Origin of the sequence: Mesorhizobium sp. M0019 (genome assembly GCF_040323975.1) — a bacterium.
Classification (GTDB): domain Bacteria; phylum Pseudomonadota; class Alphaproteobacteria; order Rhizobiales; family Rhizobiaceae; genus Mesorhizobium.
The window spans coordinates 336,524-391,961 of sequence record NZ_JAMYVK010000001.1 but is presented as its reverse complement, the minus strand read 5'-3'; the positions used below and the strand labels follow the sequence as shown (position 1 = coordinate 391,961).

Annotated in this window: 56 protein-coding genes and 2 pseudogenes (2 of these 58 cut by a window edge); 32 read left to right on the top strand and 26 right to left on the bottom strand. The window is 61.3% G+C overall.

Features of this window, described 5'->3' with window-relative positions:
• Positions 1–891: the 5' end (the start) of an ATP-grasp domain-containing protein gene (locus NKK47_RS01955; RefSeq protein WP_352574890.1), read on the bottom strand. Its footprint begins 1,260 nt before the window's first position; only the first 891 of its 2,151 coding nucleotides appear in the window; its start codon is at positions 889–891; its stop codon lies beyond the left edge, outside the window.
• Between the two features lie 930 nt (positions 892–1,821).
• Here NKK47_RS01955 and NKK47_RS01950 point away from each other — a divergent pair.
• The 3 genes from NKK47_RS01950 (at position 1,822) to NKK47_RS01940 (ending at position 6,147) form a co-directional block, all read left to right on the top strand.
• Positions 1,822–3,120 carry a hypothetical protein gene (locus tag NKK47_RS01950; RefSeq protein WP_352574888.1) on the top strand — a complete coding sequence of 433 codons (1,299 nt, stop codon included), beginning with the start codon at positions 1,822–1,824 and terminating at the stop codon, positions 3,118–3,120.
• A gap of 97 nt (positions 3,121–3,217) precedes the next feature.
• Entirely contained in the window at positions 3,218–4,825 is a 1,608-nt protein-coding gene (locus NKK47_RS01945) for an ATP-binding cassette domain-containing protein (protein WP_352574886.1), read from the top strand.
• Positions 4,822–6,147 (top strand): HlyD family type I secretion periplasmic adaptor subunit, encoded by a 1,326-nt coding sequence (locus tag NKK47_RS01940; RefSeq protein WP_352574884.1) that lies wholly within the window; start codon positions 4,822–4,824, stop codon positions 6,145–6,147. The genes NKK47_RS01945 and NKK47_RS01940 overlap by 4 nt, the downstream gene beginning before the upstream one ends.
• A 67-nt stretch (positions 6,148–6,214) precedes the next feature.
• Here NKK47_RS01940 and NKK47_RS01935 read toward each other — a convergent pair whose 3' ends face one another.
• Positions 6,215–6,355 (bottom strand): hypothetical protein, encoded by a 141-nt coding sequence (locus NKK47_RS01935; RefSeq protein ID WP_352457634.1) that lies wholly within the window; start codon positions 6,353–6,355, stop codon positions 6,215–6,217.
• Positions 6,356–6,538: 183 nt separating this feature from the next.
• Between NKK47_RS01935 and NKK47_RS01930 the strand changes: the two genes are divergently transcribed.
• The 5 genes from NKK47_RS01930 (at position 6,539) to NKK47_RS01915 (ending at position 12,790) form a co-directional block, all read left to right on the top strand.
• Positions 6,539–7,636 (top strand): cupin-like domain-containing protein, encoded by a 1,098-nt coding sequence (locus NKK47_RS01930; protein ID WP_352574882.1) that lies wholly within the window; start codon positions 6,539–6,541, stop codon positions 7,634–7,636.
• Between the two features lie 116 nt (positions 7,637–7,752).
• The gene (locus tag NKK47_RS35155; RefSeq protein WP_502902478.1) at positions 7,753–8,058 is read left to right on the top strand and encodes a beta-barrel domain-containing protein; all 306 of its coding nucleotides are present in this window, start codon (positions 7,753–7,755) and stop codon (positions 8,056–8,058) included.
• A 1,080-nt stretch (positions 8,059–9,138) separates the two neighbouring features.
• Complete coding sequence (dctP, locus tag NKK47_RS01925) at positions 9,139–10,257, top strand: TRAP transporter substrate-binding protein DctP (protein WP_352574880.1); 1,119 nt, start codon at positions 9,139–9,141, stop codon at positions 10,255–10,257.
• Between the two features lie 109 nt (positions 10,258–10,366).
• Complete coding sequence (locus NKK47_RS01920; protein ID WP_352574878.1) at positions 10,367–11,416, top strand: TRAP transporter small permease subunit; 1,050 nt, start codon at positions 10,367–10,369, stop codon at positions 11,414–11,416.
• 3 nt (positions 11,417–11,419) lie between these two features.
• Positions 11,420–12,790, top strand: coding sequence for a TRAP transporter large permease (locus tag NKK47_RS01915; protein ID WP_352574876.1), 1,371 nt, complete (start codon positions 11,420–11,422; stop codon positions 12,788–12,790).
• 168 nt (positions 12,791–12,958) lie between these two features.
• Here NKK47_RS01915 and NKK47_RS01910 read toward each other — a convergent pair whose 3' ends face one another.
• A complete protein-coding gene (locus tag NKK47_RS01910; RefSeq protein ID WP_352574874.1) occupies positions 12,959–13,081 on the bottom strand; it encodes a hypothetical protein in 123 nt (40 codons plus the stop codon).
• 65 nt (positions 13,082–13,146) lie between these two features.
• Between NKK47_RS01910 and NKK47_RS01905 the strand changes: the two genes are divergently transcribed.
• The 3 genes and pseudogenes from NKK47_RS01905 to NKK47_RS01895 all read left to right on the top strand — a co-directional run bounded on the left by NKK47_RS01905 (position 13,147) and on the right by NKK47_RS01895 (position 15,318).
• Positions 13,147–13,527, top strand: a complete 381-nt coding sequence (locus NKK47_RS01905; protein ID WP_352574872.1) for a hypothetical protein — start codon at positions 13,147–13,149, stop codon at positions 13,525–13,527.
• Positions 13,478–14,320, top strand: a pseudogene (locus tag NKK47_RS01900) (DUF1259 domain-containing protein). The gene NKK47_RS01905 and the pseudogene NKK47_RS01900 overlap by 50 nt, the downstream one beginning before the upstream one ends.
• A gap of 224 nt (positions 14,321–14,544) precedes the next feature.
• Positions 14,545–15,318, top strand: coding sequence for a sulfite exporter TauE/SafE family protein (locus tag NKK47_RS01895; protein WP_352574870.1), 774 nt, complete (start codon positions 14,545–14,547; stop codon positions 15,316–15,318).
• Between the two features lie 222 nt (positions 15,319–15,540).
• On the opposite strand, the gene NKK47_RS01890 is transcribed toward NKK47_RS01895, so the two are convergent.
• Together NKK47_RS01890 and NKK47_RS01885 are read right to left on the bottom strand one after the other, a co-directional pair.
• A complete protein-coding gene (locus tag NKK47_RS01890; protein ID WP_352574868.1) occupies positions 15,541–15,975 on the bottom strand; it encodes a YqaA family protein in 435 nt (144 codons plus the stop codon).
• A gap of 24 nt (positions 15,976–15,999) precedes the next feature.
• Positions 16,000–16,269 carry a hypothetical protein gene (locus NKK47_RS01885; protein ID WP_352574867.1) on the bottom strand — a complete coding sequence of 90 codons (270 nt, stop codon included), beginning with the start codon at positions 16,267–16,269 and terminating at the stop codon, positions 16,000–16,002.
• 1,291 nt (positions 16,270–17,560) lie between these two features.
• On the opposite strand from NKK47_RS01885, the gene NKK47_RS01880 reads away from it, so the two are divergent.
• Positions 17,561–19,036, top strand: coding sequence for an FAD-dependent oxidoreductase (locus NKK47_RS01880; RefSeq protein ID WP_352574935.1), 1,476 nt, complete (start codon positions 17,561–17,563; stop codon positions 19,034–19,036).
• A gap of 24 nt (positions 19,037–19,060) precedes the next feature.
• Here NKK47_RS01880 and NKK47_RS01875 read toward each other — a convergent pair whose 3' ends face one another.
• Positions 19,061–19,531 (bottom strand): YbhB/YbcL family Raf kinase inhibitor-like protein, encoded by a 471-nt coding sequence (locus tag NKK47_RS01875; protein ID WP_023677865.1) that lies wholly within the window; start codon positions 19,529–19,531, stop codon positions 19,061–19,063.
• Between the two features lie 49 nt (positions 19,532–19,580).
• The gene (locus NKK47_RS01870; protein ID WP_352574866.1) at positions 19,581–20,018 is read right to left on the bottom strand and encodes a DUF2267 domain-containing protein; all 438 of its coding nucleotides are present in this window, start codon (positions 20,016–20,018) and stop codon (positions 19,581–19,583) included.
• 264 nt (positions 20,019–20,282) lie between these two features.
• Here NKK47_RS01870 and NKK47_RS01865 point away from each other — a divergent pair, with 264 nt between their 5' ends.
• Positions 20,283–20,762, top strand: coding sequence for an Hsp20/alpha crystallin family protein (locus NKK47_RS01865; RefSeq protein WP_352574864.1), 480 nt, complete (start codon positions 20,283–20,285; stop codon positions 20,760–20,762).
• Between the two features lie 88 nt (positions 20,763–20,850).
• Here the strand turns inward: NKK47_RS01865 and NKK47_RS01860 are convergent, their stop codons facing one another.
• Complete coding sequence (locus NKK47_RS01860; protein ID WP_352574862.1) at positions 20,851–21,261, bottom strand: CBS domain-containing protein; 411 nt, start codon at positions 21,259–21,261, stop codon at positions 20,851–20,853.
• 222 nt (positions 21,262–21,483) lie between these two features.
• Between NKK47_RS01860 and NKK47_RS01855 the strand changes: the two genes are divergently transcribed.
• From NKK47_RS01855 to NKK47_RS01820, 8 genes are all read left to right on the top strand, one after another.
• A complete protein-coding gene (locus NKK47_RS01855) occupies positions 21,484–22,311 on the top strand; it encodes a phosphoribosyltransferase (RefSeq protein ID WP_352574860.1) in 828 nt (275 codons plus the stop codon).
• Between the two features lie 11 nt (positions 22,312–22,322).
• Complete coding sequence (locus NKK47_RS01850; RefSeq protein ID WP_352574858.1) at positions 22,323–23,000, top strand: dienelactone hydrolase family protein; 678 nt, start codon at positions 22,323–22,325, stop codon at positions 22,998–23,000.
• Between the two features lie 122 nt (positions 23,001–23,122).
• Complete coding sequence (locus NKK47_RS01845; protein ID WP_023678569.1) at positions 23,123–23,623, top strand: DUF6496 domain-containing protein; 501 nt, start codon at positions 23,123–23,125, stop codon at positions 23,621–23,623.
• Positions 23,624–23,996: 373 nt separating this feature from the next.
• On the top strand, positions 23,997–24,884 hold the full coding sequence (locus NKK47_RS01840; protein WP_352570617.1) for an arginase family protein: 888 nt from the start codon (positions 23,997–23,999) through the stop codon (positions 24,882–24,884).
• 190 nt (positions 24,885–25,074) lie between these two features.
• Positions 25,075–27,606, top strand: a complete 2,532-nt coding sequence (locus tag NKK47_RS01835) for an NAD-dependent epimerase/dehydratase family protein (protein ID WP_352574856.1) — start codon at positions 25,075–25,077, stop codon at positions 27,604–27,606.
• 181 nt (positions 27,607–27,787) lie between these two features.
• Positions 27,788–28,816, top strand: a complete 1,029-nt coding sequence (locus tag NKK47_RS01830; protein WP_352570620.1) for an ABC transporter substrate-binding protein — start codon at positions 27,788–27,790, stop codon at positions 28,814–28,816.
• A 3-nt stretch (positions 28,817–28,819) separates the two neighbouring features.
• Entirely contained in the window at positions 28,820–31,108 is a 2,289-nt protein-coding gene (locus NKK47_RS01825; protein ID WP_352574854.1) for an ABC transporter permease, read from the top strand.
• Positions 31,108–32,184 carry an ABC transporter ATP-binding protein gene (locus tag NKK47_RS01820; protein WP_352574852.1) on the top strand — a complete coding sequence of 359 codons (1,077 nt, stop codon included), beginning with the start codon at positions 31,108–31,110 and terminating at the stop codon, positions 32,182–32,184. Before NKK47_RS01825 ends, NKK47_RS01820 begins: the two co-directional genes overlap by 1 nt.
• Here the strand turns inward: NKK47_RS01820 and NKK47_RS01815 are convergent.
• The 5 genes and pseudogenes from NKK47_RS01815 to betI all read right to left on the bottom strand — a co-directional run bounded on the left by NKK47_RS01815 (position 32,174) and on the right by betI (position 35,734).
• Positions 32,174–32,968 (bottom strand): inositol monophosphatase family protein, encoded by a 795-nt coding sequence (locus NKK47_RS01815; RefSeq protein ID WP_352570624.1) that lies wholly within the window; start codon positions 32,966–32,968, stop codon positions 32,174–32,176. The two genes, NKK47_RS01820 and NKK47_RS01815, sit on opposite strands and share 11 nt — an antisense overlap.
• A gap of 155 nt (positions 32,969–33,123) precedes the next feature.
• Entirely contained in the window at positions 33,124–33,270 is a 147-nt protein-coding gene (locus NKK47_RS01810) for an SDR family oxidoreductase (protein WP_502896713.1), read from the bottom strand.
• 166 nt (positions 33,271–33,436) lie between these two features.
• A pseudogene (locus NKK47_RS01805) lies at positions 33,437–33,619 on the bottom strand (aspartate aminotransferase family protein); the annotation flags it as partial.
• Positions 33,620–33,639: 20 nt separating this feature from the next.
• Positions 33,640–34,941, bottom strand: coding sequence for a flavin monoamine oxidase family protein (locus NKK47_RS01800; protein ID WP_352574850.1), 1,302 nt, complete (start codon positions 34,939–34,941; stop codon positions 33,640–33,642).
• 76 nt (positions 34,942–35,017) lie between these two features.
• Positions 35,018–35,734, bottom strand: a complete 717-nt coding sequence (betI, locus tag NKK47_RS01795) for a transcriptional regulator BetI (protein ID WP_352891294.1) — start codon at positions 35,732–35,734, stop codon at positions 35,018–35,020.
• A 113-nt stretch (positions 35,735–35,847) separates the two neighbouring features.
• Between betI and NKK47_RS01790 the strand changes: the two genes are divergently transcribed.
• Together NKK47_RS01790 and NKK47_RS01785 are read left to right on the top strand one after the other, a co-directional pair.
• Entirely contained in the window at positions 35,848–36,063 is a 216-nt protein-coding gene (locus NKK47_RS01790; protein ID WP_352574940.1) for a hypothetical protein, read from the top strand.
• 2 nt (positions 36,064–36,065) lie between these two features.
• Positions 36,066–36,326, top strand: a complete 261-nt coding sequence (locus NKK47_RS01785; RefSeq protein ID WP_023678557.1) for a hypothetical protein — start codon at positions 36,066–36,068, stop codon at positions 36,324–36,326.
• A gap of 42 nt (positions 36,327–36,368) precedes the next feature.
• On the opposite strand, the gene NKK47_RS01780 is transcribed toward NKK47_RS01785, so the two are convergent.
• From NKK47_RS01780 to NKK47_RS01765, 4 genes are all read right to left on the bottom strand, one after another.
• A complete protein-coding gene (locus tag NKK47_RS01780) occupies positions 36,369–37,427 on the bottom strand; it encodes a dipeptidase (RefSeq protein WP_023678556.1) in 1,059 nt (352 codons plus the stop codon).
• 185 nt (positions 37,428–37,612) lie between these two features.
• Positions 37,613–37,912 carry a GNAT family N-acetyltransferase gene (locus NKK47_RS01775; protein WP_023678555.1) on the bottom strand — a complete coding sequence of 100 codons (300 nt, stop codon included), beginning with the start codon at positions 37,910–37,912 and terminating at the stop codon, positions 37,613–37,615.
• On the bottom strand, positions 37,905–38,540 hold the full coding sequence (locus tag NKK47_RS01770; protein ID WP_023678554.1) for an alpha/beta hydrolase: 636 nt from the start codon (positions 38,538–38,540) through the stop codon (positions 37,905–37,907). Before NKK47_RS01770 ends, NKK47_RS01775 begins: the two co-directional genes overlap by 8 nt.
• A 10-nt stretch (positions 38,541–38,550) precedes the next feature.
• On the bottom strand, positions 38,551–39,483 hold the full coding sequence (locus tag NKK47_RS01765; protein ID WP_352574845.1) for a VOC family protein: 933 nt from the start codon (positions 39,481–39,483) through the stop codon (positions 38,551–38,553).
• Between the two features lie 208 nt (positions 39,484–39,691).
• Between NKK47_RS01765 and NKK47_RS01760 the strand changes: the two genes are divergently transcribed.
• Complete coding sequence (locus NKK47_RS01760) at positions 39,692–41,332, top strand: alkaline phosphatase family protein (protein ID WP_352574844.1); 1,641 nt, start codon at positions 39,692–39,694, stop codon at positions 41,330–41,332.
• Here the strand turns inward: NKK47_RS01760 and NKK47_RS01755 are convergent.
• Entirely contained in the window at positions 41,329–42,717 is a 1,389-nt protein-coding gene (locus tag NKK47_RS01755; protein ID WP_352574842.1) for a PRC-barrel domain-containing protein, read from the bottom strand. The two genes, NKK47_RS01760 and NKK47_RS01755, sit on opposite strands and share 4 nt — an antisense overlap.
• Positions 42,718–42,970: 253 nt before the next feature.
• Here NKK47_RS01755 and NKK47_RS01750 point away from each other — a divergent pair, with 253 nt between their 5' ends.
• Positions 42,971–43,891, top strand: coding sequence for a diacylglycerol/lipid kinase family protein (locus tag NKK47_RS01750; RefSeq protein WP_352574840.1), 921 nt, complete (start codon positions 42,971–42,973; stop codon positions 43,889–43,891).
• A 58-nt stretch (positions 43,892–43,949) separates the two neighbouring features.
• Here the strand turns inward: NKK47_RS01750 and NKK47_RS01745 are convergent, their stop codons facing one another.
• Positions 43,950–44,123 carry a hypothetical protein gene (locus tag NKK47_RS01745; RefSeq protein WP_352529129.1) on the bottom strand — a complete coding sequence of 58 codons (174 nt, stop codon included), beginning with the start codon at positions 44,121–44,123 and terminating at the stop codon, positions 43,950–43,952.
• Between the two features lie 146 nt (positions 44,124–44,269).
• Between NKK47_RS01745 and NKK47_RS01740 the strand changes: the two genes are divergently transcribed.
• The gene (locus NKK47_RS01740; RefSeq protein WP_352571968.1) at positions 44,270–45,796 is read left to right on the top strand and encodes a sensor histidine kinase; all 1,527 of its coding nucleotides are present in this window, start codon (positions 44,270–44,272) and stop codon (positions 45,794–45,796) included.
• 55 nt (positions 45,797–45,851) lie between these two features.
• On the opposite strand, the gene NKK47_RS01735 is transcribed toward NKK47_RS01740, so the two are convergent.
• Together NKK47_RS01735 and NKK47_RS01730 are read right to left on the bottom strand one after the other, a co-directional pair.
• Entirely contained in the window at positions 45,852–46,331 is a 480-nt protein-coding gene (locus tag NKK47_RS01735; protein WP_352457967.1) for a hypothetical protein, read from the bottom strand.
• Positions 46,332–46,341: 10 nt separating this feature from the next.
• Positions 46,342–46,668, bottom strand: coding sequence for an ElaB/YgaM/YqjD family protein (locus NKK47_RS01730; protein WP_023678546.1), 327 nt, complete (start codon positions 46,666–46,668; stop codon positions 46,342–46,344).
• 161 nt (positions 46,669–46,829) lie between these two features.
• On the opposite strand from NKK47_RS01730, the gene NKK47_RS01725 reads away from it, so the two are divergent.
• Positions 46,830–47,276 (top strand): response regulator, encoded by a 447-nt coding sequence (locus NKK47_RS01725; RefSeq protein WP_352574839.1) that lies wholly within the window; start codon positions 46,830–46,832, stop codon positions 47,274–47,276.
• Between the two features lie 29 nt (positions 47,277–47,305).
• Here NKK47_RS01725 and NKK47_RS01720 read toward each other — a convergent pair whose 3' ends face one another.
• Both NKK47_RS01720 and NKK47_RS01715 read right to left on the bottom strand, forming a co-directional pair.
• Entirely contained in the window at positions 47,306–47,857 is a 552-nt protein-coding gene (locus NKK47_RS01720; protein WP_023678544.1) for a sigma-70 family RNA polymerase sigma factor, read from the bottom strand.
• A 3-nt stretch (positions 47,858–47,860) separates the two neighbouring features.
• Complete coding sequence (locus NKK47_RS01715) at positions 47,861–48,064, bottom strand: NepR family anti-sigma factor (RefSeq protein ID WP_023678543.1); 204 nt, start codon at positions 48,062–48,064, stop codon at positions 47,861–47,863.
• 216 nt (positions 48,065–48,280) lie between these two features.
• On the opposite strand from NKK47_RS01715, the gene NKK47_RS01710 reads away from it, so the two are divergent.
• The 5 genes from NKK47_RS01710 (at position 48,281) to NKK47_RS01690 (ending at position 51,587) form a co-directional block, all read left to right on the top strand.
• The gene (locus NKK47_RS01710; RefSeq protein WP_352574837.1) at positions 48,281–49,075 is read left to right on the top strand and encodes a response regulator; all 795 of its coding nucleotides are present in this window, start codon (positions 48,281–48,283) and stop codon (positions 49,073–49,075) included.
• 226 nt (positions 49,076–49,301) lie between these two features.
• A complete protein-coding gene (locus tag NKK47_RS01705) occupies positions 49,302–49,466 on the top strand; it encodes a DUF1328 domain-containing protein (RefSeq protein ID WP_023678541.1) in 165 nt (54 codons plus the stop codon).
• 191 nt (positions 49,467–49,657) lie between these two features.
• Positions 49,658–50,692: a sensor histidine kinase gene (locus NKK47_RS01700; protein ID WP_352574835.1), complete on the top strand. Its 1,035-nt coding sequence runs from the start codon at positions 49,658–49,660 to the stop codon at positions 50,690–50,692.
• A 132-nt stretch (positions 50,693–50,824) separates the two neighbouring features.
• Positions 50,825–50,995, top strand: coding sequence for a hypothetical protein (locus NKK47_RS01695; protein ID WP_352480855.1), 171 nt, complete (start codon positions 50,825–50,827; stop codon positions 50,993–50,995).
• 346 nt (positions 50,996–51,341) lie between these two features.
• Positions 51,342–51,587: a YMGG-like glycine zipper-containing protein gene (locus tag NKK47_RS01690; RefSeq protein WP_006328050.1), complete on the top strand. Its 246-nt coding sequence runs from the start codon at positions 51,342–51,344 to the stop codon at positions 51,585–51,587.
• A 99-nt stretch (positions 51,588–51,686) separates the two neighbouring features.
• Here NKK47_RS01690 and NKK47_RS01685 read toward each other — a convergent pair whose 3' ends face one another.
• The 3 genes from NKK47_RS01685 to NKK47_RS01675 form a co-directional block, all read right to left on the bottom strand.
• Positions 51,687–53,309, bottom strand: coding sequence for a CHASE domain-containing protein (locus NKK47_RS01685; RefSeq protein ID WP_352480856.1), 1,623 nt, complete (start codon positions 53,307–53,309; stop codon positions 51,687–51,689).
• A gap of 129 nt (positions 53,310–53,438) precedes the next feature.
• Entirely contained in the window at positions 53,439–54,233 is a 795-nt protein-coding gene (locus NKK47_RS01680) for an ATP-binding cassette domain-containing protein (RefSeq protein WP_352480857.1), read from the bottom strand.
• A 77-nt stretch (positions 54,234–54,310) separates the two neighbouring features.
• Positions 54,311–55,438: the 3' portion of a sugar ABC transporter permease gene (locus tag NKK47_RS01675; RefSeq protein WP_352574833.1), read on the bottom strand. Its footprint extends 237 nt past the window's final position; the window shows 1,128 of its 1,365 coding nt (coding positions 238–1,365); its start codon lies beyond the right edge, outside the window; the stop codon is at positions 54,311–54,313.

The window sequence follows — 55,438 nt, the reverse complement described above, 5'->3', positions numbered from 1 at the left end:
CTCAACCAAGACGCCAAACCGCTCTGACTGAGTGACGTCGTGCGCTATATCGAATGCAGCCTCAACTGCACGGCGTCCCCGCAGTTTAACCGAGACTCCCCGCCCCTGATTTCCCTGAACCGGTTTGACCACGACGGTCTTACCCAGCTGTTTGGCGGCAGCGACGGCCTCAGGTTTGGTGCGAACGGTAATCTGACGGGGTACTGGGATCCCCGCTTGCGCCAAAAGTCTGTTGCCCAGCCTTTTGTCCAAGGCCACCTTCGCCGACGCAAACGATGTAGAACCCGATATCGTCGAGAACAGCTGCTTCTGGTGCTTGCCTTGGCCAAGGCGAAGGTGGTTACGGGCAATGAATTCGAACGGGATGTGATTTCTCTTAGCTGCAGCTACAAGCACAGCGGTCGAATTTGAAAGACGTCGTCTCTTCGCCCTTTCCAGGTTTAGCTCCCGAGTCTGAGCGTATTTCGCTGCCCCGTCCTCGCCTCGCGCCGCCTCACCAATCGCGTCAACGACAGCCGAAGCAGCCGCGCGCGACATCTGCGGGTCATCCGACTCCCAAACGATTGCAAGATGGCTTTCGGACGGATCGCCTATTAGCGACGCCGTCGGCGAAAACGAATAGAAATTCATCGCGCGGCGAAGCTCAAGATCAGCGGACAGGATTGCGTCGGCAATGTAGCGAGGGACCAAAGCGTTTTGTGCACAACCGGGAAACATTTCGGACAGCGCTGAGCGAGCCAGCGCAGTAAAATCGGAGATGCAAGAAACCGCTAGCCGCCCGATATTCAGGGTTAATTTGACCACCGTGTTCGTGCTATGCACGTTAAGTCCCGATAGCACCTTAAAACTGACAATCTCAATTTGTCCAAACTCTTCAGATAGGCTGACCATAACCCCACTTTTGACCCCGGATGTTCACGCTCCGCCTGCTTTTCGACCGTCTCCCACAATACAGACTTCCTGACCACGCTTCCGCTGCAGCCACTTCAAATGCATCTCGAAACGGGCATCGCATCGATGGGCATGAGCGGCTTCGGCAAGACCCGATGTGAAGGGGCGAAGATGTGGCGCATTCCACCACATTTAAGCACGCTTTATCTCTGATCCCCCGCGTTCAGCCTAAACGCTACGGCCGCAGCATCCGGAAGTCGCGTTCTTATTCTCTTGAAAGACCAGTGGATTTCCCGCCGGCCTGATCCGGACAATGCAGCTGGATGGTATGTGGCCTCGCGGGGAGATGTCGTCATGCATTCGAATGGCAGAGATCCAGACATTATAGTGTTAATAGCCGTTAAAAGTCGTCAGCTTGGGTATGTATTTTAGGCATCTAATGCTATTTATCTAATCATATTTATCCAATCATATTGGTTATTGGATAATCGATTGCAAACGGAGAGGAGTATAGAAAAGGGCTTAATCTTATACATAGAACAGAAAAGACTTCTAAATGCCATCCAAATGTAACTTGGGGGGTTCATGTCCGTTTCAAGAATTAAGCGCGGGCGCCTGAAGAGAGCTAAACGAGCATTCGCCACCCGCCGGGTCGCCGCATCTCACATGCGCACACTCGTTACCGGACCTATACAGCCCGTCGCTGGCGATCTTGTTTTGGCGCGCGTTGATGAACTCGGCAATCACAGCAGACTGGAGCTCATCTGCGGGCGAAAGGCGATCATGTTTCGCGGAGATGAGATAATCCTCTGTTATGGAAACAGGTACGCTCCTGACCAGTTCGAGGCGGTAATAGGCCCCGATCTGGGGCCGTGCGACTTGGTAGCGGGGGGCGGCATCGCGGCATGTGAGCTTTCCAGGCATGCTCGCATGCTGGCGCCAACCAAGATCACCCCGCTCGGCCTGATTGGCGACAAGTTCGGCCGCCGGCTAAACGTGTGGGATTACAAGGTCAGCTCAGACGATTTACCCCCTTCTCTGCCGATTGTTCTGTCGCTTGGGACGTCAATGAACGCCGGCAAGACATTGACGGCAACGTCATTGGTCCGAGGGTTCAAAAAGGCGGGACTGAAGGTCGCGGCACTGAAAATTACAGGAACTGGCTCGGGTGGCGACACCTGGATTGTGCGGGATGCCGGAGCCGACATCGTTCTTGATTTCACAGATGCCGGATTTGCAACGACGTATTTAGCCCCGGTAGAGTTGATTGAGAAGGGTGCTTTCCGCCTACTGAACCATGCCGCTGAAAATGGATGTGACGTCGCTGTTATTGAGATTGCCGATGGGCTGCAGCAGAAGGAAACTTCCGAGCTAATTCTGGCTGAATCTTTTCGGAGCATGGCTCTTGGCGCGATTTTCGCTTCCTATGACGCGATGGGAGCAAAGTATGGAGTTGATACCCTCCGCGCTGCTGGCCACAAGGTACTTGCAATTAGTGGCAGGATCGGCCGATCGCCGCTCGGTGTGAGGGAGGCTGAAGAAGCCACTGGCCTGCATGTCTATTCCCCATGGGAGCTCCAGGATGGGGCACTCAGCCCCGTTCTAAAGGCTCGCGCTTCTGAAAAACTGGCTAACGGACAGGGCAATAATCCATATCTACGGCGTATTGCTGATTCCCCAAATCCAATGACGGCACTCGACCAGGGTCGAGCCTACTCTTCCCAGCTGCGAATTGATTTTTTAGGGAAGCTCGCGCACGAACTGATTCTGGCAGAGTTGGGAGAAACACCTGGCCCGGGAAGGCCTGCCAGTGACAGCAGGGCGACATGGCCCAGTCCCTTTGGGAGCGTCTCGGTCACCTTACCCGAGTTGCTATCGCAAAGCTCGAACCCCGCATTTATGTCGATCCAGGCGCCCGCTGAGTTGATTGAAGCGGCAGTGCTGGCAAAAACCCGTGGAGCCCTCAAGTCATCTCTGGGCAGCCTGGTCCAAGCCCTCGGGTGCCCTCCCCTGTCCGCCACCCAAATGTACAACCTCGTGAGCGGAGCTTGGTCGATGTTCGAGGCAGTTGATCACGATGAACGCCTTTGGGCAGCAAATCGGCTTCAGCCAAATGTTCTTGCGGGACCTGCTTTGAGCCCTCATGACGATTTGGAGGGGATGATCATGAATTTCTCGGGAATTTTCAACGAGGACCCCGACCAGCATGCCCCGCTTGGGCGGGCGTGAAAAGACGGTGTCCTTGCTGAGAACACGAGGTAGGCGGCGGTACAGCGCCCCCCTCAGCGAAATGTGGCGAAGGTCGATACCTGGCCTTGCTGCGGTTGTGGGTTTTGGTGTCTGTATCAATGCGCTCCGATTTGCTGGGCCGCTTTATTTTATACAAATATTCGACCGGGTCATTTCCAGCCGCAGCGTGGAAACCCTCGTTATTCTGACCTTGGCCGCCTTGCTCGCTCTGGTAACCGGCGTCGTGCTGGAAGCCATTCGTCGTCGTATGCTTTCCCGCTGGAGCGTTTGGATCGAGCACCACTTGACCAGCCAGTCCGTGAAAGCCGGATTGACGGCAGGCGTCCCCAATCCGCCGCTTCTGACCAGCATCGAGAAAGTCTCCAGCTTTGTTGAGCGAGGGCTAGCTGCTTGGCTGGACGTGGTCTGGGCTCCCGTTTTCCTGTTATGTGTATACGTGATCCATCCTGTTCTCGGCCTGATCGCGTTGGCAGGCATGGCTTTGCTGACAGGTATGAGCCTGCTCAAAGAAAAGATCACACAAGAGCCCCGCCAAGCTGAACGTGAAGCTGCCAAGCAGGCGAAAGAGGTATTGATCTCAGCGGAAAGGCACAAAGACGTAGTCGGCGCCTTCGCAATGGCCGACGCGATCGCCGGTCGCTGGGGTAGGAACAGAGTAGATGGCTTTTTGCAACGGGAGCGGCTTAATGCCAGAGGATCGAGCCTTGATGCAGCGATCCGGGCGCTGAACCGTTGCGTTTACATAGTTCTATTGGCATCGGGCATCTGGCTGTTCCTGAACGATTCGGCGTCCCTCGGAGGCGTATTTGCAGCCCGGCTCATTGCCAGATTTGCTTACAGAATGGTGGAAAAGGCAGTTCGGGAGCTCAGAAGCCTCAGGGAAGCGCGGGAGGGATACTCTCAGATCAAGGCGGAGCTTGCCAAACCGTTGGACGTAGAGCCGTCTCTGCTTCCTGGAACGCCGCAAGGCTCGTTAGTTCTCGATCAAGTTACATTCAGGCATGCTGGATCGCGAGCAGACGTATTTAGGAAACTGTCGCTTTCTCTGGCTCCTGGGGAATTGCTGCTGGTCATAGGACGTGCAGCCACCGGCAAGACGACGCTTTCTCGTCTTCTCATTGGTTTGCTCAAGCCCCGCACCGGTCAGATCCGCTTGGGAGACATGGACATAACCAGGCTTCCGGATAATGTTAGAGTTGGAGGCATCGGCTATTTACCTCAGCACGTTGAACTTTTTGACGGAACCGTCGCGGAAAATATTGCACGTTTTCAACAAAGTTCTATCGATGACGTGGTTTCCGCAGCAAAAATAGCCGGAATACACGAAGTTATCATTCGTCTGGGCCAGGGTTATGACACTTTGCTTAACGACTCGGTCGGCCTGTCCGGGAGTGAACGGAAGCGAGTAGCCCTTGCCCGCGCGCTCTTTCGCGCGCCGAGACTTATTGTCTTGGACGAGCCATTCGCCAATTTGGACGCTGCCTCGAAGAAGACCCTCGAGTCGGCGGTTAGGCTTATGAAGGATGCGGGAAGCTCGGTAATTGTCACCATATCCGGACAGACCAACCGTCTTGCCGGATTAGTTGATAGGTCGCTGATCCTAGGAAGTCGATCGCCCGAGATCACCGGAGGTTCCGTTCGTCCCGTTGCTTTCGGGAAAACTGAATTGCGGAGCGTTAAGTGATAGCTTCGCTCGCCCTTGGCACCAAACACCCCGGTACCCAGCGAGCCGAAGATCCGCCGCCGTTTGGTAGGCGTTTAGTGATCTCTGGTTTCGCGATTGTCGCTGCCTTCTCGACCCTGACCGGCATGTGGCTTGTCGCGGCACCTATCCAGGGTGCGGTCTTGGCCACCGGGGTGGTGAATGTCGCGTCAAACGTAAAGACAGTTCAGCACCTCGAAGGCGGCATCATATCAGAGATATTGGCTCAAGAAGGAGATCGCGTGTCGCCAGGCCAGGTGTTGATACGATTGCAAAACACCGCTTCGGCGGCTGCTGCAAATGAAATCAAGGCGCAGTGGTACGAGGCGAAGGCTACGGAAGCGCGCTTGGTCGCGGAAAGAGATGGAAAGGACTCGATCGAAATTCCGGCTGAATTGAAAGCGTCCGGCAAATTGGCAGCGGATGCTGTTTCCGGGCAGGAGAGTGTCTTTCGGACACGTCAAAACCTCTTCAGAGAGCAGCTCTCCCTGCTGCAGCAAGCAACCGGAAGCATGGCGAAGGAGATAGAGGGTTTTGAAGGGCAAGTGGTAGCGGCTACCCGGAAGCTCGAGCTGATCGAGGAGCAATTAGGTGATGTGCGCAGCCTGTACGAAAGGAAGTTGGTAGTCAGGACGCGCCTTGTAGATTTGGAAAGAGAAAAGGCGGACGTGGGAGGTGCCCTAAGCGGGTATGTAGCGTCGATCGGCGCGACCCAGCAAAAGATGGAGGAGACGAAATTCAAGATTGCCGAACTTAGCGCCTCGACGACGGCCGATATCGTCGAGACACTAGGAGAAACCCGCGCCAAAATATACGAATACGAGCAGCGAATGGCCGCTGCTGATGACGTGGCGACGCGTACCGAGATACGTGCTCCTATCGGAGGCACCATAGTGGGACTTAAGGTCCACACGAACGGAGGGGTCGTAACGGCGGGAGAGCCGCTGATGGACATCGTCCCTCAGGAGGATAGCTTCGTTGTTGTGGCAAACGTTGACCCCCTCGACGTCGATCAGGTGAAAGTGGGGCTGCACGCGACGGTGTGGCTTAGCGCTGTGAACAGACGTTACCAGCAACCGATGAGTGGTGACGTTCGCACTCTTTCAGCTGACCGGCTAATTGACCCTCGGACCGGTCAGGCTTTTTATTCAGTCCGAATTGTTCTGAGGCCGGAGTCTTTGAAGCCTGGAGCATTGCAAGCTGGAATGGGCACACAGGTCATGATCGAAACTGGAGCGAGGTCAGCATGGGAGTATCTCAGCGCGCCGGTCTATGCCGCTATGGGACGTGCTCTTCGTGAATAAAGAGAACGAGCAATAGACAAAGACTTTTACGCTCCCGTTCAAGTATAATTGGGGCGAGTATCGAGTATTATGTCTTCTTCCAGATTCGCGGCCACCAGTCGACGCGTCGCCGCCGCTCGGCCCTGTCGACGCCGCGCATGCGCAGGCCGAACTCGACATTCTCGCGCACGGTGAGGAATGGAAACAGCGCCAAGCTCTGCCAGGCCATCGGCGTATCCCGCTGCCAGGTGACGGCTTTCGTCGATCAGCACGGCCATTGAACACCAAGTGTCTGGATCGCTGCCATTCGAATGCACGACGACATCGCTCTCGACAGCCACATATCATCCAACTGAAACGCAATTTGTATTTCATTTCTTTGATTAAGGTCATCTCAATAAGGGTGGAAACCATGGCCAGCAACGCCAAACTCGCTGAATCAGCTCGCGAAACGCCAAAGCTTAACATGAAACCGATCGAGGAGATTGACAGCAAGCAAATCTCCACGGCAATCCGACAAAATCGGCCGTTTGTTGTTCGAGGCTGGGTTGCAGCCTCCGACGGTTGGGGATTGGATGACCCCAAATGGGCGCGGCATACCGGGCAGGTTACGGTGGTTCCAGGGGACGAGACCACGGTTTCCACTGCATCCTATGTCTTACGCAAGAGCGGGATGACACACGAGATGACCTTCCGTGAGTTGTTCGAGCGGATCCTAGGCCAGGGGGAATGGCAACCACTGATCGATGCAAACGAGCGCTACTACATGTTTGGCGGGAAAGTCCCGAGCAGTCTTCTGGAGGCATTGCCTTGGCCAAGCGACCTGGAGTTCGTTGGCTCGTCTCCCTATGTTGCTTCCGAAGGGGTTACCGCCAAGGCGCATTATGATCATTGGTACGCATTCCTGGTGCAGCTACACGGGACAAAAGCCGTAAAAATGTTCCCCCCTTGGGATTATAGTTTCATCTATCCGCAGCATGAAAAGACGGCCGACAAGCCCAGGCGGGCGCTTGTGGATTTGAATAATCCCGATTTTGACCAGTTCCCGTTGTTGAATCAACTGCATGGAGAGATTGCCGTACTGAATGCAGGTGACGTTTTGTATATGCCGGTCGATTGGTGGCATGAGGTTGAAACCGAGGGATTCTCTGTCAGCATCAACCGGCGTTTGAGACGGAGTGCGCTGGACTGGGCCGGCGCTCTGCTTGTATTCGGCTATCAGGTCCTGCAAGGCGCATACCGTTACGGCATCGAACCGATCCCCACCGACGAAATTAAGACTCTGGCCCAGCATGCCTATGTTGAGTGGAAGAGCGACACCGGCAAAACCGAATACGATCAATGGTGCGCATTCCTGGCGCAGTTGGGGCGGGACCAAGCAAAGGCGTTGCGGATCCCCGAAGATCTCGGAGTCCTCATGGCGCGGTGGTTTCAGACCGAGCAACACCTAACGAAGGCAGAGTTTGAGGCGCTCTCGCATCCCGCGGTTGGACTACCTGTTCGGCAGTGACCTGCAGCCCGGATTTCTGACCGTTCTGAGCTGGAATTTTCCACTGAGTTGAAGTTTTCGGAGGTGCAGATCGCCTTCATCCTGCGACAAGCTGAGGAGGGGACGGCGGTTACGCGATGGTTTGGCTGAACGCTGTGAGCAGACGTTACCAGCAAGCGATGAGCGGCGATATTCGCACTCTTTCAGCTGACCAACTGATTGATCCTCGGACCGGTCAAGCTTTCTATTCAGTTCGAATTGTTCTGAGACCGGAGTCTTTGAAAGCAGTGCCCGTGGCATTGCAAGCTGGAATGCACGCAGGTCATGATCGAAACTGGAGCGAGGTCTGCATGGGAGTATCTCAGCGCTCCTGTCTACGCCGCTATGGGTCGCGCCCTTCGTGGATAAAGAGACGGGCAAAAGGAATTTGGAGCTCAAGTTAAAGTATAATTTGGGCGAATATAATGTCTTATTCCAGAATTCGCGGGACCAGAAGAGAGCTAAACTTGAATTCTCCGGGTCGCGGCATTTCACATGCGCACACTTGTCACCGGACCCATACAGCCCGTCTCTGGCGATCTTGTTTTGGCGCGCGGAAACACCGCTTACGATTTTCCTTGCTATTGTGCTTCATATGGCGCGCCGGCAAGCGGACTCTGCTCACCGGCAGCAACGCAGCTTGAATTGGCAGCTCGACGAGTGTGGGGAAAGGCGGTAGCGCTCTACCGACTCGACCCCCCGAGCACGTTTGATGCCGCTAATCCTTGCCGCTCATCAGCTCAGAAAATAGGCGCCTGCTGGGAAGGACGGGCCAGGCGCGAAGCCTCGTTTGATTCCCTCGCGACCGCCCAGCTTCGAGCATCCGACGTGAGACTGCTTCCTGTTGCTGTCGCAGGTGATCGCTCAGCAGCTTGTTGCGCGTGATGTAGCCTGCGTTAACCCCCGGGATCGAGTGGTTCATCAGAAGATGGACGTCCAACTCCGCAACGCCTGCAGCCTGGGCGATTGTCCGGAAAGTCTGCCGCAGGTCATTCCCCCATTTCGACAGATCGCTGCATTTCTCTTGTGCTCGATGACGTGACCGCGTTCGCTCTCTGCTGGGAATAGCCAGTCACGCGATTGCTCGGGGTAGAGAGTCCTACCGATGCGCATCACTCGAACCAGGCAGCGGACGCAGACCAGGACCATGGAGTGCAGTCACCTGGCCAATGTTTCGGCTTGAGAAGCAGGGACGGAAGCCGCACCGAGCTTCGTATAAGCCGAAGGAACGCCGCGTTGACTAGCCGATAACCCACTAAAACCGTGGATTTATTGAAACGCACGAGCATATTACGGGTCGGGCGCGCAGTGGTTGAAAATGCTTGCGTCGCGCTATGTTATTTGGATGCTGCGCCGTTTCTTTCTCTGTCGTTCGTGGCGCTGGCATGCTCTGATCCCTCAAAAAGGGTGTGTCATTAGTTTTCAGTTTTTGAGACCGGCGGTGGGCCTATCGTTTGTCCGCTTGCCGAACAGGGAGGAAGACAATGGACGGAGAATCGCATTCCAAATCAAGGCGAAGCTTTCTGAAGTTGAGCGGACTTGTCGCCGGGCTGACGGCGACGGCGGTTACCGCTCCCTGGGTTCGAAGGGCAGGAGCCGCTGACACAATCATCTGGAAAATTCAAACCTCGTGGCCGGCTGGCGTCGGACTTGAAACTTTCCAGAGCTGGTGTGGGACCATCAAGGAAAAGACCGGAGGCCAACTCGAATTTCAGCCGTTCAAGGCAAAGGACATCGTTGGTGACTTCGAACTCCTCGACGGGGTGAAGAACGGCGTTCTGGAAGCGATGAACTCGTTTTCACTTTACTGGGCCGGTAAGCTTCCCGCTGCGGCGTTCCTCTCCTCTTACACGATGGGGCTACGCTATCCGCACGAATGGGACATCTTTTTCTATTCGAAAGGTGGTCTGCAGGCCGCGCGCGACCTTTATGCGAAACAAGGTCTTTACTACGTCAACCGCATTCATCACGGCCCGAACATCATCCACTCAAAGACACCGATCCGCTCGATCGAGGATTTCAGAGACCTGAAGCTGCGCGTACCTGGCGGCATGATCGCCGAGACATTCGCAAAAGCCGGCGCCAAGACGACGCTGCTGCCGGGCGGCGAGGTGTTCTCCGCGCTGGAGAAAGGCACGATCGATGCAGCCGACTACACTGGGCCGGCGGTAAACTGGGCGCTCGGGTTCCAGCAGGTGACCAAGTACATTTCCATGGGCCCAGCCGGTCTGATGTCCGTATACCAGCCCGTCGACCTGATGGACTTTGCCGTCAACATGAATGTCTGGAACCAACTCCCGGACAACCTCAAGAAGTTCGTGGAAGACGAAATCCAAGTCTATTCCAATGTCCATTTCGGGGCCATCCAGAAGGCCGACATGGAGGCCTGGCAGAAATTCCTGGATGCCGGCATTGAAATCAATCGGCTTGGATCGGAGGACCTCCAGAAGTTCCAGGAAATCGCGGTGCCAATCTGGTTCGAGTGGGCCAACAAGGATAAGGACGCGGCGCGCATCTTCAAACTGCAGCTTGAGGTGATGGAGAACCCGACCGTCGGTTACGTGACGCCGGACATGTATCAGGGATTGTCGATCAACCTCTGAGGCTCTCCGCGCCCGTCCTGTCCGGGCGGGCGCACTCTCCTGCAAGAGGCAGTCGCCGATGCCCTCACTCACATTTGTGCTGCCGCACTGGCTATACTGGTCAAGCCTCGTGCTTTTCCCGCTCGTTGCGGTCTTCCTTGTCCATCGCGAGCGGGCACAGCGCGATGCCGGCCGTCCAAATCTCTTTCTTGCTTACCTGTTCCTGGTCACTGCAGGCTTCCTCGGCATGCACCGGTTTTATCTGAAGAGCAGGTGGGGATTCATTTTTATCCCGCTGTTCATTGCAGTGCTTTGGACGAGCGCCCAGGTACGCGACGGACGTGAGGCAGTGTCGCTCGCGCGATCCCAGAGCGAACACGCCGAAAGGCTGTTGCCGCGTGCCAAGGCAGATGTCGCAGCCAGCAAAGAAGGCGCTGCCGATCGCCTGGCGAAAGCTGAGGCAGACGCCACGGTGGCGCGCGATAATCTGAGCGCCGCCGCCCATGGGCTCGAGCGCGCCAACAGCATCGGCCGAATTGCCGGACTTCTGCTTGGTCTCGCTCTCGCAGGCGACGCCCTTCTAATACCCGGTCTTGTGCGGCGCGCCCGCACCCGTGAGATCGAGCGCGCCGCGGCCGACCATCCGCTCGTAGTCGATGTGCCAGCCACGCCCGTCAAGCAACCGCTCGCGTTGTTCGAGCCGGTCGACTGGCTGGTACGCGTGACGGGCGAGTTCGTCGCGTATTGGTCGGTTCTCGCAGTGGTGGCGTACTACTACGAAGTGGTGGCCCGTTTTGTTTTCAACTCACCGACCAACTGGGTACATGAAAGCATGTTTCTTATGTTCGGCATCCAGTACATGCTGGCAGGCGCCTATGCCTACCGTGACGAAACGCATGTCAGGGTAGACATCGTCTACAGCCATCTCTCCGAACGCGGTCGTGCTGTCTGCGACATCATCACCTCGGCCTTCTTCTTCTTGTTCACCGGCACCATGCTGGTCACAGGATGGCGATTTGCGAGCGATGCCACGGCGGTTGGCGAACGCTCATTCACCGAATGGGGCATCCAATACTGGCCGGTAAAGCTCGCGATCCCCATCGGGGCAGCGCTCCTGTTGCTTCAGGGCCTATCCCGGCTGATGCGAGACATCGCCACTGCATTTGGAAGGATCGGCTGAGCGATGGGCCTCGAGCTTCCGATCCTGTGGCTCAGCATATTGATGTTCGGGGGTCTGGGCGTACTTTTGCTGCTCGGATTACCGATGGCCTTTTGCACCGGCAGCCTTGCCGTGCTTTTCCTCTTTCTGTTCGGCAATTCGGCCATGCTGAACATGCTGCCGTCTCGGGTCTTCCCGTTCATGACGGATTATCAGCTCTCGGCGGTGCCGCTTTTCATCTTCATGGCCGCGATTCTCGAGAAGGCGGGCATCATCGAGGAGCTGTTCGATGTCGTCTACAAATGGCTGGGCGGACTCAAAGGCGGGCTCGCATCGGCCACGGTGATCTCCTGCACGCTGCTGGCCGCGATGGTCGGTGTCGTCGGGGCGACGGAAGTGACGATGGGCATGATCGCGCTCCCGGCCATGCTGCGCCGCAACTACGACGCCAAGCTCGCCTGCGGCTCGCTTCTTGCTGGCGGGACCCTTGGCATTCTCATACCCCCTTCCGTCATGGCGATCGTCTATGCCGTCGTGGCGCAGCAGTCGCTGGGCGAGCTTTTGATCGGGTCGGTATTTCCCGGGCTGCTGCTGTCCGGGATGTATGTCGCCTACGTGACGGCGCGCTGTTACATCGACCCCAAACTCGGCCCGGCGTTGCCGCCGAACGAGCGCATTGACTTCGCCCAAAAACTCAAGCTTTTGCGCCGGACGTTCATGCCGATACTGCTGATCCTGCTTGTGCTCGGGGTCATCTTCATGGGCATTGCCACGCCGGTCGAAGCCGCCGGCATCGGTACGTTCGGGGCTTTCATCGTCTGCGCCGCACATCGGCGCCTGACCTGGGACACGATCCGGGAGGCCTGTGTCGCGACGCTCAAGGCCACGGCGATGGTCATGTGGATATTCTTCGGCGCCACCATGTTCGTCGGTTTCTTTATCCTGAAAGGTGGGCAGAACTTCGTAGCCGAATCGATACTCGGAACAGGCTTGGCGCCTTACGGCGTTCTTGTTCTGATGATGATCATTCTGTTCGTCCTGGGCATGTTTCTGGACTGGGTGGGCATTCTCCTTCTCACCGTACCGATATTTCTGCCCATCCTAAAGCCACTCGAATTCGGCGGCACGTTTGGGCTAGCCGGTGTGGCTCCTGAAGACGTGCCACTGTGGTATGGTGTCATTTTCATGGTCAACATGCAGATGGCGTTCCTTAGCCCGCCTTTCGGCTATTCGCTGTTCTATCTGAAGAGCGTTGCGCCGCCGGAGATCTCGATGGCGACGATCTTTCGATCCGCAGTCCCCTTCTTGTGCCTGCAGGCGATCGGAGTGGGACTGTGCATCGTGTTCCCCTCAATCGTCGTCTGGCTCCCGAAGGTCATGTACGGAGGCAATTGACCACATTTGCGGCTTGCCGACACCGAGGATCAGTCGAATTTGATAGCTTTTCGCTTGAACGGCGTCACCTTTTTGCCTTCCTTTGCACGTCGTCATGAGATCGCTTCTTGAAACAATCCTGGCTGCGAATGCGGGTGTATCGCACTCGACCAGTCTTGGTTATCTCGCCTACGCCGCCCCGGGAATGCCGCCCCATCTGTCCTTGCCGAGATGGCCAAGGAACCCGCCGCCGATCAGATCGTTTCGCGATAGATCAACCGGACGAGGAGAGACATGCTCGAAATTCTGCATGCTCACAATCGCGGGACACCGAACACGGGCCGGCTCTGCCAGTTCGGGGCTTGGCGCGATGCTGCGTGACGATGCTGCGTGACGTCGATTATGTCCTGCAAAAACTCGACTGGATGCGCGCCGAAGGCATCTGGCCCAACGGCTTGCGTTATCTCTGGACCGATGCCTTTGGGGTCGTGCTCTACGTCTCGCTTTATATGGAACTTGGCGAAGAGCGCTGGCTGGACGAAGCCGAGCGGCTGGTGGCCGATGTCGAGCGTGTGCTCGACCGCCGGCGCGGACTGAGGATCGGCAAAGCGGCCGATCGCGACGGCCAGTATTTCCACTATCTGGCGATGTGGCTGTTCGCCCTGGCGCGCCTCGGCGATCTGAAGCCGGAATACCGCAAGCGCGGCATTGCGCTGGCGCGCGGCATTCACGGCACCCGATTGGCAAACAATCGCTAAGGCGCTCGGCAAATCCGGAACCGAGACGCCTGATGGCGTCTACCGGGTCGGGCTGCCGCGAACGGACCTGAAGGTTTCGCTCGACGGCGTGGCCCTGAAACCCGGATTTGCGCTTGGAGGCTGGATCGCGTTCGAACCCATGGGAGATCAGGCAATGGTTATGGGCGACATCGTTCTGACGCAGGACGAGGTGAACCCGGTCATGAAGAAGCTTGAAGAAAGCGGGATCGAGATCACTGCGGTACACAACCACTTGCTGCGCGCGGAGCCGATGACACTCTACATGCACGTCTTCGGCCAGGGCGACCCGGTTACGCTCGCCACAGCGCTTCATGCCGGATTGGCGCTGAGCAAAACACCGATGGGAGGCGGCGCCCAGCCGCAAGCCGCACCACAGATCGAGTTCGACACGGCCGGTGTCGACCAAACCATCGGTTATAAGGGTAAGGCCAATGGCGCGGTCTACCAGTTCACGATCTCGCGCGCTGAGCCGGTCGAGGAAAATGGAATGGAAGTGCCGGCGGCCATGGGCTCGGCAATAGCGATTAACTTCCAATCGACAGGTGGCGGCAAGGCGGCGATCACGGGTGATTTTGTGCTGACAGCAAAGGAGGTCAATCCGGTTATCAAAGCCATGCAGGACAACGGCATCGAGATCACCGCACTGCATAGCCACATGCTCGATGAGTAACCGCGGCTCTTCTTCATGCATTTCTGGGCGTACGACGATGCGCAGAAGCTGGCGAAAGGACTGCGCGCAGCCCTCGACAAGGTCGCCGTCAAAAAGAGCTAGATTGGGCGTCCGCGCGCGCGTCCAACGGCGGAGTTCGGCCGACTCGGAGCGATCGTCGGCCTTCTTCCCGCCGCCTCGGGAATGGTTCTCTGGCACGGCGTCTCTCCGCCACCAGCATTGCGCCTGAGATCACCTTTCCATCGCACACGAGACTCAAGGGGCGGGCCGGGCTTTTGCGAACCGACGCGTTCGGAACGATCAAAGGTCCGCTTCGTTCTGATCGGATGGACTGGATTAGACTAGGCCTCCTGGCGTTGGCGGGGTTCCTCACCTGGACACTGAACACCCTCTCGGCCGGAGGCGGAGGTCTATTGCTGATCCCCGCCGTGACTTTCATCACAGGGAGCGCGGCGGTTGCGCCGGTCATCACCTTGACCGAGCTCATCGGCAATCCCATCCGCGCCCTGGCCTTCCGGCGCGACATCGATTGGAGCCTGGTCCGTTGGTACCTGCCCGGCGCCATCGCCGGTGCCGCTGCGGGCTCCTGGCTCTTCGCCAACAGTCGGGCGGAATGGCTCCAGATACTCATAGGGATCTATCTGATCAGTGCAGTCTGGGAATTTCGCGGCGGCGCGCGCGAGCGGAGCTACCGAGCCCGCCGCTGGTGGTTCCTCCCGGCCGGCCTGATCGTCGCGCTGTTGTCGGCGCTGATGGGCACGGTGGGACCCGTCTTGAATTCGCTCTATCTGAACTACGGTTCGGAGAAGGAGACGTTGGTCGCCACGAAATCGGTGAACTCGTTTGTGACCGATGTCGTCAAGATCGCGGTATTCACCGGACTCGGCGCGCTCGGTGGTCAGGCGGTCATGTACGGCGCAGCCGCGGGTTTGGGCGCTGCGCTTGCCAATCTGCTGGCCAAGCCCTGGCTCGAACGCCTGAGTGGAAGACAGTTCCGCGGCCTTGTGGTCGCGCTCATGGCAGTCAGTGGAGCGCTGATGATCTGGAACCAGCACAGCTTCGTTGTGCAGGCTTGGCGCGCGGCCACAGGAATGTCTTAACAATGTCGACGTTGGCTGAAGCCCTTCGCGCGCTGTGCCTTAGCTTGGTTGGCCGGTCCCGCGACGCGCAGCAGCTGGCGAAAGGACTGCGCGCGGCCCCGTGACAAGGTCGCCGTCAAGAAAGGCTAGGCTTCCCGACCGCCTGTATCAGACGTGGCTCTTGGGCTGGCTCCTTCGAACCAGTCGGGCCTAACCCGCTCAGGTTGGAGAAGCTTCGCGAGGTCAGATGACGCTCAGCGTCACGGCGGCAAGAACAAGATAACGGCCAACCTTGGCGGCAGTGACCAGCAAAAGGAAAACCCGAAAAGGCTCGCGCAGGACGCCCGCGACGACGGCTAGCGGATCACCGACAACCGGCAGCCAACTCAGCAGGAGCGACCACTTTCCGTAGCGGCGATACCACACTTGCGCGCGCTCCAGTTGCGCTTGGTTCATCGGAAACCACCGTTGGCTCCGGAAGCGCTCGATGCCTCGCCCGAGCAGCCAGTTGATCACCGATCCAAGTACGTTGCCGACGCTCGCGACGGCGATGATTGGCCAGGGCGAATAATCCGCAAGCAGCAGCCCGACCAGCACTGCTTCCGATTGCATCGGCAGGATCGTGGCGGCGAGCAAGGCCGCCAGGAACAGACCAGCATAGGCCGCGAGATCGGTCATTGAACCGCATATCCGCCAGTCGACCTAATGATGGTGACCTTCGGGTTCGACCATCGTGAACGGCAGCACCTGTTCGCGATCTTTCGCGGTCAGCACCAGACTTGCCTGGAACTCATGCGGCTCGGCCGGAGCCACCGTACTCTCAAGCCGATGATGGTTGTCGGCGACGGCTTCGAGGCGAAGCGTCTCTGGCCCGTTGGGCCGGTCGATGATCACCGTCGCTGTCAAATCATCGGTGTGCCGTTCTATGATCAGCCGCATCCGCTCGCCGGCCGCTGTGTCGACGATTTCCAACGTCCCCGCAGCCAGACCGCAGGCGACCTTAAAGGGCTCCGGCGCAGCGTCAGTTGCGATACCGGTCCGTGGCCAGCGCAGCGCATCATAATTCTGCTGTTCCTTCAGCCTGCAAAGTCTCCGCGAGAATCGTGAGGGTCGCGCCGGTGAAAGCGGCCAAGGAACCTGCCGCCGATCAGATCGTTTCGCGGTATCTGGCTAAGGCCAACCGGAGCGGAGGCAGATATGCCGCATGCCCGCAATCGCATGGAACCGAACATCGGCAAAGTCTGCCGTGGATTCGGGGCTTGGTGCAATGCTGCGTGACGTCGATTATGTCCTGCAAAAACTCGACTGGATGCGCGGCGAAGGCATCTGGCCCAACGGCTTGCGATATCTGTGGACCGATGCATTCGGGGTCGTGCTCTACGTCTCGCTTTATGCGGAGACTGGCGAAGAGCGCTGGCTGGGCGAAGCCGAGCGGCTGGTGGCCGATGTCGAGCGTGTGCTCGGCCGCCGGCGCGGACTGAGGATCGGCGAAGCGGCCGATCGCGACGGCCAGTATTTCCACTATCTGGCGATGTGGCTGTTCGCCCTGGCGCGTCTCGGCGATCTGAAGCCGGAATACCGCAAGCGCGGCATTACGCTGGCGCGGGACATTCACCCGGCGTTTGTGGTCCCCGGCCGCGGCGTGATCTGGAAGATGCAGGAGGATTTGAGCGGTCCTTACCCCGGCTACGGCCTCGGCAGCATGGATGCCTATGACGGCTACGTCTCTTACCGAATGCTCGACGACGAGGAACTGGCGCCCGAGATCGCGCAGATGCGTGACCTGATGGAGCGCGATTGGCGCAGCCTCGACATCGAGCAGGACCTCGGCCTCGGCATGATGCTGTGGCTCGCCCATTTCTTTCCCGACGAGCCGTGGGCCGAGGCCCAGACGAGGCGTTCGCTGCGAACCCTGGAAACGATGTGGGTCGACCCGCCCGGTTATTTCAGCCGGGCGCCATGGCTGCGCGATACCAAGTTCGCCTTCACCAATTACGGCGTTTCGCTCGGCCTGCAGGCCGCCGGTATCTGGCCGGGGCGTGTCGATAGGCTGAACGCCTTCTTCGAGGACTGGCGCTCCGGCGACGAATACGACCGCGAGGCGATCACCTGGGTGATGGCCTGCACCTCGCACCTTCCCGGTGCTTTTCTGACCCGGGTGGCGAGAGAACGATTGAAAGCGACGAACCTCGGGAACGTTCCTCTGCCGGCGCGGTTGTCGATGAAAGTGCATCGAAAAGCAAAAGCAAGGAACGCGGTTGAAATGGCCACTCTCTTGGGAAAACCGGGGAGCTGTTGGGTGGCGACGGCCACCTCCACGAACTATCCCCAGCTCGAAGGTTTGGTCCGTGCGGACGCCGTTGTCGTGGGGGCTGGAATCGTCGGGCTGACGACGGCGCTTCGGCTTTGCGAGACGGGCCGGTCGGTGATCGTCTTGGAAGGCTTGCGGACAGGTGGCCAGGTGACCGGCCGCTCGACGGCCAAGATCACCACGCAGCATGCGCTGATCTATCGTCATCTCATTGACAGCCTAGGCCGGGACCTGGCGCGGACCTATGCCGATGCGAATTCCGCCGGCGCCAAACAGATCCGCGATTGGGTTCGCGAGTACGCCATCGCCTGCAATCTCGAGAGCAAGGACGCCTATAGCTACACCTGCGATGAAAGCCGGCGCGCGGAGGTCGCGGCCGAGGCGGAGGCCGCGCGCCAGGTCGGGCTAGAGGCCGAGATCCTCGACCACGCGCCGCTGCCTTTCGAAACGGCCGCCGCGCTACGGTTTTCTGACCAGGCGCAGTTCAATCCGGCGATGTATCTGGTTGGCCTGGCGGAAGCGGTGACGGCCCGTGGCGGTCGGATCTTCGAAAACAGCCGCGCCACCTCGATCGACGAGGCAAGCCGCTGGCGCGTTGCCACCGATGGCGGCGCCGTTGATGCCGGGCATGTCGTCGTCGCCACCAACATGACGGTAAAAAGCCCCATCGGCATGGCGAACCGAACGCAGCCGCGCTGCCACACCGCCATGGCCTTTCGGATCGATGATCCCTTTGCTGTCGACGGCATGTTCATCGGCATCGACGACCCGACGCATTCCATTCGCACGGGCCGTGATGCCGAAGGTCCACTGCTGGTCGCGCTCGGCCCCAAATTCAATACCGGCTGGGATGGCGACGTGGCCAAGCGGTTCGTCGAACTGGAAAAATGGGCAAGAAAGAACCTTTCGGTCGGCGACGTCGCGTGGCGCTGGTGCAATGAGGATCATGATACGGCCGACAGGATTCCATATGCCGGCGAGCCCGATCCCGCCAAGGCCGCCGGCTTCCACATTGCCACGGGCTTCAACGCCTGGGGCATCACCAACGGGACGGCCGTGGGCGCGATGATCGCCGACCTGATCTGCGGCCGCCCGAGCCCTTGGCAAAAACTCTACGATCCGGCGCGGCCCTATCCCGAGGACTTCCACAAGAACGGCCGCAGTCAATCGATAGTCTCGAGCACCCACGACATTGCGCCTGGCATGGGTGGCGTGATCGTCAGGGGAGACGAAAAGATTGCGGCGTGGAGAGACACCGAAGGCGCACTCCAGGCGGTTTCGGCGATTTGCACCCACAAGGGCTGCACCGTAACCTGGAACAATGCGGACCACACCTGGGATTGTCCCTGCCACGGCTCGATCTTCGCCGCCGACGGTTCGGTCATCCACGGCCCTGCCCGAAAACCGCTTGCCCAGATTACATTGTGAAGGCGGCGACCGACACGGCCCGCGTCACGCCGGCCGTTCGTAGGTTCCGACCAACTCCGTCTCCTCCAATGCGTGTTTCTGGGCTTGCTTCCAGACCTGATGCACGCCCGCCTGTCCTGGTACGCTGAGGCTCGGCACATCGAGCGCGGCCAGCAGGAAGTGGTAATGGTGGACGCCGTGCCCTGCAGGCGGCTGCGGACCATCGTAATAGGCATTGCCGAAATCGTTGGTGCCTTGCCTGAGTGCCGACGGGCCGGGCTTGCCGTCTTCGGCCTCGGCGAGTCCGCCGGCATCCGGCGGGATGTTGAACACCGCCCAGTGCCCGAAAATCCCGCTTGGTGCATCGGGATCCCGCACGACAAGAACAAGGCTCTTGGTACCATCCGGGACACCGGACCACTTCAGCGGCGGCGAGACGTTCTGGCCGTCACGCGCATATTTTTCGGGAAGTCTTCCGCCTGCCCGGAACGCCGGGCTGATAAGGGTGAGTGGCATTGCTATTTCCCCAAGGAGGTTGCGACCGAGAAGCCCGCGCCTGCGCCGTTCACGCCGCTTGCTGAGCTTCGGCGACTCGTCTTATCTCGCCTGGCAGGGATTCCCAGACCTTGTGCATCTGTCCTTCTCCGACGTGATGGGCGAGCACCTTGGACACGACCCTGAATGCATCCTTGGAATCGACCGGACGGGTAAATTCCAGCTCCGCCTTGAGCTTGGCCAGAAACTCGTCGAGCGACCGCATCTTCTCGGGAGCTTTGGAAGGCTGATATTGGTCATAGAAGGCGCCGCGCACCAGGATCGGCAGCTGCGAGCCGAGGTGGGCTGCAAGATCCGGCTGCATACGGTCGCGCAGGGCGTGCAGCACCGCTCCGAGAACGTGCCAGGCGACCTGCCGATCCGGTCCAATCTCGTCCATGATCTCGTCGAGCCAGATGTTCGTGGTCTGCAGTGTCTTGTCGAATACGTCGAGTCCGGTGGCGTTCATCGAAATCCTCCTTCCGTTCAAATCCGACTAGGTGATGTGACCAAACAGCCGTACCTGCCCGTTGTTCCCCGATGCGCATGTCCTGATGCGCATTTATTGTCGGAGGTCCCGTCATGAGGGAATTCGGGCCGGCTTTTTGCCGCTGTTTTTCGACCACCTTTCTTGGCCGGCACTCGGAACATCCTCATGGGTGGACGAGTTTTGTTTACCGTCGCCGATCACATGGCGACGAGTGATGCAGACACAAAAAACAGGAGAAGAACCATGGCACATCACGATTTGGCGCCCCGGACGCCATCGCGCAGCCTCTACCCATCCGCGCGCGACCCGCTCACGTCATTCCACCGGCAGATTGACCGCCTGTTCGACGACTTCTTCGCGCCGATGGCCGAAGCGACTACGGCCGGCGATCTTTGGCCGAGCGTCGACGTACATGAAACAGACCAAGCCTATAAGGTCACCGCCGAATTGCCGGGGCTCGAGCAGAAGGACGTTGAGCTCAAGCTGCGCGACAACATCCTCTCCATTACGGGCGAGAAGCGTTCGGAGCACAAGGAAGGCGACGGCGGCCGCACTTACAGCGAACGCAGTTATGGCCGGTTTCAGCGGACCATCCCCCTGGAAGCGGAGATCGATGCCGACAAGGTGCAGGCCACTTTCAGGAACGGCGTTTTGGTTGTCGAGCTTCCGAAGAACCCCGCTGCAAAGGACAAGACACGCCGCATAGAAGTGAAAGCGCGATAGTTGCCAAACTGAAGGCTGCCTGAGCAGGCGGCGTTCAGCCCAGATGGAGAAGAACGGCGAGCACGGCGGCAACCGCCCAGGCGAGCGTCTAGCGCCGGGGATCGTCCGTCGCCTCGGAAACGCCTTCGAGAGCGATCTTGGCGGCTTCCTCATCGGTCCGCCCGAGGTCGGCCAGGGCAATGACGCCGACGAGGCGCTTGTCGTGATTGATCACCGGAAGACGACGCACCTGATGCTTGGCCATGATCTTCGCCGCATCGGTGATATCGGCGTCGTCGAAGCACCAATAGACATGCTCGGACATGACCTCGCGAACGGTCGTGTTGCCGGCTGAGCGCTCCTCGGCGACGCCGCGCATCACGATGTCGCGGTCCGTCACCATGCCGACCAGCCTGTCATTCTCGCCGACCGGAAGGGCGCCGAGATTGTCGGCCCGCATTTTCCGGGCGGCATCCCTGATTGTCGTGTCCGGGCCGACCAGTTCGGTCCGACGGCTCATGATCTCCTGAACTTGCATGGGATATTCCTTTCCCTGATTGCTGAGGCAACAAGCCGCCAAACGCGCCTGCTGCCACGCATCGCTAGATTGCCAGCTGGCCGGACGAGGCATGTACGGATCACTATCTTCGATCTTCCCGATCCGCGCTGAGCCGCGTGCCGGTGCCGGCACCTCGCGATCGAAACTATTCTTGGAACGTCCAGGCAGCGAGCGAGTTCCAAAATGGTACCGGTGCCGCAGCCATCCCACGGAATGTGGTCGCAGGCTGGTGAAAAAACATCCACCGGGAAAACAGATGCACGCGGATTGAAGGTCATGGCTATCATCTTTTCAGATCGCCGCGAGGCCGGGCGGCAACTCGCCGGGGAACTCGTTCGCTTTGCCGGCCGCGACGATGTGATCGTATTGGCGCTGCCCCGAGGCGGCGTGCCGGTCGGCTACGAGGTCGCGCAGGCACTCAAGGCACCGCTCGACGTCTTCGTCGTGCGCAAGCTCGGCGTCCCCGGTCACGAGGAATTGGCCATGGGGGCGATCGCGCCCTCAGGTGTACGTGTCCTGAACGACGAGATCGTCAACGGTCTCGCGATCCCGCCACATGTCATCGACGCGGTCGCTGCAAAGGAGGAAAAAGAGCTTCTGCGCCGCGAGCACCTCTATAGGGACGGGCGACCCCCACCGCAGTTGAATGGACGAACCATTATCCTCGTGGATGACGGGCTTGCGACCGGATCGACCATGCGGGCTGGGATCAAGGCGCTGCGAAAAAACCACGCCGCCCATATTGTCGCGGCCGTTCCCGTCGGTAGCCCCGACACTTGCGACGCGATGCGGGCGGACGCCGACGAGGTCGTTTGCGCGACGACACCAGAGCCGTTGCTGGGTGTCGGGCGCTGGTACGTGGATTTCTCGCAGACGAGCGATGAAGAGGTCCGCGCGCTCCTCGCCAGGTCCGTGCCCAAGCCTGCGGCTTCCCACAAGCCTGCCGCTTCCGAAGAGGAATTGGCTGGGCGCGCGAGCGCGGGTCCGGCGCCTGGCACCAGATCGACATAGCGGAGGTGGATATGGACCGAGATAGCGAGCACGTCGTGCATGTTCCCGCGGGGCTTGTCACGCTTGAGGGCAATCTTTCGTTGCCCTCGGATGCTCGCGGCCTTGTGCTCTTCGCCCACGGCAGCGGAAGCAGCCGCCACAGCCCGCGCAACCGCCACGTGGCCGAAAGGCTGAACGAGGCGAACCTCGCCACCTTCCTCATCGACCTGTTGACGGCCGAAGAGGAGCGGATCGACCAGGTCACGGCCGAGTTGCGCTTCAATATCGGACTGCTCGCCGACCGGCTGGTCGGCGTCACGGATTGGCTCGGCGCCTCGCCGGAAACGTCGGGGTTGCGTCTTGGCTATTTCGGCGCGAGCACGGGCGCCGGTGCCGCCCTGGTGGCGGCGGCCGAGCGGCCCGACCAGGCCGCGGCCGTAGTTTCGCGTGGTGGCCGGCCCGATCTTGCAGCGCACGCCCTGCCGCGCGTCCGGGCGCCGACCTTGCTCGTCGTCGGAGGCGCGGACACGCAAGTGATCGCACTCAACCGCTCGGCGCTGGCGGCGCTCCGCAGCGAGAAGGAGCTCGCCATCGTCCCTGGCGCGACACATCTGTTCGAGGAGCTTGGCGCCCTGGACGAAGTCGCGGGTCTGGCGAGCCGATGGTTCTTGCGCCATCTGGTTTCGGACAGATCGGCGTCAACGTCCTGACGGCTGGGGCTTGGATCACCAGTGCCGGGATCATTTGCGTCCTCAACGCGTTATGATCCTCATAAGACCGCGCGCAGCTGCAACCCGAATGGCTGTCGCAACCCGTATGTGGGAGAAAGACAATGCCAGACAAGAAAACCATCGAGAAGGCCCGAAAGGACAAGCGCGAGGGCAAATCGCCGAGCACACAGGCCGGCGAGTTCGTGCACGAGGAGATCGATAAAATCCGCCGCGGCGAGCACGGCGCGCGCTCGACCCAGCAGGCCATCGCCATCGGGCTTTCCGAGGCAAGACGCGCAGGCGTAGACCTGCCCCCGCCCAAAAAGGGCAAGGTGAAGGAGAGCACGCGCAAAAGCGCCGAATACGCCTATGAGGCCGGCCAGGGTGAACGCACGCCGAAACGCCGCCCGCGGGTCTCGAAAGCCGTCTCCAAGGTGCTCGAGCACGAGCCGAAGAGCACGGCGTCGCACGAGGCGCTGGCGCAGCAGGCCAAGCGTGCGGCCTCGCGCCGGACGGCTGAGGAGCGATCGGCCGCCGCCAAGAAGGCCGCCGAGACGAAAGGCGCCAGCGGAAGGAAGGCGGCGGCGCAGAAGGCCGCCAGAACGCGCGCACACCACGCATAGTTCAAAGACGGCAGTTCGCCTCCTGGAAATCCGATATGGCCCAAACGACCGGTATCGAGCTCTGCCCCGGCAGTGCGGGACAACGCCGCTGCCCAAGGCGAACCAGAGCCTGCATCTGCGGGACAACATCGACTTCGAAATCACCGCTGACGACACTGTGGCGCTGAACGAGCAATACTCGTCGCTCGCGATGCTGCCTGACGCGTGACACCGACCGGAGGTACTCGGCGGCAAGGGCAGCGGGAGACCGGTCAGGAAAGCGCAGCCTGTTTCTTGAGCATGATGCGTATCGCCCATAACGCGGAGAACTCTGATCATGGCCTCAGCTGCCAGCACAATGCCGCGAGCCACCACTCAGACGAGACATATCGCTTTGCTCGGCGCGCCCTCTAATCTTGGGCTGATGCCGCAGGAGGGTGAGCCGGAGCCCGGCGTGTGGAAGGCGCCGGAGGCACTTCAATCGCTTGGTCTCGCCGACCGTTTGGGCGCCGGTCCGTTGCGCTCGGTTCGGGCTCCGCTTTATCGGCCTGAGGTGGATCCTGCTACGGGCGTGCGCAATGCCCAGGCCCTGCGCCAGTATTCCAAGACGCTTGCCGAAGCGGTCGACGAGGAGCTGAACTCGGGAGGGTTCCTGCTCATGCTCGGCGGCGATTGCAGTGTGTTGCTTGGCCCTGCGCTCGCGCTACGGCGTCGTGGCCGCTACGGCCTTATCTTCTTCGATGGGCACACCGATTTCAAATTGCCGGATACCTCGCCGTCAAAGGGAGCCGCGGGCATGGATTTGGCCTTCGTGACCGGCCATGGCCCGACGCTCCTGACCGATTTCGGCGAGCACACTCCTTTGGTCCGTGAGGCCGACGTAGTCGCGTTTGGCTATCGCGATGTGCAGGACCCCGCGACTTACACGTCCAAGGCCGTCTTCGACACCGATGTTCACCGGATGGATTTGGCTGAAGTGCGGCGGCGCGGCTTCGCCGATGCGGCACGCATAGCGCTTGACGCGGTCGCAGGGCAGGACGTCGAGGGTGTATTCGTTCACTTCGATGTCGACGTGCTGGACAGCGAGATCATGTCGGCTGTCGATTCGCCGGAGGCCGGCGGTGTCTTGCCCGACGAAGCTGTCGAAGCCCTTCGCACATGGTGCAACGATCCACGCGTGATTGGGATGGAGGTGACGATCTATGATCCCGACCGCGATCCGGATCGTCGCTGCGGCAAGCTGCTGATCGACATTCTGGTCGCTTCCCTTCGCGGCCGGTAGACCAATGGGAGTCCTGCACTTGTGCACGAACGCAATCCGCCGGCACGAATGGCCGTCGGTCTGACGGATCGCCGCGCGCACCCATTCTGTGGTGCTACCTCATCGGGAACCGTTCTCAACGAACATGGTTCCGAGTGTGCGACCGAAGCATTCGGCCTCTTCTACCCGGCTATCGCCAAGGAGATTCGCCATGACCGGCAAAACCCGTCCCACCGTCCTGATCACAGGCAGCAGCGGGTTTCTGGGCCAAGCCATCGCTCGCGGCTTGATGGAGCGCTACGACATCATCGGCCTTGATGTTGCCAGACGATCCTTGCTCGGCGTCGAGACGATCGAGATCGACCTTACCTCGGACGCGAGCGTGGCGAAGGCACTGGCCGAGGTGCGCGAGCGGAGCGGCGGCCGCGTTGCCTCGGTGATCCATCTTGCGGCCTATTACGACACGACCGGCGAGGATAATCCGAAATACGGCGCGGTGACCGTCGAGGGAACGCGCCGGCTGCTGAACGCGCTGAGAGGGCTCGAGACGGAGCAGTTCGTGTTTTCGAGCACGTTGTTGGTGCATGCGCCGAGCCCGGCAAAGGGCGCCAGGATCGACGAAGAGTCTCCGATCGATCCGGCCTGGGCCTATCCGAGATCGAAGGCTGAGACCGAGACGCTGATCCTGAAAGAGCACGGCAACGTCAAGGTTGCGATCCTGCGACTGGCGGGCGTCTATGACGAGGATTGTCACGCGGCCTTCATCGCCCAGCAGATCGCCCGCATTTTCGAGCGCATGCCGACCGCCTATCTTTTCACCGGCGACATCACCACCGGCCAGCCCTACCTGCATCTGGACGATCTCGTCGACGCCGTGGTGCGCACCGTCGACCGGCGCAGCGCGCTTCCCGACGAGACCGTACTGCTGATCGGCGAAGAAGAGACGCCGTCCTACGACGAGATGCAGAAGCAGATCGGGCAGCTCCTGCACGGCGAGACCTGGCGGACCCTGTCCCTGCCGAAAGAGGTGACGAAGCTCGGCGCCTGGATGCAGGAGAAGGTTTTCGACCAGGAGACCGACATCAAGCCATGGATGATCGAGAACGCCGACGATCACTACGAGATCGACATCTCCCGCGCCAGGCGCCTGCTTGGCTGGAAGCCGCGGCACAGCCTGACCGCTACATTGCCGGAAATGATCCGGCGGCTGAAGGCGGATCCTACCGACTGGTACAAGAAGAACAAGCTTGAACCGTCGGCGGTCGCCGCTTCCGCGCCCGAGCTCGACCAGGCCGCCGAACGGCTGCAGCGCCCGCTCGAGCGCTCGGACGACGAGGTCGAGGCCGAAACCGAACGCCACCGGGCCGCAACGCTCTGGGCGCCGCTGACCAACGTTGCGGTCGGGCTGTGGCTCGTGGCGTCGCCCTTCACGCTCGGCCTGTTCGATCCCGCTTCAGCACCGATTCCGCCGGCGCTCGGACATGAGATCGCCTCGCCGGAGACGCGCGACGGCAGGCTCGGCATCAGTGAGATTGTATCCGGCCTCGCCATCCTGTCGCTGGCGCTTGTCGGCATGCGCCGGCGCTGGCACGGGCTGCAATGGCTCACCGCCTCGATCGGGGTTTGGGTGATGTTCGCGCCGCTGCTGTTCTGGACCACCAGCGCCGGAGCCTACGCGACCGACACGTTGGCCGGCATGCTGATCGTCGCGTTCGCGGTGATGATCCCGCCGACGCCGGGTATCAGCCGGCGTGCCCTTGCCGCCGATGACGACCGCCCGCTCGGCTGGAGCTATTCGCCCTCCCTCTTCACCCAGCGCATTCCCATAATCGGCCTCGCCTTTGTCGGCCTGTTCGTCTCGCGTTATCTCGCCGCCTATCAGCTTGGCCATATCGATGGCCTTTGGGAACCGTTCTTCGGCCCGGGCGAAACGCCGGCCGGCAATGGCAGCGAGGCGGTGGTCACCTCGTGGGTCTCCAAGGGCTTTCCGATCGCCGATGCCGGGCTGGGCGCCTTCGCCTATGCGCTGGATATCCTCGCCGGCGCGATCGGCGACCGCCGCCGCTGGCGCACCATGCCATGGATGGTGCTTTTGTTCGGCTTGCTGGTCGTCCCGCTCGGCGTGGTCAGCGTCGGCTTCATCATCATCCAGCCACCGCTCATCGGGGCGCTGTGCACGCTCTGCATCGTCCAGGCTGCCGTCACCGTCGTGCTCATCCCCTATTCGGTCGACGAGGTGCTGGCGAGCTGCCAGTATCTTTGGCGTGCCAAACAGGCGGGAGAGCCGTTCTGGCGCACATTCTGGTGCGGAGGAGCGGCACTTTCGGAAGACCAGACGCCGACGCCCGACCTCGACCGGCGGCTGTCGGCAGTGGCGCTGGACTTCGTCACCGGCGGTGTGAACTTCCCGTGGACCCTTGTCGCCAGCACGCTCGCCGGCGCCCTGCTGATGATCACGCCGCTCAGCTTCGGCACAAGCCCGCCGCTCTACTTCAGCGACCATGTCATCGGCTGCCTGGTCATCATGGTAGCCGTTACCGCGATGGCCGAGGTGGCGCGCGCCGTCCGCTTTCTGAACATCGCGCTTGGAGCCTGGATTGCCCTCTCTCCGTTCATCCTCGCCGGCGGTGCGGCCGCGAGCCTCGCCAATCTGGCGATCGGAGCCCTCCTGGTCGGGCTCAGCCTGCCGCGCGGCACGCGCAGCGCTGCGCATTATGGCGGCTGGGACCGGGCCATCGTCTGAGGATGTTCAGCAGCGCTGGACGATCGGCCAGGTGACTGCAAAGATTGATCCGCATCAACCTGTCGAACATATCGAGCGGGAAGTCGGCGAAAGGCGCAAAGGCGGCCGTACCCTTCCAACTTGAATTTTCCGCGTATCTGGGTTTCATAAGTCGGCAAATAACTTAGGGAGGAATTTCAACATGATAAAAAGGGCAATTCTCGGCGCCGGCATCCTCGCCGCCGGTATGTGGGCCGCGTCGTCATCGGCGTCCGCCGAAAGCCTGACCATGTATTGCGGCGTTGACGAGGTCTGGTGCCAGCAGACGGCGCGGGCGTTCGAGGAGAAGACCGGCATCACCGTCAATATGACCCGCAAGAGCGCTGGCGAAATCTATGCGCAATTGCGCGCCGAGGCCGCCAACCCAAAGGCAGACATCTGGTGGGGCGGCACCGGCGATCCGCATCTGCAGGCAGCCGAGGAGGGCCTGACAGTGGAATACAAATCGCCGCTGCTCAACCAGTTGCAGCCCTGGGCGATCAAGCAGGCGGAAACGTCCGGCTACCGCACGGTCGGCATCTATTCGGGTGCGCTGGGCTTCGGCTACAACAAGGATTTGCTGGCCAAGAACAATCTGCCCGAACCGAAATGCTGGGCCGATCTGATCAAGCCCGAATACAAGGGGCACATCCAGGTCGCCAACCCCAATTCCTCGGGGACCGCATACAATATGCTGGCGACCATCGTTCAGCTGTTTGGTGAGGACAAGGGTTTCGAATACATGAAAGCCCTGCACAAGAACGTCAACCAGTACACCAAGTCGGGTTCGGCGCCGATCAAGGCCGCCGGTCTCGGCGAGACCACCATCGGCATCGTCTTCATCCACGACGCCGTGTCGCAGGTCGTCGCAGGTTTCCCGATCGTTCCGGTCACCCCTTGCGAGGGAACCGGCTACGAGATCGGCTCGGAATCGATCATCAAGGGGGCGCGGAACCTGGAGGCTGCGAAAAAATTCTACGACTGGGCGCTCGAGGCCGACGTCCAGTCCATGGCGCAAAAGGCGGGGTCGTTCCAGGTTCCGTCGAACAAGGCGGCAAAAACCTCCGACAAGGCGCCCGACCTCTCCACCATCAAGCTGATCGACTACGACTTCAAGAAGTACGGCTCGAGCGAAGAGCGGAAGCGGCTGCTGAAAAAATGGGACGAGGAGGTCGCATCGCTGCCGCAATAGCAGATGCGCTTCCGCGAAACCCGCTGGCCGATTGAACCGGTCGCCGTCCTTTGGATGGCGGTCGGATGGCTGGGGTTTGCCGTGCTGCCCTGGTACGGCATCGAGGACGGGTTCTTCGGCTTTTCCTGGCTGTTCGACGGTTACCCGTCCGACAGCGAATTCGCGCCGGCACTGGTTCTGGCCCTCAAGGGCGAGAAACTGTGGCTGGCGCCGCTCGGCCTGCTGCTGGTGGTGCCGCTGCTTCTGTGGGGCCGCACCAAATCCGATCCGGTTTTCAGCCGGCTGCTGATCATTGTCGGCGCCGCCGGATTTGGCTGGCTGTTGTTCCAGGGCTTCGCCATCGGGCTGCGCGGTTGGCAGTTCGGCTGGCTCACCAGCCTGTTCGGCGAACTTGGCGACCGCCAATTCGGCATGGGCTACGGCGCCTTGCTGGTCAGCGGTGCCTTTCTGTTCCTTTTCACCCTGGGTGTTGCCGCGCGCGGCGCCGTCTCTGGCGACGTCTTCGTCGTCGGCTCGATCGGCTTTGTCGTCGCCATGGTTGCCATTTTCATCTTCATGCCGATCCTGATGATGCTGGCCAATGCCATGCAGACCGACGACGGCGGCTACTCGCCTGTCGCGTTCCTGGCCAAGCTGTTCAGTTCGCGGCTGTGGAGCCTGGCTTGTCTTGCCGGCGGCAGCCGCTGCGGCGTGGCCTGGAATTCGCTGCTGCTGGCCGTGCTCGTCGGCCTGCTGACCATGTTTCTGGGGCTGGTGTTCGCGCTGGTCGTGACCCGTACCGGTTTCCGCCACGGCAAGCTGCTCCGCGCCCTGACCGTGTTGCCGATCATCACGCCGGCTTTCGTCATCGGCCTTGCCATCATCTTGTTGTTCGGACTGTCAGGGGCAGTGACGCAGAGCGTGGCCGGTCTCTTCGGTTTCCAGCCGACACGCTGGGTATATGGACTTCCCGGCCTGCTCATTGCCCAGGTTCTCGCCTTCACGCCGATCGCCTTCCTGGTGCTGATGGGCGTCGTCGAAGGCGTCAGCCCGTCCATGGAAGAGGCCTCCCAGACGCTCCGAGCCAGCCGCTGGCAGACCTTTTGGACCGTATCCCTGCCGCTGATGCGGCCGGGCCTTGCCAACGCCTTTCTGCTCGGCTTCATCGAGAGCATGGCCGATTTCGGCAATCCGCTGGTGCTGAGCGGCAATTACGACGTGCTGTCGACAGAAATCTTCTTTGCCATTGTCGGCGCGCAGAACGATGCGGCACTTGCCGCGATCCTGGCGCTGGTGCTGCTGGCCTTCACGCTCGGCGCCTTTTATGCGCAGCGCTTCTGGATCGGCAGGCGCTCTTACACCACCGTCACCGGCAAGGGCGACGCCGGCGTCCATCCGCGCTTGCCTGCCGGGCTGACATACGCGCTCTATGTCATCGCCGGACTGTGGACGGCATTCACCGTACTGGTCTACACGGTGATCTTCTATGGCAGCTTCGTCAAGCTGTGGGGGGTCGACCAGAGCCTGACACTGGAGCACTACCGGAAGGCGTTCTCCGTCGGCTGGAACGAATTCGGCATCCACTGGTCGGGCTCGGCATGGAGCTCCTTCTGGACGACCATGGAGATCGCGCTGATATCGGCGCCTCTGACGGCCGGGATCGGGCTTCTGACCGCCTATCTTCTGGTCCGCCAGAATTTCCGCGGCAAGAACGCCTTCGAATTTGCGACCATGCTCTCGTTCGCGATTCCGGGAACCGTCATCGGCGTCAGCTACATTATTGCCTTCAACGTGCCGCCGATCGAGCTGACCGGGACCGGCATCATCCTCGTACTGTCGTTCATCTTCCGCAACATGCCGGTGGGCGTGCGCGCCGGCGTCGCCTCGATGTCGCAGATCGACCGTAGCCTGGATGAATCCTCACTGACGCTTGGCGCCAACTCGTGGCAGACCTTCAGGCGCGTCATCCTGCCTTTGCTGAGATCGGCAATGCTGGCGGCGCTCGTCTATTCCTTCGTGCGCGCCATGACCGCGATCAGCGCCGTCATCTTTCTGGTCAGCGCGCGCTACGATCTCTCGACCAGCTACATCGTTGGACGTGTCGAGAACAATGAATACGGCATCGCCATCGCCTATTCGACGGTGCTGATCGTCGTCATGCTGATGGTAATTGGCTTGATGCAGCTGCTTGTCGGCAGCCGCAATATCGGCCGGCGCGGCATCCAGCAGGGCGACGGCGGCTGGAGCGTGCGCACCAATGTCAGCCTGCCCGGAACGGCCGGCGGCCCGACCACAATAGCAGGAGCCGGGTGATGGCCGAAATTCGCAGCAACGCCGCCTCGGTAACCTTCGACCATGTCACCAAGACATATCCGGGCGCCAGCATGCCGGCGGTCGACGACATCTCGCTTGCGATCGAAGCCGGCAAGCTGGTGACGCTTCTCGGGCCCTCCGGCTGCGGCAAGACGACGACGCTGCGCATGATCGCCGGCCTTGAAATGCCGTCCAGCGGCCGCATTCTGATAGGCGGCAAAGATGTCACCCGCCTGCCCGCCACCGACCGCGACGTGTCCATGGTTTTCCAGTCCTATGCACTGTTTCCGCACATGACGGTGATGGAAAACGTCTCCTATGGCTTGCGCTTCTCCGGCCATGACAAGAAGGAGGCTGCGTCTCGGGCCCGTGCCGGGCTGGAATTGGTCGGCCTGACCGGTTTCGAGGCGCGTCTGCCAAGCGAGCTGTCGGGTGGCCAGCAGCAGCGCGTGGCGGTGGCGCGCGCGCTGGTGCTCGAACCGCAAGTGCTGCTGTTCGACGAGCCGCTGTCAAATCTCGACGCCAAGCTGCGCCGGCACGTGCGCGAGGAAATCAGGGAAATCCAGATCAAGCTTGGGCTGACGGTGGTCTATGTCACACACGACCAGGAAGAGGCGCTGGCGGTTTCGGATCGTATCATCGTCATGAACAAAGCGGTGATCGCACAGGACGGCACGCCACGCGAACTCTACGACGCACCGGCCAACGCTTTCGTCGCCGACTTCATCGGCGAAGCCAATATCCTCGATTGCGAGGTGGTTTCGGTAGAAGGTGATGAAGCTGCCGTCCGGCTGGGTTCGCTGGCCTTGAAACTGCCGGCGCGAGGCCAGCTGGTCGGCCCGGCGAAGCTGGCCGTCCGTCCGAGCCGCATCGAGATCGGCCCTGCCGGTGCACCACGGACGATCGCGGGCAGGCTGGAAAAGGTCACCTATGTCGGTAGCCATCTCGAGCTTGTCATCGCCACGCCGCACGGCCAGGTGTTTGCAATATCGCACAACATCGATGCGCCGTTTCAGGCAGGCGACAGCGTCGGCATCGGCTTTCCGGAGCGCGGACCGGTTCTGATCAAAGCTTGAAGGATTGCACGCAGAGCTGGCGGACCTGGGCGAACACACCGCTGCCGGCGCAAATCACCAGCGCGCCGTTTTCCAGAACCGTCTTTGGGTCGGGCTTGACGATCGTGCCGCCGGCTTCTTCCACCAGCAGCATGCCTGCCAGGCAGTCCCAGGCGTTCATATGCTCTTCGACATAGCCGAGCAGCCTGCCGGCGGCCGCATAGGCGAGCATCAACGCGCCGGATGCGTTACGGAAAAACACGCCGCCTTTTGAAAACAGCAAGCCGATGAGCGTTGCGACGTTTTGCATTTCGGCGCGGTTGGAAAAGCCGGTGCCCAACGAGCCGTCGGTCAGGCTGGTGGCCGCGCTTGCCCTGATCGGCTTGCCGTTGAGAAAAGCGCCGCCGCCCTTGCGGCAATGGAACGTTTCGCCGGTAGAGGGCTCGTGGATGACACCCACGACAGTGTCGCCGTCCTTGGCGCAGGCGATGACCACGCACCAGGCCGGGATGCCCCGCACGAAGTTCGCGGTGCCGTCGATCGGATCTATCACCCAGACATGCCCGCTCGATCCGGTGACCGAGGCATGCTCCTCGCCGACAATTCCATCGGTCGGGTAGGCGGCTTTCATTGCCGCACGGATGAACAGCTCGACCTCGCGGTCAGCCTGCGAGACCATGTCCTGATGACCTTTGCTCTCGATGGCGAGGCTGTCGAGGTCGCGAAAATACTTCAGGCCGAGCGCGCCGGCGCGCCGCGCGAGATCGATGGCGAACTGTTCGCGCGTTGCTGTGTCGGGTGTCATGATATCCTTGGGATGGCGAATGTGATCTGAGGAAAATACCCCAGCCAGAGAAGCTTAGCGGTGAAGATAAGAGTGTGCAAATGACGAGCCCTGCCTTTTGCGGGGCGGGCCCGAGGCCGACCGATCTTCCATGCGCCCGACAGCGACAGTCACGCTCATACGGGTCCGGTCATGTCGCCGTCGACATAGATCATCTGGCCGGTCATGAAGCTCGACGCGTCGGAAACCAGGAAGATCGCGGCACCGCCCAGTTCATCGACCTCGCCCACGTTGCCAGCGGCCGACCAATGCCGCGGCTCAATCCGGAAATTAAGGCGGTTTTACCGGCGAGGCCGAACAGGCCCGATAGGTCATCAATGCTTTGTTTCCCCAGAGATGCGGCCAGAGACAGGCGATCGAGGCCCCTGCCGGACATCGTAGGCGCGGACGATCGTTGTCAGCAATGGCGAGATTGCCGGCGATAAACGCCTATCCCCGCCAGGCACCTTCGCGGCGCAGATCGTCCATCGTGCGCGAAATGCCTTCGCGCAGGATCGACACCATGTCGTCGATCTGGTCGCGCGTGATGATCAATGGCGGCGACATCACGCGCATGTTGATCAGTGGCCGGACCAGCAGGCCGAGCTCGTGGCAATGCGCGTCGATGCGCTCGGCACCTTGATCCGCCTCGCTTATGACCCCGAGGCTCTGCTGGCGATGGCAGACTGAATAATTCTTAGCGCAGCAATGCGGCCGGCGACGATGGCGCCCTCGACGTAGCCCGGAAATGATGGCGACAGCTCCGACGAGGCGAAATGGATCCGCGACGCGCCGGCGCGGATAATGCGTTCGGCATCGGTTGCCGTCGCATCGACGATCAGATCACTGTAACCGCCGCCGCTCCAGCGATCCCCAGTCCAGTCGCGATAACTGAGATCGATGATGCCGGCCGCCTCGATACCGAGCGCCTCTTCCAGCTTTGACGTCACCTTTGCGCGCAACGCCGCGTCGTCCAGATCCCGCCAGCGCTGCGCCAGCGGCCCGCCGATGAAGACGACAAGGGCTGCGTGATCCTCGTCCCTGCTGGCATCGCAGGCAAAAAGCCCGTGCGGGTCGCGCCACATCACCATGCCGCTCAAGCCCCTGTCGCGCCAGAAAGCCTTGGGGTAGCGCACCAGCATTTTGATCACCGCGCCGCTTTGCCAGACGCCGAGGGCTCTCTTCAGCACAGCCGGCAGCGGCGGCACGAAATCCACTCTCGAGGCCATCATCGGCGGTACGGCGACCAGTACCGCTCGTGCCTCGATCGCGCCGGCAGGCGAAACGACGCGAACCCCTCCCGGCCCGTGCTCAATGGCCTCGACAGCTGTATTCAGCCGCAGTCGATCGCCGAGATCCCGCGCAAGATCATCCGCTAGCGAATGCATGGTTTCGCCCACGAAATACTGCAGCTCCGACACCTCGTTGGTGATGCGGCGATCATTGTCGATCAAGTACCACAGCGGCAGCCTTTCCATTGCCAGGCACCACAGGCCCTCGATCATCGACCGAAAGGCGGCCTTCGCATCGTCGGGATCGGCCTGGCGATCGAGCCATGCCGCGACCGTCAAGCCGACAATGGTCGGGTCGGTCGGTGCGATCGCATTCATCCGCTCGCGCATTCGCATCGCGGTGCCGTTAGTGCGCCCGGCTTGCGCCTCGCTCATTCGCGGCTGCGTGACGAATTCGCCTGCGACATGGGTCTCGACCAATGTCTTGCCGCGCGCTCGCACCAGCGCCATTAATTCCGGCATGTCTTCGCACAGGAACTGGCCGCCGCTGTCGATCCGCTCGCCGAGCCCGTTCTGCACGGCTTCGACGCGGCCGCCGACACGGTCGCGGGCTTCGAGCAGCACGACATCGATGCCGGCGTGGTTCAATTCACGCGCGGCCGACAGGCCGGTGAAGCCGGCGCCGACGATGGCCACATCGGCTCGGTCAATCTTGAACTTCATTAGCCGGCCTTGCTCTTCTCGAATGTCAGGGGCCGGATCATTGTCTTCATTGCTGGTCCACCCTCTTTTTGATGGTTCACGCCGGCCTGCCACCGCGGGCTGCAGAGTTCGGATAGTGCTTGGGGAATGCCGCAGACAGGAACTCGTTCGCGGCCTGCAGCGCCGTCTCGCGTGTGGCGTCCTCGGTGCCCATCATCAAACGCAGCCACAGACCATCCAGCATGGCGCTGAGCGCCAGCGCCATGACTTGCGGCTCATAGGCATAGAAGCCGCTCTGCTTGAGCGCCGCGCAAAGATCGATGAAGATGTTCTGGTAGACGGCATCGCGTGCGCTGCTCAGCGCCTGATATTTCGGTCGCGATTTGGCCTCGCCCCAGAAGGCACACCAGGCAGCCAGCTTGCGCTTGTTGCAGATCGAGCGGTCGAAATCGGCCGCCACCAATGCCTGCAACTGGCAGGCGGGATCATCGCCGGCCTTTTGCAAGGCGCTGCGCCAATGCGCCGAATACTCGTCATACATGTATTGCAAGGTCGCGACGAGCAGCTTCTCCTTGCTCTCGAAATGGAAATTGACGATGCCGCGAGACAGGCCGGCGCCGTCGGCAACGTCGGCCATCGTCGTCTCCGAATAGCCGCGCTTGGCCAGTGAATCGATCGTCGCTTCGATCAATTGAAGCTGCCTGGTCTCTTTCGACGCCTTGCGGCCGCGCTTATCGGAATCGCTTTTTCGCGCCGGTTCGAGGAGGGCTTCGCGCGCCTCTGTTGTCTTCATCGGGGTGATGGTCTCCAGCATCGCCGGCTAGCCGATCGGCTTCGGCCGCGAAGATCAGTGGGACGGTGTTTGCCACTGTCAAGCACCTTCTGCACGGCTGCCCATATTCGAATGTTCTCGTCGAGATTGCATCCTTGGAGAAAACGACGTCGAAGGCACCGTCGGCGAAAGGCAGCGATCCCGGCGATGCAGACCAGATCAGCGCCGCCGAGCCCGCCTGCAGCGGACCTTGGGTCGAGATCTACGCCAGGCGCGAGCTGCAATATCAAAAGCTGCTGAGGCGTGCCAAACTGGCGCCGCGGCTGGTCATCAAACTCGACCGCCGCACCAGTCCGCCCGCGGATTTCTAAATATGGCCGACGACACCGACAGTCCCGAACTCGACACCGAAGCCGCCGAACAGTGGCAGCTGATCAACACGCCGCTCGGCGAAAAATGGTCGGGCCGCACCCGCTATGCCGCGGCCATGTTCTTCTACAAACGCGGCGAGATGAACGCCGAGACGCTCGAGGTCTACCGCATCTGCGCACGCCTGGATTCGACGGATCCGCTGCCGATCATCCGTGATCGCGGCATTGGCCAGGACTGGCTTAAACGCATGGGTTTCGAATAGTCCGCCCCCAAAACGCGTTCCGGTCAAGCCGGCATCACCCGCTTAGCCGATGGTCCTTTCCAGCATGCCTAGCCAGTTGCGATAGGCGATCTTCTCGATCAGCGCGCGCCCGAAGCCGCGTGCCGCGAATGCGTCGAGCAGTCTTGGCAGGCCGGCAACATCGCCTATCACGGCCGGGATCATGGCGCCGTCGAAATCCGAGCCTAGGCCGACGCCGTCTTCGCCCAGCGCCTGCAGCAGCGAATCGACATGGCGCACCATGACGTCGAGGCCGGTGTCGGCGTTCATCCTGCCGTCCTCGCGCAGGAACCCGGTGGCGAAGTTCAGCCCGACCATGCCGCCGGAGTCGCGGATCGCGCCGAGCTGCCATTCGGTGAGGTTGCGCGAATGGCCGCAGATCGCGTGCACGTTGGAATGGGTCGCGACCAGCGGTGCGTCGCTGATCTCGACGACGTCGCGGAAACCTTTTTCGTTGAGATGCGAAAGATCGATCATGATCTTCAGCTGGTTGCAGGCTTTCACCAGCGCCTTGCCGGCATCGGTCAGCCCCGCCCCTGTATCGGGCGATGACGGGAAACGGAACGGCACGCCGTGGCCGAAGGCATTGGGACGGCTCCAGACGATACCGAGCGAGCGCAGGCCGGCTGCGTGGAGAACGTCGAGCAGGGTGAGCTCAGGGTCGATCGCCTCGACCCCTTCGATATGGAAGACCGCCGCGATCGAGCCTTGCGCCATCGCCTTCCTCACATCGCCGGCGCTGCGGCATACAGTAAGTGCCGAAGCCCGCTCCAGCCTGAACAGGATCGAGGCCATCGCTACGGTGGAGTTGAGCGCATCGGCGCGCGGAATCTCGGGTGGCAAGGGCTCGCTGTCGCTCGGCGCCAGCGGCACCGCGCCGCGTTTGGATTTCTCGACAGGCGGCGGGAAGATCGCGAACATGCCGCCGGCAAACCCGCCTTTCTTCGCGCGCGGCAGGTCGATGTGGCCACCTGGCGTCCCCTCGACGAACAGCTTTTCGACGTCCGCATCCTTCGACTGGTAGAGCCGGAGCAGCGTGTCGTTGTGGCCGTCGAAGACGGGAACGAGATCGGATTCGGTCATGGAGGGCCATTCGGTTGAAGTGGTCGGGCCGCGGACGGCGAGCCGGTTGCTGGCAATACTTAGGCAAGGTTGGCGCTCTGCGCAAATCCCGCATGTTGCCGCTGTGTTTGTACGCCTCCAATGGCCAAAGGGGCACGCGGTAAAGCCGCGCACCCCTTCTCCTGTCATTCATCGAGGGGCTGTGCTTACCGCTTCAGCACGTCCGCCCATTCCGGATGGCGGCGGAATTGGGCATTGGCGAACGGGCAAAGCGGGATGATCGTCTTGCCCGCCGCACGTGCATCCTCGACGGCACGGGTGACCAGGCGAAGCCCCGCGCCCTGGCCGCGAAATGCATCCGGCACTTCGGTATGGTCGATGATGATCTGGTGCTCGCCGATCTTGGTGAAGGTCATCTCAGCCTCGGCGCCGCCCGGCCCACGCAGGAGGTAGCGGCCCTTCGAGCCGCGGTCCTCCATCTCGATCTCGGGCAATAGGTCAGACATGGCTTGCGGTCCTTTCATCCGGCGCAAGGGCGAACAACCGCCGCGCCGCCTCGATCTCGCTCGGCCGCACCTCATGGCCGCCGTCATGCCACTCGACTGTGACATCGGCGCCATCGGCGCGCAAATAGGCTTCAAGCCGCGCCGTCAAATCAGGCGGACAGATCGGGTCCCGCCTGCCGGCGGTGACCAGGATGCGGCTGCCGCCAAGGCTGCCCTTGACCTCCGGCTCGAACGGGATCAGCGGATGCATCAGCACCGTTGCGTCGAACAGCGACGGTTCGGCAAACAGCACCGAGGCCAGGATGTTGGCGCCGTTGGAGTAACCGAGGCCGAGCACCGAAGATGGCCTTGCCGTCTCGACATGTGCCTTGACGAAGCCGGCCATCTTGTCCGTCGCTCGCGTGATGTCGCCCATATCGTAAACGCCCTCGCCGGTCCGGCGGAAGAAGCGTGCGGCGCCTTGTTCCGAGACATCGCCGCGCGGAGCGACGATCGTCGCTTGCGGCGCGAGATCGCGTCCAAGCGACAGAAGCTGGGCCTCGTCGCCGCCGGTGCCATGGAAGACGAAGAGCAGCGGTCCATCAGGCGAACCGGGCAGCACTTTGTGAATATACGAATCCTTGCTCATGACCTTGCCCTCAGTCTTCCAGTTTCTGCAGATGCTGCTCGAGATAGGGCCGCAAATGCTGGTGTTGCGACGGCAGCTTCAGCGCCTCGCCAAGATGGGCGGTATCCTCGTCGCGGTCGAAGCCCGGCTCGTTGGTGGCGACTTCGAACAGCACGCCGCCCGGTGTGCGGAAATAGATCGCCCAGAAATAATCGCGGTCGATCACCGGCGTCACCTGATAACCTGTATCGAGCAGCGCCTTGCGCACTTCGATCTGCTTGGCGCGGTTCTCGACGGCGAAAGCGACATGGTGGACCGAGCCGGCGCCGAGATTGGCGAAGCCGGCCCCTGGCAGCGATTCGATATCGACGACGTCGGCGCCGTTGCCGTTCCTCACCGCCAGCCGCCTGACGTTGCCGGACTTGTCGACCTCCTCATAACCCATGAATTTCAGCAGCTCTTCGGTGGCGCCGCCATCTTTCAGCCTGAGCGACACCGAGTGAAAGCCGCGGATCGCCTCGTCGGTGGGAATGCCACCCTTGGCCCATGGCGCACGGTTGTCCGCTCTGTCCTCGACCAGCGCAAACCCGTCGCCGTCGGGACCGGCGAACGCAAGACGCTTCTCGCCAAACGTCTCCTCGCGGGACAGCCCAGTGACACCTTGCTCGGCAAACCGTTTCTCCCAATAACCGAGCGTGCCTTCGGGCACCGAGTAAGCGGTGGTACCGACTTCGCCGATTCCATGGCGGCCTTTGCCGATGTTCGGGAACGGGAAGTAGGTCATCACCGAGCCGGGCGTGCCGACCTCGTCGCCGTAATAGAGGTGGTAGACATCGGGTGCGTCGAAATTGACGGTTTTCTTGACCCGCCGCAGACCGAGCGTCCCGGTGAAGAATTCATTGTTCTGGCGCGCATCGCTGGCCATCGAGGTGACGTGATGCAGGCCCTTGACTTGGTCGAGCATGTTTCTGCTCCTTTCCTTGTGCCGGTGCGGCCCTTGCCGCTGTCCACGCAAATATGAGCATCCGCCTCCTGGCCGCAAAGGCGGCAAACACAGAATGGACTGTGCTGTTAAAGTGAACGACGAAGCAGGTTTTGTTCACCATTCGGCAAACTGGACCGGCTTGCATACTCGCCGAAATTGCGCTCCATGAGCGACGCATGTAGCCAGCATGAGGATACAGCGGTTGAGTGGAAAACGCCCCAATATTCTCCTGATCGCCTGCGACCAGTGGCGGGGCGACTGCCTGTCAGCTGCTGGCCACAAGGTGGTAAGGACGCCGAATGCCGACGCGCTGGCTGCCGAGGGCGTTTTGTTCCAGAAGCACTATGGCGGCGCCGCACCTTGCTCGCCGGCGCGCGCCTGCCTCTACACCGGCCTCTACCAGATGAACAATCGTGTCTGCCGCAACGGCACGCCGCTCGACGCCCGCCACGGCAACATAGCCCTCTGGGCACGCGCCCTCGGCTATGATCCGACGCTGTTCGGTTATACCGACATGGCGCGCGACCCGCGCACGCTGGCGCCTGGCGACCCGCAGCTGAAAAGCTATGAAGGCGTGCTGCCCGGCTTCACCGTGCGCCAGCTTCTGCCCGAGCACCAGAAGCCCTGGCTGTCATGGCTCAAGGCGCGCGGCGTCGATGCCGGCGCCGGCTCCCCCGCCATTCACCGCCCGGCGGGCGAAATCCTGGAAAACGACGGCGCGATCAGCAACGGTCCGCCAATCTATTCGAAGGACGAGACGCCGTCGGCCTTCCTGGCCGGCGAATTCATCCGCTGGCTCGGCGAGCAGGAGCGCGATGCCCCGTGGTTCGCGCATCTTTCCTTCATCAGCCCCCACCCGCCCTTCATCGTGCCAGCGCCTTACAACGCCATGTACGATCCGGCCATTGGTCCAGCTTTTGACCGCGCCGAAAGCTGGCAGGCCGAAGCAGCAAGCCACCCTTATCTCGCCTATGAACTTGACCGGCAGGAACGGTCGAAATTCCGTCCCGGCTCGGAGGGCAAGGTGCGCGACTGGGGCGACGACAATTTTCGCCGCATCCGGGCGCTCTATTACGGCATGATCTCGGAGGTCGACGCGCAGCTTGGCCGGGTCTGGCAAGCGGTCAAGGCGGCCGATGCATGGGACGACACCGTCATCGTGCTGACCTCCGACCACGCCGAGATGATGGGCGATCATTTCATGCTGGGCAAGGGCGGTTTCTTCGACGGCAGCTTCCATATTCCGCTGATCATTCGCGATCCGCGCCACCGCAAGGCTGCCGGCAGCAGTGTCGACCGCTTCACCGAGGCGGTGGATTTGGCACCGACCTTGCTCGATCTCACTAGGCTCGAGCTCACTGGCGGCGAAGTGCTGCCGCATCTCGACGGCCGCTCGCTGGCGCCTTTCCTGGACGCGACGGAGCCAGACGATTGGCGCGACGCGGCGCATTGGGAGTTCGATTTCCGCTCGATCGCGGATGGTGATGCCGAACGGTATTTCGGCATCGGTTCACGCCAGTGCAATCTCGCCGTCATCCGCACGCAAAAGTTCAAATATGTGAATTTCGGCGGCGGCCTGCCGCCCTTGCTCTTCGACCTGGAGAAGGATGCGCGCGAGTTGACCAATGTCGCTGACGACCCAGCCTATCTGCTGGCACGGCTGGAATTTGCCGAGAAGTTGCTCGCCGGGCGGGCCGAGCATCTCGATCAGTCGCTGGCGCTCGCCGAATTGACGGATTGCCGGCCATGTCGCCGGCTTCCCCTCGAGATAAGCAAAGCCCGCGCCGTTGCCGGCGCGGGCTTCTCTGTCGGCCTGTGCGCAGCTTAGCGCATGATCATGCGCTGTTTCTCGCGATTTTGCGCATAGCTGGCCTTGTCATAGGGGGCCTGCGCCTCAAGCTGCTCCTTGGTGAAGTTCGTGTAGAGATAGCGCTTGCCGTTCTTGTCGGTCATGAATTTCAGGTTGTCCATGCCGACCGCCACCTCCTTCTCGCCGATGCCAAGGAAGCCGCCGACGTCGATGATGACTGCGTCGACCTTCTTGTCGCCGCCCAGCACGATATCGCCGATCTCGCCGACGTTGACATCGTTGGCGCCGTAAACGGTTGTTCCAACCAGATCCTCGGCCCGGATTTCGCCCATCGGCATTTCGGTTAGCGTCGACTTGTCGATCGACCCGGTCTTGGTCTGGTCGGCCGTGGAATTAGCCGGAGGCGCCGCTGCCGGAGCATTTTGAGCCGTCTTACTGGCCTGGTCAGTGTTGTTGGTCGTCGCAGTGTTATCGGTCGTGGCAGTGTTGCTGGCCGTCACGGTAGGCGTGACGACGGCTGGCGCATTAGCCGCGGCATCGTTCGACGCTGTGGTCGCCGGGGCCGGATCATAGGGCTTGCGGTCGAAATCCGGCTGCGCCGTCAGCTCTTCCCTGGTGGTTTGGGCAACCAGCCAGCGATCGCCGTTCCTCTCGGCCCACTGCGCCTTGTCGAAGTCATAGGCGACGTTCTTTTCACCTATGCCGAGGAAGCCGCCGACACCGATGACCAGCGATTGCGCCTTGGCTTCCTTGTTGATGACGATGTCGTTTACGTCGCCGATGTTCTGGGCGTCGTCGCCGGTACCGTTGTAGACGGTCTCGCCGATGATATTGGTGGCAAGATTGCCTTCCGCGCGCTTCACGACCGGAGCGGGGTTGTTACCGGCCGGCGCCGCCGGGGCGTTCTGCGCCGTATCGGTGGAGGTCGACGGAGCGGCAGGAGCCGTAGCCGTGGTGTCTGTCGCTGCAGGCGCCGGATCATAGGGCTTGCGGTCGAAATCCGGATGACCCGTCAGCTCATCCTTCGTCGTTTGCGCTATCAGCCAGCGATCGCCATTTCTTTCGGCCCATTGCATCTTGCTGTAGTCGAAGGCGACGTTCTTGGTCCCAATGCCGAGGAACCCGCCGACGCCGATGACGATGGATTTTACCTGGCCGCGTTCGTCGAAGACGACATCGGTGACCTTGCCGATATTCTCTGCATTGTCGCCGGTGCCGTTATAAACCGACTCGCCGATGATATTGGTGACAAGGCTGCCCTCGGCGCGTTGCACCGGAGCGGCTGGAGCGGAATTCTCTACGGCGGGTGCTTGCGCCGGCGCCGGGGTCGTCGCCGATTGCGCAAATGCACCCGTCGCAATCAATGTTGCGACTGCTGTCGTGGTTAAAAGGGTGCGGATCATCTTAGTGTCTCCTCGTCGGTGATTTCGTGCACGCCGTGCCCGCATAGCGTCGCTGCGGGCGCAGCGTCTTCTGCATGTTCACAACGTTGTGACCACACTGTTGTTCCGAAAAAAGCCGTGGCGCACCCGGTGCCATGTCGAAGGTTCTCGGATTCGTCACGCTGGTCGAAAGGAACATTTTCTCGGCCGCCCCGTTCCACTCCCGGCTGGGACCCCGTCCCGGCGGGATAGGTGCTGGAAAAATGGAGCGGCCATGCGGTTTGCAGCGGTGCTGAACAAGGACGGCGGCACCCTGCGCACCATCGATCTTGAGGCCTTCGCCGGCCGGATCCGCGGTACGCTTGAGGCTGCTGGTCACTCGATCGATATCGACATCGCCGCCGGCAAGGATATCGTCGCCACGCTGGACGACATAGCTTCCAGGCGCGGCATCGACGTCGTGCTGGCGGGCGGCGGCGACGGCACCATCTCGGCCGCGGCAGCCCGTTTGATGAATGGGGAGAAGGCGCTTGCAATTCTGCCGGCTGGCACAATGAATCTTTTTGCGCGCGGCCTCGGCATTCCGCAGACCCTTGATGCGGCACTGAAATCGTTTGCCGACGGCGAGGTGATGGCGATTGACATTGCAACAGCCAACGGCCGGCCTTTCGTGCATCAATTCTCGATCGGCATGCACGCCAGGATGGTGCAACTGCGCCAGAAGATGGAATTCGGCTCGCGGTTGGGGAAGATGCGCGCCTCGGTGCGAGCCGCTTGGGCAACGATCAACAACCCGCCGGCCATGAACGTAACGCTGACGGTCGGTGAGGCCGAGATCAGAACGCGGATCACCGGCATCGGCATCACCAACAATCTGTTCGGCGAGGGCCACCTGCCCTATGCCGATAATCCGGCAGGCGGCGTGCTGGGCATCTATGTCACCGTGGCAAGGCGGCGCGGCGAGTTGATCAGGTTCCTCTTTGACGTCGCCCGTGGCAAATGGCGCGGTAACGAGCATGTCGAAATCCATCAGGCAAACCGCGCCGTTTTGACAATCCATTCGACGAACAGGAAAGTTCAGGCCGTCATGGACGGCGAACTGGTAAAGCTCGATCGCGAGACGACCGTCGAAATCCATCCGCGCGCGTTGAATGTTCTCGTCCCGGCGCGCGCCGCCGAGGCAAAGGTTGCCTGACGTGGGATGCGTGATGTGGGGTTGTGTGATGCAAACTGGCGCGAGCGATGGAGAGAACCTAGCCGCTGGGCGTGTTGCCCTGTTCGGTCTTCGGCGTCTCGATCATCCAGCCGTAGATTTCGGCGACGCCCCAGGCGATAAAAACCAGCAACAGCGCGGCGATCAGGATACGAAGGACATGCCGACCCCGCCGCCCTTGACGGGCTTTGTTTTCAGGAATGGTTTTTGGCATTGTCTGGCTCCATATTTGGCGCCGGCAGGCGTAACTGGCGGGGCGTTGGCTGGTAACGGTCCCCCGCCGCGAAAGTTCCGGCTCTGCAAGGCGGCAGACGGGCCGGTTGGCCTGACCAATCAGCGGAGCCGGCCACCGGGGGCATAGTGGACGACAATAGCCAGAACACGCCGGGCCTGCCGGCCGATATTCGCCGTGTGGTGGGCGCCGCGGACCGTCTTGCCGTGCTGCACGGCCTCGACACGCTGGACGGGGCTGCCGACCCTGATTTCGATCGTATCGGCGGTCTTGCCGCTTCGGCGATGCAAACGTCTGTCGCACTGATCACGCTGGTCGATGCCGAGCGGCAGTGGTTCAAGTCCTGTATCGGCCTCGACGAGACCGAAACCGCAACCGAGACATCGTTCTGCGCCTATACCATCGCAGCCGGCAACGTGCCGATGGTGGTGGCCGACGCGGCGGCGGATCCGCGGTTCAAAGCCAATCCGCTGGTCACCGGCGAGCATCATATCCGCTTTTACGCAGGCGTGCCTATCGTAATCGACGGCGCGCTGATCGGCACGCTGTGCGTGCTCGACCGGAAGCCGCACGCACGTCCCTCCTCTGTCCAGCTCGACCAGCTGTCGGCGCTGGCCGGCCTTGCCGCCAGCCTGTTCACGCTGAAGGATGCAACCCGCAGTGCGGCGATTGCCAAGGCAGCACTGGTTCGAGAGGAAAAGCGGCGCGCCATCGCGCTCGACGCGGCTTCGCTTGCCAGCTGGGCATGGGATATCCGCAGCGATATGATCGACTGCGATGTCCTGCTGTCCGAATTGTTCAACCTGCCGAAGTCGAACAGGCTGAGGGCGCGCGACATCCTGACCGCCATCGACCCGCGCGACGTTCACCAGACCGAAACACGCTTTCGCGACGCGTTGACCGGCAGCGACGATTATTTTGGCGAATACCGTGTCAAAGGCCTCGATCCGCCGCGATGGATCGCAACGCGCGGCCGCGTCATAGAGCGCGACGGCGAGGGCAAGCCAACGCTGATCTTCGGCGTCAACTACGATATTACCGAACGCAAGCTTGGCGACGAACGTCAACGGCTGTTGCTGCGCGAGCTCAATCACCGCGTCAAGAACACTTTGGCAACCGTACAGGCGCTGGCGACGCAGACCGTTCGCCATGCCCGCCAGCCAAGCGAATTCCTCGAAGCCTTCAGCGCCAGGCTGCAGGCACTGGGCGTTGCGCACAGCCTGCTGTCGGACCGCGAGTGGCGCGGCATCGGCATCCGCGAGCTGGTGGAGATCGAGCTAAAGCCGTTCCAAGCCGCCGGACAATCGCGCATGGCGATCTCCGGCGCCGATGTCCTGCTGTCACCCGACCAGGCAGTCGGGCTCGGGCTGATCCTGCATGAACTGGCAAGCAACGCACTGCAATACGGGTCGCTCTCGGTTTCCTCCGGAAAGGTCGATCTCGATTGGAGGGTACAAGGCAGGAAGGGCGCACGGCGTCTGTTGCTGGCCTGGCGTGAAAGCGGCGGCCCGCGGGTTGCGCCGCCCAAACGCCATGGCTTCGGCTCGATCCTGATCCGCCGCAGCCTGGCCAAGGTCATTTCCAGCGAGGTGACCCATGAATTCCGGCCGGAAGGCGTGGTCGCCGAAATATCGATTCCGCTCGAAGATTTGTGACGCCAGCATTTTGCGACCGGCGCCAGAATCGTTTGCCCCGAACTATCCCTCCGAACTATTCCCGTTTGCCGATATCCGGATCATCGGAGCCGCGCTTCACGTTCTCGCGGTAGATAGCGTAGGCAGCGAGTGCTATCGCCGGGCCGAGAATCGCGCCCAGTCCGGCCTTCCCCGGGCCACCTTTGCCCTTGAGCAGCGCCGGCAGCACGGCGAGTACCGCAGTGATGCCGATAGCCTTCATGTCGGCGTTGCGTCGCTTCGCCCGGCGCCTGGCGCGCGAGCCGGCCGACATCCGGTAGACGAGCAGGATGAGACCGGCGATTGCCAGAAAGCCGATCCCGAAGCTCAGGGAAGCTGCCATCGGCCCATAGCGGGCCGCCGTCCAGATATAGGCCGCCCCGACGAGGAAGCCGAGGCCGCACAGCGCCGCGAGCGCTGCGATCGAATAGACAATCGCAGCGACGCGTGCGCGTTGCACCGCCGCAATGGTTTCGCCCGAGGCGAGGCCCGAGATCAGCGATGCAAGCATTCCCATGCGTGCAGAACTAACGGCGCGCGAGAAGAGCGAAGAGGAATCCGACGCCTGCGGCGATCGCCAGCGAAGTCACCGGTTTTTCGCGCATATGCGCTATCATCTGCGCCTCGATGTCCCTGGCGTTGCTGCGCAGGCTGTCGAAGGCTGCCTCGCCCTGGGTTCGCAACTGCTCGACGCTTTCGGCGGCGGCTCGCCGTGCTGCCCCGTAGCCATGTTCGCCAGTTTTGGCCAACAGCTTGGTAAGTTGGTCGATGTCGGCCTTCAATTGTGCGATGTCGGCCTCAATATCGGAATTCGTGCGGGCTTCGTTCGCGGCCTTTCCTGCGGCAGTCGCCATTGCTTCACTCTCCATGCTTTTGCTCGGTCGAAACGCCCGACAGACCCCAAGGTTCCGGCACGAACCTCTTCTAACCCTATCTCCGGCAGCGCGCGTTGCAAATGCCTTGCACGGGCCGAGGCCGACGCATCCGCGCCGGCACATCTTTTTTAAATGACAGCATGCCAAATACCGATCATGACTTCCCCCGTTTCACGTTAGAGACGCATTTAAGGAGATATTGCTGCGTGCGCGCATCACTTGACGGTTTGCGGATTCTTATCCTGGAAGATGAGTTCCTGATTGCCATGGATATCGAGCAGCTTTGCCGCGACTACGGCGCGCTCAATGTGGTCATCGCCCGTGAGCTGACTGAGATCGAACAGCAAGACGTTGCGGCGCAGTTCGATGTGGCCATCGTCGACCTCATGCTGAGCGGCGTTTCGACGCTCCAATTTGCTTCGCGGCTGCGTGAAGCGGGCATCCCGTTCGTCTTCGCCTCGGGCTATTCGGATACGGACGAGATCAAGGAATCCTTTCCCGGCGTCAGACTGGTCACCAAGCCCTATTCGGGAGACGATCTCGTCGAGGCAGTGGCGGCGGCCTGCAGGCGAACGCCTCTTCGCTGAGGCGCGGAGCGGTTCGAAGACGCCGCGCTTCACGCAGCCGTCGACCCGGTTACCTGAGCCGAAATTGCGTCCGGGCCATACTCGTCTTCACCGGAGATCTTCAGAATTTCCTGCAGCCGTGTGCGGGCGCGGCTGACGCGGCTCTTGATCGTTCCGACGGCGCAGCCGCAGATCTCGGCCGCTTCCTCGTAGGAGAAGCCCGACGCGCCGATGAGGATAATGGCTTCGCGCTGGTCTTCTGGCAGCAACTCGAGCGCGCCGCGAAAGTCTTCGAGGTCAAGCTGGCCGTGCTGGGCCGGGTGAACGGCAAGCCTGGCCGTCATGACGCCATCGCTGTCCTGCACCTCGCGGCCGCGCTTGCGCATCTGCGAATAGAATTCGTTGCGCAAGATCGTGAACAGCCATGCCTTCAGGTTGGTGCCGGGCTGGAAGCTTTCATGCTTGTCCCAGGCCTTGACCAATGTTTCCTGCACCAGGTCGTCGGCCTTGTCGGCGTTTTGCGTCAGCGACACGGCAAAAGCCCGCAGGCTCGGGATCGAGCCGAGCAAGTCGGTCTTGAAGCCCTGGGAGACGGCCGCCATGCCTCAGTCCTTCTTTTGTACAGGTTCGGCCTTTTCCAACTGGCTGAGCAGTTGGGCGAAGCGATCCGGCACATTGTCGGAGACCAGCTCGTCATAGTATTGTTTGAGTTTGCGGCCGATTTCCGAGTTCGGCCCAAGCGGGTCGCGGGAAGCAGCCCGGCGCCCGTTGCCAACGCCACCCATGGTAGCTTTCGTCATGTTCTTCATTTCGCCCTTTTGTCCCAGCCTTAAGCCGCCCTTCAACACATAACGCAATGCAAGCGGCAGCTTCGTCTGGTTGCCCAACCCGCCCCTAAACGCCAGCCCATATATTTAGTTCCGCATGATCGGAACTTTTTCGCAGAACCCGCGTTTTCAACTTTGGGCTTGCGAACCGTTTTTAGCTGTAACATGCAATCACGTCATATGAGGGAGACGTCCAATATGAGCCTATCAGCAACCATCGCTCCGCACCTGCCGTTCCTGCGCCGCTTCTCGCGCGCAGTATCCGGATCGCAGGAGAGCGGCGACGCGCTGGTCGCCGCAATGCTCGAAGCCATCATTGCCGATGTCGACATCTTTCCGAACGCATCGGACGACCGCATCGCGCTCTACAAGGTCTTTGCCAAGCTCTTCACCTCAGTGGCCATTCGCGTTCCGCAGGAGCATGCCCAGTCGGCATGGGAACAGCGTGCCGCGGCCAATCTGAATGCAATTGCGCCTCGCCCCCGCCAAGCCTTTCTGCTGGTGGCGGTCGAAGGCTTCAGCGAAGACGAGGCGGCGGAGATTCTCGACGTCGACGAACAGGAATTCTCCGAACTCCTCGCGCAGGCGAGCAACGAGATCTCCCGTCAGGTGGCAACCGACGTGCTGATCATCGAGGATGAGCCGCTGATCGCCATGGATATCGAGGAAATGGTCGAAAGCCTCGGCCACCGCGTCGTCGGAACGGCGCGCACCCACGCCGAGGCGGTGGCGATGTTCGGCAAGGCGCGGCCAAAGATGGTGCTTGCCGATATCCAGCTTGCCGACGGAAGTTCGGGCATAGCGGCCGTCAATGAGATCCTGTCGTCGACCTCGGTACCGGTGATCTTCATCACCGCCTTTCCCGAGCGCCTGCTCACCGGCGAGCGGCCGGAACCGGCTTTCCTGGTTACCAAGCCGTTCAATCCGGACATGGTCAAGGCTCTTATCAGCCAGGCCCTGTTCTTTGACCGGCACGCGAAAGCCGCGGCATGAAACAGCGGACGGCCGAACTGCGGCCGCCGAGACAGCCGCTCTCTCGGATCAGATGGGCGTGACGCCGGCTCAATTCACTGGCAACCAACTGGGGCAACCAACTGGACCTTTCCACACACCGCGGCAATTCGGGCCCTGAAGATTTTCAGCATCGTCTTTTTCGGAAAATGGTGGAACAAACGGAGGCGAATCACGTTTTCACCGCAGCATTGGAAGGAGATCGATCATGCTTTACTGGGCGCTCGTATTTCTCGTCGTGGCGATTATCGCCGGTGCGCTTGGTTTCGGCGGCATCGCTGGCACCTCGGCCGGCATAGCGCAGATATTGTTCTTCATCTTTCTCGCCTTCCTGATCATATCGCTTATTGCCGGCCTGATCAGACGAGCGTGAATGCCAAGCGGCCATTCAAGCGAACACTGGAAGCCGCACCCCTCAAACGGTTTCCAGCCACCGCCGGGCAGTGTCCTCCAACGGGATGCCGCTCGGCGGACCGCTTTTTAAGGCTTGATACGAACCTCCTCCTTTTGGAACCCATTTTTCCGCGAACCGTTCAGCCCGACATGGGTTGAGCAAATTGACCGATGCGTTCCAGAGTCGGAAAAATGAAAGACCGCGGCCAGAGTGATGAGATCATCGCTTTGCATCCCGCCGAAAGCGGGATGCAGCTTGGCCGGGCCCTTCTCCATGCACTGCACAATGCCGGGATTTCCGTCCTGTACCAGGATCGCGAGATGAAGACGGTGTGGGCGCGCAACATGCGCGCGCCCTGGACTTCCGATGCCTCCGACAACACCGGCATCTTGCCGCCGGCGCAGGCAGAGCGTATCGGCGCCGCCAAGCACGACGTCATCGTCTCCGGCAATCCTCAACATCTTGAACTCAGCGTGCCGGCCGATGACGGCGCCCGCTGGTTTCAGGTGTGGATAGACGCCGACCGCAGCGAGACCGGCGCGGTGCAGGGCGTCGTGACCACCATGGTCGAAACAACCGAGCAGAAACGCCGGGAGCAGACGTTGAAGGCGCTGCTGCGCGAAGTCAGTCATCGCTCCAAGAACCTTTTGGCCATCATCCAGAGTATCGCCACCCAGACGGGCCGTTATTCCGGCAGCATTGACGATTTCCTGACGCGCTTCCGCGGCCGATTGCAGTCGCTGGCCTCCTCGCAGGATTTGGTTACGTCATCCAACTGGCGGGGAGCGGCGCTGCGCGAGCTGGTTTCCGGTCAGGTCGGCAGGTACGGCGCGGATCCCTTGCACAGCCTACGCTTCCGCGGCGCAAATCCATATCTCAACCCCAATGCCGCCTTGCACATCGGCTTGGCCATGCATGAGCTCGCCGTCAATTCGGTCAGCTATGGCGCACTGTCGCGCAGCGACGGTTTCGTCGAGGTGACGGCCGATCTGACGGCAGCTTCCGCTGGCGAGCCTGCGCTGTCGCTGACATGGGCCGAAGTGATCGGAGCCAACGACAATCAGCGCAGTGAGAAGCGTTTTGGCAGCGTCGCGCTCGAACGCGTCGTGCCCACTTCATTGAATGGAACGGCGACACTTGAGATCACCGGGAACCGCCTCGAATACCGCCTTGTCGTTCCTCACGGCAATTTCGAGACGGATTAACGAGCGGCGGTCGCCGCGCGAAGGCTTGCTGCGCATCGCCATCTTTAACCGACTGTTCACCATAAAGTCCGATCCTGTGCGAACGTGCCGATCCACCGGATTGAGTTTGGCACAAAATGAAGGGAATGGGCCTTGACGGCTGCCGACTTGAACAGACTGGAACAGGCCGCTCGCGTCTCGATGGGCGGTTTTCAGGATCCCGACGCGTCCGCAGCGCCCGCGCCTCGTGCTTCGCCCCTCCGCTTCGCCGCTATCGCGCTTATGGCCGCGATCGTCCTGACCGCCGCGTCCCAACTGATCTGAATCGAACTCGCCTCTGCTTGATCGCTTTGAAACCACTGCCCGAGTGCTCGGCCGTGCCCGTTCGCGGTCACCGACCTGCCGGGCCAGGCCCAACATGTCGTCGCCAGATGCCTTGCCGTCGATCCGGTGCTCGAGGACGACTATGACAGGATCGTCTGGAACGTGCGTCCCAGCGGCACGCTCGATGCGTCCTTGGAGATTTCCGGGTTCGTGGTAGCATCGAACGGCGCACGCCCCGAAAAAGACTATCTTAATCAACAATGAAATCGTGCGGGCAAAGGCCGTACTTTCATGCTAAATGGCGGCTGGAGCTTATTAAAGTGAGGACAAAAGTGAGGATGACTCCATGCGGAAGATGATTATTGCCATGGTTGCCGTGGTTGCGGTCAGCGGCTGCACCACCACGGAAGAGAACGTGGGTATCGGCACTGTGGGCGGCGCGCTCATTGGTGGCGCTGTCGGCGGCGGCAAGGGCGCTTTGATCGGCGCCGGCGCTGGTGCGATTGGCGGTCTGCTCGTTCGCCGTCTGCAAAATGGCTACTGCCAATACAGAGATCGTCACGGCCGGATTTACACAGCTCGCTGCAACTAGTTTCGAGCTCCAGGCGAACAGCAAACGCGGAGGCAGGCCACCTGTCTCCGCGTTTGCCCTTTTAGAGCGCTGTTGCGACGCGGCCCACGAGACGGCGTTTCAGGCCGGCAGCGGAACCTTGATTTCCACGTTCAAGCCATCTTCGCGAAAATCGCGCCTGATTGTGCCACGCAATTCGCGCGTGACGTTGAGATCGATCAGTCTGGTGCCAAAACCGCTCTTTGCCGGTGTCTCGAGCTTCTTCTGACCGGCCTCGCGCCAGTTGAGAGCCAATGTCCGGGTGCCGCTACGGGCGTCGAGCGACCAGTCGACCTTCAGCGCACCGACTGAATTGCCGGCTTCGCCATGCTTCAGCGCATTCGTCGCCAGTTCGTGAAAGACGAGGCCGAGTGCCTGCGTCGTCTTTTCATCGAGAAGAACCTGCGGTCCCGACAGCAGCCCTTCAGGAAGCTCGCTGCCGAACACCTGGCCTAGCTCGATGCGCAGCAGGTCGCCGAGATCGGCTTTCTGCCAGCGTGAGCGCGTCAGCATGTCCTGGGAAGCCGCCATCGCCTGCAGCCGGGCCGAGAAAGAAGCCGAGAATTCCTGGACGTCGGTGGTGTGCGATGCTGTCTGGCGCGCGATTGCCAGCACCCGCGTGATCGAGTTCTTGATGCGATGCTTCATCTCCTGCAGCATCAGGTCTTTTTCCAGCAGGCTCTTTTCGGTCGTTTCGTGAAGCAGCGAGACCGCCTCATAGGCCCGCTCCTGATAGCGGGCCACCAGCGCGATGGCGCCCGCAAGCAGCAGTCCGAACAATCCGAGCATCACCGGGATGGCGCGCGAGGAAGGTTGCGAGAAAGCACTTGTCGGCCTGAACAGGACGACCCACGGCCGGCCGGCGACGGTGATCTTGCGGGTGACCAGCAGCCTGTCGCCGAGGCTCGAAACAGGCGGCGTTTCCGATTGGAACAGCAGGTTGTCGCTGTCCACCGTGCCGTCATAGATCTCGGTGTTGACCGGCAGCAATGGTGCCCGGCTGAGCGCAGCCTGGAACAGATCACGGGCGCGGAAGGCCGCATAAAGGAAGCCGGCAGTCGAGGATCTCGTCGCGTTCACGGCGTCCGGCGCGGTTTCGACATTGAGCCGGACGAAGACGAGGAACCCGGTAAAGGTCTGCGCGGCACCCGTATCCTTGCCGAACTGCACCAGCCCGCTGGCGTGCTGCTGGTCGTCGGTCATCGCCTTTTCGATCGCCTCGCGCCGCGCCGGCCCGGTGAACATGTCGTAGCCGATGCTGGATTTGTTGGACGGATCCAGCGGTTCGAACAGCACGATGGGCGTACGCCACGGTAAGTTCGTGTCGGGATAGATCGGATGGCTTGCGCCGTGATCGTGCAGGATGTCGCGCTCGACCGCCGCCTCGTTGCCAGTTTTCGCCAGGCGAAGGAAACCGATGCCGCGCAGGCCGGCGAAATTATTCTCGATGTCGAGCGCGTTGAAGAAGGCCTTGAACTCGCCCTGCGAGATACCGCCATTGCGTGCGTCGAACAGCGCCCGGGTCGAACGCAGCAGCGACAGGTCCAGGTCGATGCGGCTTTCGATCCGGTTAAGCGCGTCGTCTGCCGTCGCCTCGAATTTAATGCGGGCCGCCTCCTGGGTGGCAAAATAGGCAAAACCCGCCATCGTCAGGCTGATCAGCGCGACGGCGATAAAAGCGACGGTCGGAAAAAGCTTCTTCAATTGCTGATACGTCCCGTGGACGGTTCGGCATCTTTATGGGCAAGTCCTGACGCCAACACAATGGCGAGGCCAATGCATGGTGACGGCTGGCACATTTTGGCGGCTTGTGATTAGCCGGCTAATTCTCGTTCATGCGGCGATCTTCAGCGCGCCCGGCCCCGGAATGGCGCCGGGTGGGCACTTGCCGAGGATGATCATGCCGAGCACCTCGTCCTGGGTGACGTCGGTTGTGCGCGTCGTTCCGACAACCCGACCGTTCTTCATGACGCAGACACGGTCGGCAAGCTCGAACACGTCGTGAATATCATGGCTGATCAGGAAGATGCCGATGCCGTCGGACTTGAGCTGCCTGACCAGTTCGCCGACCTGCGCCGTCTCTTGCGGCCCGAGTGCCGCCGTCGGCTCGTCCATGATCAGGATGCGAGCATTGAACAGGATGGCGCGGGCGATCGCCACCGACTGCCGCTGGCCGCCCGAAAGCTTTACCACCGGCTCCTTGAAGCGTTGGAAACGCGGATTGAGCCTGCCCATCACCTTGCGCGCCTCGGCCTCCATGGCGACGTCGTCGAGCGTACCCCAGCCGGTCATCAGCTCGCGGCCGAGAAACAGGTTGGCGGCCGCATCGACATTGTCGGCCAGCGCCAGCGTCTGGTAGATCGTCTCGATGCCGTACTTCTTGGCGTCGCGGGGATTGGAGATCGAAGCTTCCTCGCCGTTGACGAAAATCTGGCCCGCATCGCGCTTGTAGGCGCCGGACAGGATTTTTATCAACGTCGATTTGCCGGCACCGTTGTGACCGAGCAAAGCCATCACCTCGCCCGGGAAAAGGTCGACAGAGGCATCGTCGACGGCGCGAATGCCGCCGAAAGCGATGGAGATGTTGCGCATGTCGATCAGCGGCGTGGGAGCGGTTTTGTCTGCCATGCTCGTCCTTCCTCCCTATAGATCCTGCTTGAGCATCAAGTTGTACGAAAACCGGTTTCCACCTTGCGGGATCATGCTCAGACCCGTTTGCGATAGACGGTATCGAGCCACACCGCGACCACCAGCACGGCTCCGACAACGATGCTCTGCAGCGGCGAATCGATGCCGAGCAGCACCATACCGGACTGCAGCGACTGCATCAAAAGCGCGCCGAGCATGGCGCCGAGCACTGTGCCGGAGCCGCCGGCGAGCGACGTGCCGCCGATCACCGCCGCCGCGATGACCAGGAGCTCGTCCAGCGTGCCCAGCGCATTGGTCGACGAGTTCTGCCTGGCTGACGAGATCGCTGCGGCGATCGTCGCCAGCACGCCCATGATCATGAACACCTTCATGGTCACCCAGCGCGTGTTGATACCGGCAAGGTTGGCTGCTTCCGGATTGCCGCCGATGGCGAAGACATAGCGGCCGAAACGGGTACGCTTGGCGATGAAGGTCATGATCAGCCCTACGGCTACAGCCATCAGCACGGGTATGGCGATGCCATGGGCGATGAACAGCCCGCCTTCGGGAACGGTTATATTGTTGGCCGCCGCATATCTGTTCACGATGCCGACCGGCCAAGGATAGGAATTGGCAAGCCATATGGCGCCCATGATGACAAGGCAAGTGACGGCCCCGAGGAACGTCTCGGCCCAGATCGGGCGTAACGGGAAGCGGAACCGCTTGCGCTGCACCCGCCCGTTGAGCAGCATGAACACAACCGCCAGGCACGCGACAATTCCGACGATCCAGCTCCATCGCGCACCGATCGAACCCGTCGGTCCGCCGCCCATCAGCTGGAAAGTGGCATCCAGCGGCGCAATCGTCTGCCCACTGGCGACCCACCATGCGGCACCCCGCCAGACCAGAAGGCCGCCCAGCGTCACGATGAAGGCCGGCACCTCGAGATAAGCGATGATGTATCCCTGGAACGCTCCGATCAGAAGGCCAAGCGCGAGGCCGATGGCCAGCGCCAGGATCCAGATCCAGGGGTTGCCTAATTGCAGACCGACCATTCGCACCAGGAAATGCACCTGCGCAAAACCCATGACCACGCCGATCAGGCCTTCGGCGGAGCCGACCGACAGGTCGATATTGCGCATGACGATAACCAGCACCATTCCGGCGGCCATTATGGCCACGGCCGAAGTCTGCACCGACAGGTT

What these genes read in the sequence shown, in the direction of transcription:
- NKK47_RS01950 (WP_352574888.1), top strand. Translation starts at nt 1,822, where the DNA reads ATGCTGGCGCCAACCAAGATCACCCCGCTCGGCCTGATTGGCGACAAG.
- NKK47_RS01855 (WP_352574860.1), top strand. Translation starts at nt 21,484, where the DNA reads ATGGTACCGGTGCCGCAGCCATCCCACGGAATGTGGTCGCAGGCTGGT.
- NKK47_RS01700 (WP_352574835.1), top strand. Translation starts at nt 49,658, where the DNA reads ATGCGTTCCAGAGTCGGAAAAATGAAAGACCGCGGCCAGAGTGATGAG.
- NKK47_RS01760 (WP_352574844.1), top strand. Translation starts at nt 39,692, where the DNA reads ATGAGGATACAGCGGTTGAGTGGAAAACGCCCCAATATTCTCCTGATC.
- NKK47_RS01755 (WP_352574842.1), bottom strand. Translation starts at nt 42,717, where the DNA reads ATGATCCGCACCCTTTTAACCACGACAGCAGTCGCAACATTGATTGCG.
- NKK47_RS01820 (WP_352574852.1), top strand. Translation starts at nt 31,108, where the DNA reads ATGGCCGAAATTCGCAGCAACGCCGCCTCGGTAACCTTCGACCATGTC.
- NKK47_RS01830 (WP_352570620.1), top strand. Translation starts at nt 27,788, where the DNA reads ATGATAAAAAGGGCAATTCTCGGCGCCGGCATCCTCGCCGCCGGTATG.
- NKK47_RS01815 (WP_352570624.1), bottom strand. Translation starts at nt 32,968, where the DNA reads ATGACACCCGACACAGCAACGCGCGAACAGTTCGCCATCGATCTCGCG.
- NKK47_RS01845 (WP_023678569.1), top strand. Translation starts at nt 23,123, where the DNA reads ATGCCAGACAAGAAAACCATCGAGAAGGCCCGAAAGGACAAGCGCGAG.
- NKK47_RS01750 (WP_352574840.1), top strand. Translation starts at nt 42,971, where the DNA reads ATGCGGTTTGCAGCGGTGCTGAACAAGGACGGCGGCACCCTGCGCACC.
- NKK47_RS01915 (WP_352574876.1), top strand. Translation starts at nt 11,420, where the DNA reads ATGGGCCTCGAGCTTCCGATCCTGTGGCTCAGCATATTGATGTTCGGG.
- NKK47_RS01890 (WP_352574868.1), bottom strand. Translation starts at nt 15,975, where the DNA reads ATGACCGATCTCGCGGCCTATGCTGGTCTGTTCCTGGCGGCCTTGCTC.
- NKK47_RS01870 (WP_352574866.1), bottom strand. Translation starts at nt 20,018, where the DNA reads ATGAACGCCACCGGACTCGACGTATTCGACAAGACACTGCAGACCACG.
- dctP (WP_352574880.1), top strand. Translation starts at nt 9,139, where the DNA reads ATGGACGGAGAATCGCATTCCAAATCAAGGCGAAGCTTTCTGAAGTTG.
- NKK47_RS01730 (WP_023678546.1), bottom strand. Translation starts at nt 46,668, where the DNA reads ATGGCGACTGCCGCAGGAAAGGCCGCGAACGAAGCCCGCACGAATTCC.
- NKK47_RS01705 (WP_023678541.1), top strand. Translation starts at nt 49,302, where the DNA reads ATGCTTTACTGGGCGCTCGTATTTCTCGTCGTGGCGATTATCGCCGGT.
- NKK47_RS01825 (WP_352574854.1), top strand. Translation starts at nt 28,820, where the DNA reads ATGCGCTTCCGCGAAACCCGCTGGCCGATTGAACCGGTCGCCGTCCTT.
- NKK47_RS01785 (WP_023678557.1), top strand. Translation starts at nt 36,066, where the DNA reads ATGGCCGACGACACCGACAGTCCCGAACTCGACACCGAAGCCGCCGAA.
- NKK47_RS01880 (WP_352574935.1), top strand. Translation starts at nt 17,561, where the DNA reads ATGGCCACTCTCTTGGGAAAACCGGGGAGCTGTTGGGTGGCGACGGCC.
- NKK47_RS01780 (WP_023678556.1), bottom strand. Translation starts at nt 37,427, where the DNA reads ATGACCGAATCCGATCTCGTTCCCGTCTTCGACGGCCACAACGACACG.
- NKK47_RS01930 (WP_352574882.1), top strand. Translation starts at nt 6,539, where the DNA reads ATGGCCAGCAACGCCAAACTCGCTGAATCAGCTCGCGAAACGCCAAAG.
- NKK47_RS01715 (WP_023678543.1), bottom strand. Translation starts at nt 48,064, where the DNA reads ATGAAGAACATGACGAAAGCTACCATGGGTGGCGTTGGCAACGGGCGC.
- NKK47_RS01690 (WP_006328050.1), top strand. Translation starts at nt 51,342, where the DNA reads ATGCGGAAGATGATTATTGCCATGGTTGCCGTGGTTGCGGTCAGCGGC.
- betI (WP_352891294.1), bottom strand. Translation starts at nt 35,734, where the DNA reads ATGCTGGAGACCATCACCCCGATGAAGACAACAGAGGCGCGCGAAGCC.
- NKK47_RS01910 (WP_352574874.1), bottom strand. Translation starts at nt 13,081, where the DNA reads ATGCAGAATTTCGAGCATGTCTCTCCTCGTCCGGTTGATCTATCGCGA.
- NKK47_RS01720 (WP_023678544.1), bottom strand. Translation starts at nt 47,857, where the DNA reads ATGGCGGCCGTCTCCCAGGGCTTCAAGACCGACTTGCTCGGCTCGATC.
- NKK47_RS01860 (WP_352574862.1), bottom strand. Translation starts at nt 21,261, where the DNA reads ATGAGCCGTCGGACCGAACTGGTCGGCCCGGACACGACAATCAGGGAT.
- NKK47_RS01850 (WP_352574858.1), top strand. Translation starts at nt 22,323, where the DNA reads ATGGACCGAGATAGCGAGCACGTCGTGCATGTTCCCGCGGGGCTTGTC.
- NKK47_RS01735 (WP_352457967.1), bottom strand. Translation starts at nt 46,331, where the DNA reads ATGGGAATGCTTGCATCGCTGATCTCGGGCCTCGCCTCGGGCGAAACC.
- NKK47_RS01775 (WP_023678555.1), bottom strand. Translation starts at nt 37,912, where the DNA reads ATGTCTGACCTATTGCCCGAGATCGAGATGGAGGACCGCGGCTCGAAG.
- NKK47_RS01865 (WP_352574864.1), top strand. Translation starts at nt 20,283, where the DNA reads ATGGCACATCACGATTTGGCGCCCCGGACGCCATCGCGCAGCCTCTAC.
- NKK47_RS01895 (WP_352574870.1), top strand. Translation starts at nt 14,545, where the DNA reads ATGGACTGGATTAGACTAGGCCTCCTGGCGTTGGCGGGGTTCCTCACC.
- NKK47_RS01745 (WP_352529129.1), bottom strand. Translation starts at nt 44,123, where the DNA reads ATGCCAAAAACCATTCCTGAAAACAAAGCCCGTCAAGGGCGGCGGGGT.
- NKK47_RS01770 (WP_023678554.1), bottom strand. Translation starts at nt 38,540, where the DNA reads ATGAGCAAGGATTCGTATATTCACAAAGTGCTGCCCGGTTCGCCTGAT.
- NKK47_RS01725 (WP_352574839.1), top strand. Translation starts at nt 46,830, where the DNA reads ATGCCAAATACCGATCATGACTTCCCCCGTTTCACGTTAGAGACGCAT.
- NKK47_RS01680 (WP_352480857.1), bottom strand. Translation starts at nt 54,233, where the DNA reads ATGGCAGACAAAACCGCTCCCACGCCGCTGATCGACATGCGCAACATC.
- NKK47_RS01875 (WP_023677865.1), bottom strand. Translation starts at nt 19,531, where the DNA reads ATGCCACTCACCCTTATCAGCCCGGCGTTCCGGGCAGGCGGAAGACTT.
- NKK47_RS01765 (WP_352574845.1), bottom strand. Translation starts at nt 39,483, where the DNA reads ATGCTCGACCAAGTCAAGGGCCTGCATCACGTCACCTCGATGGCCAGC.
- NKK47_RS01710 (WP_352574837.1), top strand. Translation starts at nt 48,281, where the DNA reads ATGAGCCTATCAGCAACCATCGCTCCGCACCTGCCGTTCCTGCGCCGC.
- NKK47_RS01800 (WP_352574850.1), bottom strand. Translation starts at nt 34,941, where the DNA reads ATGAAGTTCAAGATTGACCGAGCCGATGTGGCCATCGTCGGCGCCGGC.
- NKK47_RS01835 (WP_352574856.1), top strand. Translation starts at nt 25,075, where the DNA reads ATGACCGGCAAAACCCGTCCCACCGTCCTGATCACAGGCAGCAGCGGG.
- NKK47_RS01935 (WP_352457634.1), bottom strand. Translation starts at nt 6,355, where the DNA reads ATGGCCTGGCAGAGCTTGGCGCTGTTTCCATTCCTCACCGTGCGCGAG.
- NKK47_RS35155 (WP_502902478.1), top strand. Translation starts at nt 7,753, where the DNA reads ATGGTTTGGCTGAACGCTGTGAGCAGACGTTACCAGCAAGCGATGAGC.